The organism is Pseudoxanthomonas sp. J31 (assembly GCF_000510725.1).
Classification (GTDB): domain Bacteria; phylum Pseudomonadota; class Gammaproteobacteria; order Xanthomonadales; family Xanthomonadaceae; genus Pseudoxanthomonas.
On record NZ_AZNZ01000002.1, the window covers coordinates 442,884 to 496,876 of the forward strand.

At 71.5% G+C, this 53,993-nt stretch carries 58 protein-coding genes and 1 riboswitch (2 of these 59 cut by a window edge); of the genes, 33 read left to right on the forward strand and 25 right to left on the reverse strand.

Annotation, left to right across the window (positions count from 1 at the left end; translation table 11 throughout):
• Positions 1-451, forward strand: partial view of an acyl-CoA thioesterase II gene (tesB, locus tag PSEJ31_RS0105350; protein WP_037034513.1) — the 3' portion only. 461 nt of this gene lie to the left of the window's left edge; the window shows 451 of its 912 coding nt (coding positions 462-912); its start codon lies off the left edge, out of view; its stop codon occupies positions 449-451.
• A 4-nt stretch (positions 452-455) separates the two neighbouring features.
• A complete protein-coding gene (locus PSEJ31_RS0105355; RefSeq protein ID WP_019399476.1) occupies positions 456-998 on the forward strand; it encodes a hypothetical protein in 543 nt (180 codons plus the stop codon).
• A 14-nt stretch (positions 999-1,012) separates the two neighbouring features.
• Here PSEJ31_RS0105355 and PSEJ31_RS0105360 read toward each other — a convergent pair whose 3' ends face one another.
• Positions 1,013-1,585, reverse strand: coding sequence for an EF-hand domain-containing protein (locus PSEJ31_RS0105360; protein WP_019399475.1), 573 nt, complete (start codon positions 1,583-1,585; stop codon positions 1,013-1,015).
• Between the two features lie 137 nt (positions 1,586-1,722).
• Between PSEJ31_RS0105360 and PSEJ31_RS0105365 the strand changes: the two genes are divergently transcribed.
• Genes PSEJ31_RS0105365 through PSEJ31_RS0105395 form a run of 7 tightly spaced genes read left to right on the forward strand, consistent with a single transcriptional unit; the run spans position 1,723 to position 6,713 of the window.
• A complete protein-coding gene (locus tag PSEJ31_RS0105365; RefSeq protein ID WP_232210976.1) occupies positions 1,723-2,499 on the forward strand; it encodes an arginyltransferase in 777 nt (258 codons plus the stop codon).
• Between the two features lie 28 nt (positions 2,500-2,527).
• Positions 2,528-3,742 carry an endonuclease/exonuclease/phosphatase family protein gene (locus PSEJ31_RS0105370; RefSeq protein WP_019399473.1) on the forward strand — a complete coding sequence of 405 codons (1,215 nt, stop codon included), beginning with the start codon at positions 2,528-2,530 and terminating at the stop codon, positions 3,740-3,742.
• Between the two features lie 46 nt (positions 3,743-3,788).
• Positions 3,789-4,178 (forward strand): roadblock/LC7 domain-containing protein, encoded by a 390-nt coding sequence (locus PSEJ31_RS0105375; protein WP_051403657.1) that lies wholly within the window; start codon positions 3,789-3,791, stop codon positions 4,176-4,178.
• A 9-nt stretch (positions 4,179-4,187) separates the two neighbouring features.
• Positions 4,188-4,691: a PAS domain-containing protein gene (locus tag PSEJ31_RS0105380; RefSeq protein ID WP_028914874.1), complete on the forward strand. Its 504-nt coding sequence runs from the start codon at positions 4,188-4,190 to the stop codon at positions 4,689-4,691.
• Positions 4,688-5,440, forward strand: a complete 753-nt coding sequence (locus tag PSEJ31_RS0105385; protein ID WP_019399470.1) for a PhnD/SsuA/transferrin family substrate-binding protein — start codon at positions 4,688-4,690, stop codon at positions 5,438-5,440. Before PSEJ31_RS0105380 ends, PSEJ31_RS0105385 begins: the two co-directional genes overlap by 4 nt.
• A gap of 2 nt (positions 5,441-5,442) precedes the next feature.
• A complete protein-coding gene (locus PSEJ31_RS0105390; RefSeq protein ID WP_019399469.1) occupies positions 5,443-6,066 on the forward strand; it encodes a hypothetical protein in 624 nt (207 codons plus the stop codon).
• Positions 6,063-6,713, forward strand: coding sequence for a hypothetical protein (locus PSEJ31_RS0105395; RefSeq protein ID WP_051403658.1), 651 nt, complete (start codon positions 6,063-6,065; stop codon positions 6,711-6,713). The genes PSEJ31_RS0105390 and PSEJ31_RS0105395 overlap by 4 nt, the downstream gene beginning before the upstream one ends.
• Before the next feature lie 15 nt (positions 6,714-6,728).
• On the opposite strand, the gene purT is transcribed toward PSEJ31_RS0105395, so the two are convergent.
• The gene (gene purT, locus PSEJ31_RS0105400) at positions 6,729-7,913 is read right to left on the reverse strand and encodes a formate-dependent phosphoribosylglycinamide formyltransferase (RefSeq protein WP_028914875.1); all 1,185 of its coding nucleotides are present in this window, start codon (positions 7,911-7,913) and stop codon (positions 6,729-6,731) included.
• A 128-nt stretch (positions 7,914-8,041) separates the two neighbouring features.
• On the opposite strand from purT, the gene PSEJ31_RS0105405 reads away from it, so the two are divergent.
• The 7 genes from PSEJ31_RS0105405 to PSEJ31_RS0105440 all read left to right on the forward strand — a co-directional run bounded on the left by PSEJ31_RS0105405 (position 8,042) and on the right by PSEJ31_RS0105440 (position 11,870).
• A complete protein-coding gene (locus PSEJ31_RS0105405) occupies positions 8,042-8,917 on the forward strand; it encodes an SPFH domain-containing protein (RefSeq protein WP_019399466.1) in 876 nt (291 codons plus the stop codon).
• Positions 8,918-8,927: 10 nt separating this feature from the next.
• A complete protein-coding gene (locus tag PSEJ31_RS0105410) occupies positions 8,928-9,203 on the forward strand; it encodes a hypothetical protein (RefSeq protein WP_019399465.1) in 276 nt (91 codons plus the stop codon).
• Positions 9,200-9,388 (forward strand): Arc family DNA-binding protein, encoded by a 189-nt coding sequence (locus tag PSEJ31_RS0105415; protein WP_019399464.1) that lies wholly within the window; start codon positions 9,200-9,202, stop codon positions 9,386-9,388. Before PSEJ31_RS0105410 ends, PSEJ31_RS0105415 begins: the two co-directional genes overlap by 4 nt.
• Positions 9,385-9,570, forward strand: coding sequence for a DUF4177 domain-containing protein (locus PSEJ31_RS0105420; RefSeq protein WP_019399463.1), 186 nt, complete (start codon positions 9,385-9,387; stop codon positions 9,568-9,570). The genes PSEJ31_RS0105415 and PSEJ31_RS0105420 overlap by 4 nt, the downstream gene beginning before the upstream one ends.
• Positions 9,571-9,801: 231 nt before the next feature.
• Entirely contained in the window at positions 9,802-10,374 is a 573-nt protein-coding gene (locus PSEJ31_RS0105430) for a hypothetical protein (RefSeq protein WP_019399461.1), read from the forward strand.
• A gap of 49 nt (positions 10,375-10,423) precedes the next feature.
• The gene (locus tag PSEJ31_RS0105435) at positions 10,424-11,245 is read left to right on the forward strand and encodes a M15 family metallopeptidase (protein ID WP_028914876.1); all 822 of its coding nucleotides are present in this window, start codon (positions 10,424-10,426) and stop codon (positions 11,243-11,245) included.
• An 85-nt stretch (positions 11,246-11,330) separates the two neighbouring features.
• Entirely contained in the window at positions 11,331-11,870 is a 540-nt protein-coding gene (locus tag PSEJ31_RS0105440) for a cytochrome b/b6 domain-containing protein (RefSeq protein ID WP_050992215.1), read from the forward strand.
• A 4-nt stretch (positions 11,871-11,874) separates the two neighbouring features.
• Here PSEJ31_RS0105440 and PSEJ31_RS0105445 read toward each other — a convergent pair whose 3' ends face one another.
• The 5 genes from PSEJ31_RS0105445 to PSEJ31_RS0105465 all read right to left on the reverse strand — a co-directional run bounded on the left by PSEJ31_RS0105445 (position 11,875) and on the right by PSEJ31_RS0105465 (position 16,353).
• Positions 11,875-12,555, reverse strand: a complete 681-nt coding sequence (locus PSEJ31_RS0105445; RefSeq protein WP_019399458.1) for a DNA-3-methyladenine glycosylase — start codon at positions 12,553-12,555, stop codon at positions 11,875-11,877.
• Between the two features lie 4 nt (positions 12,556-12,559).
• On the reverse strand, positions 12,560-12,931 hold the full coding sequence (locus PSEJ31_RS0105450; protein ID WP_051403659.1) for a DUF423 domain-containing protein: 372 nt from the start codon (positions 12,929-12,931) through the stop codon (positions 12,560-12,562).
• Between the two features lie 80 nt (positions 12,932-13,011).
• Positions 13,012-14,181 (reverse strand): polyketide cyclase, encoded by a 1,170-nt coding sequence (locus PSEJ31_RS0105455; protein WP_026010699.1) that lies wholly within the window; start codon positions 14,179-14,181, stop codon positions 13,012-13,014.
• 334 nt (positions 14,182-14,515) lie between these two features.
• Positions 14,516-15,157, reverse strand: coding sequence for a response regulator transcription factor (locus PSEJ31_RS0105460; RefSeq protein WP_019399455.1), 642 nt, complete (start codon positions 15,155-15,157; stop codon positions 14,516-14,518).
• A complete protein-coding gene (locus PSEJ31_RS0105465) occupies positions 15,154-16,353 on the reverse strand; it encodes a sensor histidine kinase (RefSeq protein WP_019399454.1) in 1,200 nt (399 codons plus the stop codon). Before PSEJ31_RS0105465 ends, PSEJ31_RS0105460 begins: the two co-directional genes overlap by 4 nt.
• Positions 16,354-16,489: 136 nt before the next feature.
• On the opposite strand from PSEJ31_RS0105465, the gene PSEJ31_RS0105470 reads away from it, so the two are divergent.
• From PSEJ31_RS0105470 to PSEJ31_RS0105490, 5 genes are all read left to right on the forward strand, one after another.
• The gene (locus tag PSEJ31_RS0105470) at positions 16,490-17,083 is read left to right on the forward strand and encodes a GNAT family N-acetyltransferase (RefSeq protein WP_019399453.1); all 594 of its coding nucleotides are present in this window, start codon (positions 16,490-16,492) and stop codon (positions 17,081-17,083) included.
• A 7-nt stretch (positions 17,084-17,090) separates the two neighbouring features.
• A complete protein-coding gene (gene minC / locus PSEJ31_RS0105475; RefSeq protein WP_198006225.1) occupies positions 17,091-17,855 on the forward strand; it encodes a septum site-determining protein MinC in 765 nt (254 codons plus the stop codon).
• A gap of 71 nt (positions 17,856-17,926) precedes the next feature.
• Positions 17,927-18,736 carry a septum site-determining protein MinD gene (minD, locus tag PSEJ31_RS0105480; protein WP_028914878.1) on the forward strand — a complete coding sequence of 270 codons (810 nt, stop codon included), beginning with the start codon at positions 17,927-17,929 and terminating at the stop codon, positions 18,734-18,736.
• A gap of 2 nt (positions 18,737-18,738) precedes the next feature.
• Positions 18,739-18,996: a cell division topological specificity factor MinE gene (minE, locus tag PSEJ31_RS0105485; RefSeq protein WP_019399450.1), complete on the forward strand. Its 258-nt coding sequence runs from the start codon at positions 18,739-18,741 to the stop codon at positions 18,994-18,996.
• 47 nt (positions 18,997-19,043) lie between these two features.
• Complete coding sequence (locus tag PSEJ31_RS0105490; RefSeq protein ID WP_019399449.1) at positions 19,044-19,517, forward strand: hypothetical protein; 474 nt, start codon at positions 19,044-19,046, stop codon at positions 19,515-19,517.
• 79 nt (positions 19,518-19,596) lie between these two features.
• Here PSEJ31_RS0105490 and PSEJ31_RS0105495 read toward each other — a convergent pair whose 3' ends face one another.
• The gene (locus PSEJ31_RS0105495) at positions 19,597-20,904 is read right to left on the reverse strand and encodes a HAMP domain-containing sensor histidine kinase (protein WP_037034516.1); all 1,308 of its coding nucleotides are present in this window, start codon (positions 20,902-20,904) and stop codon (positions 19,597-19,599) included.
• Between the two features lie 90 nt (positions 20,905-20,994).
• Positions 20,995-21,696 carry a response regulator transcription factor gene (locus tag PSEJ31_RS0105500; RefSeq protein WP_019399447.1) on the reverse strand — a complete coding sequence of 234 codons (702 nt, stop codon included), beginning with the start codon at positions 21,694-21,696 and terminating at the stop codon, positions 20,995-20,997.
• 133 nt (positions 21,697-21,829) lie between these two features.
• On the opposite strand from PSEJ31_RS0105500, the gene PSEJ31_RS0105505 reads away from it, so the two are divergent.
• The 4 genes from PSEJ31_RS0105505 (at position 21,830) to PSEJ31_RS0105520 (ending at position 28,290) form a co-directional block, all read left to right on the forward strand.
• Positions 21,830-23,551 carry a glycosyltransferase family 39 protein gene (locus tag PSEJ31_RS0105505; RefSeq protein ID WP_019399446.1) on the forward strand — a complete coding sequence of 574 codons (1,722 nt, stop codon included), beginning with the start codon at positions 21,830-21,832 and terminating at the stop codon, positions 23,549-23,551.
• A gap of 120 nt (positions 23,552-23,671) precedes the next feature.
• Positions 23,672-24,430, forward strand: coding sequence for a phosphatase PAP2 family protein (locus PSEJ31_RS0105510; RefSeq protein WP_019399445.1), 759 nt, complete (start codon positions 23,672-23,674; stop codon positions 24,428-24,430).
• Complete coding sequence (locus PSEJ31_RS0105515; protein ID WP_026010697.1) at positions 24,427-26,088, forward strand: phosphoethanolamine--lipid A transferase; 1,662 nt, start codon at positions 24,427-24,429, stop codon at positions 26,086-26,088. The genes PSEJ31_RS0105510 and PSEJ31_RS0105515 overlap by 4 nt, the downstream gene beginning before the upstream one ends.
• Positions 26,089-26,271: 183 nt before the next feature.
• On the forward strand, positions 26,272-28,290 hold the full coding sequence (locus tag PSEJ31_RS0105520; protein WP_028914880.1) for a M2 family metallopeptidase: 2,019 nt from the start codon (positions 26,272-26,274) through the stop codon (positions 28,288-28,290).
• A 71-nt stretch (positions 28,291-28,361) separates the two neighbouring features.
• Here the strand turns inward: PSEJ31_RS0105520 and PSEJ31_RS0105525 are convergent, their stop codons facing one another.
• Genes PSEJ31_RS0105525 through PSEJ31_RS0105535 form a run of 3 tightly spaced genes read right to left on the reverse strand, consistent with a single transcriptional unit; the run spans position 28,362 to position 30,974 of the window.
• The gene (locus PSEJ31_RS0105525) at positions 28,362-28,811 is read right to left on the reverse strand and encodes a hypothetical protein (RefSeq protein WP_019399442.1); all 450 of its coding nucleotides are present in this window, start codon (positions 28,809-28,811) and stop codon (positions 28,362-28,364) included.
• 28 nt (positions 28,812-28,839) lie between these two features.
• Positions 28,840-30,090 carry a multidrug effflux MFS transporter gene (locus PSEJ31_RS0105530; RefSeq protein ID WP_019399441.1) on the reverse strand — a complete coding sequence of 417 codons (1,251 nt, stop codon included), beginning with the start codon at positions 30,088-30,090 and terminating at the stop codon, positions 28,840-28,842.
• Positions 30,087-30,974 (reverse strand): hypothetical protein, encoded by an 888-nt coding sequence (locus PSEJ31_RS0105535; RefSeq protein ID WP_028914881.1) that lies wholly within the window; start codon positions 30,972-30,974, stop codon positions 30,087-30,089. The genes PSEJ31_RS0105530 and PSEJ31_RS0105535 overlap by 4 nt, the downstream gene beginning before the upstream one ends.
• 234 nt (positions 30,975-31,208) lie before the next feature.
• A riboswitch (glycine riboswitch) is annotated at positions 31,209-31,330 on the forward strand.
• 50 nt (positions 31,331-31,380) lie between these two features.
• Here PSEJ31_RS0105535 and gcvP point away from each other — a divergent pair.
• Positions 31,381-34,245, forward strand: coding sequence for an aminomethyl-transferring glycine dehydrogenase (gcvP, locus tag PSEJ31_RS0105540; protein WP_028914882.1), 2,865 nt, complete (start codon positions 31,381-31,383; stop codon positions 34,243-34,245).
• Positions 34,246-34,306: 61 nt separating this feature from the next.
• On the opposite strand, the gene PSEJ31_RS0105545 is transcribed toward gcvP, so the two are convergent.
• Positions 34,307-34,519, reverse strand: a complete 213-nt coding sequence (locus PSEJ31_RS0105545) for a hypothetical protein (protein ID WP_019399438.1) — start codon at positions 34,517-34,519, stop codon at positions 34,307-34,309.
• A 286-nt stretch (positions 34,520-34,805) separates the two neighbouring features.
• Here PSEJ31_RS0105545 and PSEJ31_RS0105550 point away from each other — a divergent pair, with 286 nt between their 5' ends.
• The gene (locus tag PSEJ31_RS0105550; RefSeq protein WP_028914883.1) at positions 34,806-35,360 is read left to right on the forward strand and encodes an outer membrane beta-barrel protein; all 555 of its coding nucleotides are present in this window, start codon (positions 34,806-34,808) and stop codon (positions 35,358-35,360) included.
• A gap of 236 nt (positions 35,361-35,596) precedes the next feature.
• Here the strand turns inward: PSEJ31_RS0105550 and PSEJ31_RS16870 are convergent, their stop codons facing one another.
• The 7 genes from PSEJ31_RS16870 to lexA form a co-directional block, all read right to left on the reverse strand.
• The gene (locus PSEJ31_RS16870; RefSeq protein ID WP_156924926.1) at positions 35,597-36,232 is read right to left on the reverse strand and encodes a hypothetical protein; all 636 of its coding nucleotides are present in this window, start codon (positions 36,230-36,232) and stop codon (positions 35,597-35,599) included.
• A 154-nt stretch (positions 36,233-36,386) separates the two neighbouring features.
• Positions 36,387-36,971 (reverse strand): hypothetical protein, encoded by a 585-nt coding sequence (locus PSEJ31_RS0105560; protein WP_028914884.1) that lies wholly within the window; start codon positions 36,969-36,971, stop codon positions 36,387-36,389.
• A gap of 38 nt (positions 36,972-37,009) precedes the next feature.
• Positions 37,010-37,654, reverse strand: coding sequence for an alpha-ketoglutarate-dependent dioxygenase AlkB (locus PSEJ31_RS0105565; protein ID WP_028914885.1), 645 nt, complete (start codon positions 37,652-37,654; stop codon positions 37,010-37,012).
• A 28-nt stretch (positions 37,655-37,682) separates the two neighbouring features.
• Positions 37,683-40,967: an error-prone DNA polymerase gene (locus PSEJ31_RS0105570; RefSeq protein WP_028914886.1), complete on the reverse strand. Its 3,285-nt coding sequence runs from the start codon at positions 40,965-40,967 to the stop codon at positions 37,683-37,685.
• Positions 40,964-42,385, reverse strand: a complete 1,422-nt coding sequence (locus tag PSEJ31_RS0105575) for a DNA polymerase Y family protein (RefSeq protein WP_028914887.1) — start codon at positions 42,383-42,385, stop codon at positions 40,964-40,966. The genes PSEJ31_RS0105570 and PSEJ31_RS0105575 overlap by 4 nt, the downstream gene beginning before the upstream one ends.
• Before the next feature lie 81 nt (positions 42,386-42,466).
• On the reverse strand, positions 42,467-43,075 hold the full coding sequence (gene imuA, locus PSEJ31_RS0105580; RefSeq protein WP_019398626.1) for a translesion DNA synthesis-associated protein ImuA: 609 nt from the start codon (positions 43,073-43,075) through the stop codon (positions 42,467-42,469).
• Position 43,076: 1 nt separating this feature from the next.
• Complete coding sequence (gene lexA / locus PSEJ31_RS0105585) at positions 43,077-43,715, reverse strand: transcriptional repressor LexA (RefSeq protein ID WP_037034608.1); 639 nt, start codon at positions 43,713-43,715, stop codon at positions 43,077-43,079.
• 274 nt (positions 43,716-43,989) lie between these two features.
• Here lexA and PSEJ31_RS16875 point away from each other — a divergent pair, with 274 nt between their 5' ends.
• A complete protein-coding gene (locus PSEJ31_RS16875; protein ID WP_156810452.1) occupies positions 43,990-44,148 on the forward strand; it encodes a hypothetical protein in 159 nt (52 codons plus the stop codon).
• A gap of 88 nt (positions 44,149-44,236) precedes the next feature.
• Here the strand turns inward: PSEJ31_RS16875 and PSEJ31_RS0105595 are convergent, their stop codons facing one another.
• Positions 44,237-44,755, reverse strand: a complete 519-nt coding sequence (locus PSEJ31_RS0105595; RefSeq protein WP_232210977.1) for a hypothetical protein — start codon at positions 44,753-44,755, stop codon at positions 44,237-44,239.
• Positions 44,756-45,006: 251 nt separating this feature from the next.
• Here PSEJ31_RS0105595 and PSEJ31_RS0105600 point away from each other — a divergent pair, with 251 nt between their 5' ends.
• The 4 genes from PSEJ31_RS0105600 to PSEJ31_RS15710 all read left to right on the forward strand — a co-directional run bounded on the left by PSEJ31_RS0105600 (position 45,007) and on the right by PSEJ31_RS15710 (position 48,012).
• Complete coding sequence (locus tag PSEJ31_RS0105600; RefSeq protein ID WP_019398622.1) at positions 45,007-45,510, forward strand: ferritin-like domain-containing protein; 504 nt, start codon at positions 45,007-45,009, stop codon at positions 45,508-45,510.
• A gap of 107 nt (positions 45,511-45,617) precedes the next feature.
• Positions 45,618-46,244 carry a DUF4142 domain-containing protein gene (locus PSEJ31_RS17345; RefSeq protein ID WP_028914889.1) on the forward strand — a complete coding sequence of 209 codons (627 nt, stop codon included), beginning with the start codon at positions 45,618-45,620 and terminating at the stop codon, positions 46,242-46,244.
• A 468-nt stretch (positions 46,245-46,712) separates the two neighbouring features.
• Positions 46,713-46,925 carry a hypothetical protein gene (locus tag PSEJ31_RS16880; protein WP_156924927.1) on the forward strand — a complete coding sequence of 71 codons (213 nt, stop codon included), beginning with the start codon at positions 46,713-46,715 and terminating at the stop codon, positions 46,923-46,925.
• A gap of 202 nt (positions 46,926-47,127) precedes the next feature.
• The gene (locus tag PSEJ31_RS15710; protein WP_037034522.1) at positions 47,128-48,012 is read left to right on the forward strand and encodes an MBL fold metallo-hydrolase; all 885 of its coding nucleotides are present in this window, start codon (positions 47,128-47,130) and stop codon (positions 48,010-48,012) included.
• Between the two features lie 67 nt (positions 48,013-48,079).
• On the opposite strand, the gene PSEJ31_RS0105620 is transcribed toward PSEJ31_RS15710, so the two are convergent.
• The 4 genes from PSEJ31_RS0105620 to mgtE form a co-directional block, all read right to left on the reverse strand.
• Complete coding sequence (locus PSEJ31_RS0105620) at positions 48,080-49,597, reverse strand: MFS transporter (protein ID WP_255326648.1); 1,518 nt, start codon at positions 49,595-49,597, stop codon at positions 48,080-48,082.
• Positions 49,594-49,827, reverse strand: coding sequence for a hypothetical protein (locus PSEJ31_RS0105625; protein WP_028914891.1), 234 nt, complete (start codon positions 49,825-49,827; stop codon positions 49,594-49,596). Before PSEJ31_RS0105625 ends, PSEJ31_RS0105620 begins: the two co-directional genes overlap by 4 nt.
• Positions 49,828-50,521: 694 nt before the next feature.
• On the reverse strand, positions 50,522-51,865 hold the full coding sequence (locus PSEJ31_RS0105630; RefSeq protein ID WP_037034524.1) for an MATE family efflux transporter: 1,344 nt from the start codon (positions 51,863-51,865) through the stop codon (positions 50,522-50,524).
• A 205-nt stretch (positions 51,866-52,070) separates the two neighbouring features.
• A complete protein-coding gene (gene mgtE, locus PSEJ31_RS0105635; protein ID WP_037034526.1) occupies positions 52,071-53,444 on the reverse strand; it encodes a magnesium transporter in 1,374 nt (457 codons plus the stop codon).
• A gap of 391 nt (positions 53,445-53,835) precedes the next feature.
• Here mgtE and PSEJ31_RS0105640 point away from each other — a divergent pair, with 391 nt between their 5' ends.
• Positions 53,836-53,993, forward strand: partial view of a spermine synthase gene (locus PSEJ31_RS0105640; protein WP_028914894.1) — the 5' portion only. Its footprint extends 604 nt past the window's final position; 158 of the gene's 762 nt are visible here — the first part of the coding sequence; its start codon is at positions 53,836-53,838; its stop codon lies off the right edge, out of view.

Here is a 53,993-nt window from a genome sequence, read left to right on the forward strand (position 1 = left end):
CTGGCTGTCGCGCGGCGGGCCGTTCGAGTTCCGCCACGTGTACCCGCGCGACGAGCTCAACCCGCCCAAGCGCCCGCCCTACCAGCAGGTCTGGTTCCGCCTGCGCGAGAACGTCGGCGACATCCCGGCCGAGCTGCACCAGGCGCTGCTGGCCTACGCCTCCGATTTCCACCTGCTGGGCACGGCCACCTTCCCGCACGGGATCAGCTACTACACGCCCAACGTGCAGATGGCCTCGCTGGACCACGCGCTGTGGTTCCACCGCCCGTTCCGCGCCGACGAATGGCTGCTGTATTCGCTGGACAGCCCCAGTTCGCAGTCCTCGCGTGGCCTGGCACGCGGGCAGATCTTCGACCGCCAGGGCCGCCTGGTGGCCAGCACCGCCCAGGAAGGCCTGATCCGGGTGGTGTCCGACGGCAAGGCCGCACGCGCCGTGCCGGCGCCGGAGTAGACCCATGCGCCAGATCTTCACAAGCCAGCGGCTGGAAACCGTCGAAGGCGTGGCCAGGCTGCTGGAGGAAGCCGGCATCCCGGTGCACATCAGCCAGCCGCGCTCCTACCACAGCCGCCGCAGCGGCCAGTTCAGCTACGCCGAACCGGTGGCGCCGAACAAGCAGCCGGCGGTGTGGGTGCGCATCCCCGAGGACCAGCCGCGCGCGCGCGAACTGCTGCGCCAGCACGGACTGCTGGCCACCACCCGCACCTATGCGGACCTGCCACCGAGCGCGTTCGCGCCGCTGGAACTGGCCGGTGACAAGCCGGCGGGCAACCGCTGGGCCTGGCGCCTGCGCATCGGACTGCTGGCGGTGATCGCCGCGGCGGCGGTGTTCATCTGGCTGCGCCGCCCGGCGCCGGCGCCCGTGCCGGCCGCGCCCGCGCCGGTGGAAGCAGCCGCGCAGATGCAGGACGGCGGGGAAGAGGAGATCCGCATCCGCATCTCCCCCGCCCCGCCGGCCACCGACGGCTCCGCGGAGCCGTCGCCGCAGGCGCCGCGCTAGGCCCCTGTTACTTCTTACTTCGCCGCAGGCTGCGGTGCCGGGGCACCGGCCGCGCGCGCACCGCGCCTGGCCTTGGCCGCGTCCAGCTCGGCCTGGCTCAGCTTGCCGTCGCCGTCGGTATCCACGGCCTTGAACCAGGCCTCGCGGCGCTGCTTGGCCCAGGCCTCGCGGTCGGCCTGGTCGATGAAGCCGTCCTTGTTGGCGTCCATGCGCTCGAACCGCGCGGTCGCCGCGGCCAGGGCCTCGGCCTTGCTGATGCGGCCGTCCTTGTCGGCATCCACGTCCGGGCCGGCGAAACCGAAGCCAAAGCCGCCGTGGCCGCCGCGGCCCCCGTGGCGGCCGTGCTTCATGCGCGGCAGCTCGTCGCGCTGCAGCTTGCCGTCCTTGTTGCGGTCCAGCTGGTCGAAGCGCCCGGCCAGGCGCGGATGCGCCGCGGCCTCGCTGCGATCGATCACGCCGTCCTTGTTGGCGTCCAGCGCCGCGCGCGGCTTGCCCGTGGCGGCAGGCGCCGCGGTTTCCTGGGCCAGGGCGGCACCGGCGGTGATGGCCAGCAGCGTGGCTGCGATCAGGTAAGGGGTCTTGTTCACGTGTTTGTCTCCAGTCGTGCGTGACGTGATGGCCACGACGGGGAAAACGCCGCTGCCCGGCCCCCGTTGACCCCGCGGGCGGACCCGTTCAGCCACCAGCCGGGCTGGAGCGCCGGCCCGGCGCGGATGGCGGCGCTATGCTGGGCGCATCCACCGACCGCATCGCCATGGGCCACGACACCTCCCCCGCCGATGACCTGCGCCTGTACCAGACCGGCAGCCATCCCTGTGGCTACTGGCCCGAGCGCGAGGCCCGCGACCTGGTGCTGGACCCGCGCGACCCGCGCCTGGGGCTGGTCTATCCGCAGGCGCTGGAATGGGGCTTCCGCCGCTCGGGCGACATCGTCTACCGCCCCTCCTGCGCCGCCTGCCGCGCCTGCGTGGCGGTGCGCATCCCGGTGCAGCGGTTCCAGCCGGACCGCAGCCAGCGCCGCTGCCTGCGCCGCAATGCCGACATCAGCGCGCGGATCGTGCCGGCGCGCCGCACCGACGAGCACTTCGACCTCTACCACCGCTACCTGCTGGCGCGGCACCGCGACGGCGGCATGGACGACCACGGCACCGCCGAGTTCGACCAGTTCCTGGTCGGCGCCTGGTCGGACACCCGCTTCCTGGAGCTGCGCGAACCGCCGGCGCCGGGCAGCAGCGGACCCGGCCGGCTGCTGGCGGTGGCGGTGACCGACCGCGCCCCGCACGGGCTGTCGGCGGTCTACACCTTCTACGAGCCGGAGGAGGCCGCGCGCGGCCTGGGCACGCTGGCGATCCTGCGCCAGCTGGAATGGGCGCGGCGCGAGGGCCTGGCCCACCTGTACCTGGGCTACTGGATCGACGGCCACGCCAAGATGGACTACAAGCGCCGCTTCCGCCCGCTGGAGGCGTTCGACGGGCGCGGCTGGCGGGAATTCCCGTACTGATGCGCATGCGCCGTGCGAGAATCCGCGCATGCGCACCCTGTTCCCGATCCTTCCGCTGCTGGCGATGCTGAGCGCCTGCGCCTCGTCCACGCCCGCCCCCGGCAACGACGCCACGCTGCGCGTGGCCACCTACAACGTCTCCCTCTATGACGACGAAGCCGGCGGCGTGATCGCGCGGCTGCAGGCGGGCGACGCCGGCGCGCGCAAGGTCGCCGCGGTGCTGCAGCAGGTGCGCCCGGACCTGGTGCTGATCAACGAGTTCGACTACGACGCCGACGGCCGCGCCGCGGACCTGTTCCAGCGCGCCTACCTGGAGCAGGCCCAGCCCGGCGGCGGCGAGCCGCTGCATTACCCCTACCGCTACCTGGCGCCGGTCAACACCGGCGTGCCCAGCGGCCTGGACCTGGACCGCGACGGCACGATCGGCGGCGAGGGACGGCAGCGCGGCAACGACGCCTGGGGCTTCGGCCTGCACCCGGGGCAGTACGGCATGCTGGTGCTGTCGCGCCATCCGATCGACGCCGGCAACGCGCGCACCTTCCAGCTGCTGCGCTGGAGCGCGATGCCCGATGCCCGTCGCCCGATCGACCCGGCCAGCGGCCAGCCGTGGCACGAAGACGCGGTGTGGACGCAGCTGCGGCTGTCGTCCAAGTCGCACTGGGACCTGCCGGTGCACACCCCGCAGGGCACCGTGCACTTCCTGGTCTCGCACCCGACCCCGCCGGTGTTCGACGGCCCGGAGGACCGCAACGGCGCGCGCAATGCCGACGAGATCCGGCTGTGGCAGCACTACATCTCCGGCGGCGACCTGTCCTGGCTGTGCGACGACGCCGGCCGCTGCGGCGGCCTGCCCGCGGGCGAGCGCTTCGTCATCGCCGGCGACCTCAACAACGACCCGGTCGACGGCGACGGCCACCACGACGCCATCCTCGGCCTGCTCGGGCACCCGCGCGTGCTGCGCATGGACCCGCCCGCCTCGGCCGGCGGCGCGGAGAAGGCGCGCGCCTATGCCGCGGCCGGGCTGCTCCGGCGCGGCGCGCCGGAGCACGTCACCGGCGACTTCGGCCCGCGCTCGGGCGCGATGCGGCTGGACTACGTGATCCCGTCCACCGGCTTCCAGGTGCGCGGCAGCGGGGTGTTCTGGCCGGCCTCGCACGAGCCGGCGGCGGCCATTGCCGACGGCAGCGACCACCACCTGGTCTGGGTCGACCTGACCGTTGGTCGGACAACCGCCGGCGATTGATCCTGATCAAAACGGGAGGTCGGGGGCGCGTGCTGGAATCCGCGCCATGAACGCCATCCCTCTCCAGCACAACCCGCGCGCCGCGCAGATCCGGCAGACCCTGGAAGACCTCACCAGCTCCAGTGCCGACATCGAGGCCTCCGCGCTCATTTCCATCGACGGCCTGCTGATCGACGCGGCCATGCCGCAGAGCATGGACGAGGACCGCATCGGCGCCATGTCCGCGGCCCTGCTGTCGCTGGGCGAGCGCACCGCGCGCGAACTCGGCCGCGGCCGCCTGGAGCGGGTCCTGGTCCAGGGCGAGGACGGCTACGTGATCATGACCGCCGCCGGCGAGGAGGCGGTGCTGACCGTGCTCACCCGCGCCGAGGTCAAGCTCGGCCTGGCGTTCCTGGACATCAAGCGGGCCGCCCAGGCCCTCGGCCGCATCGTCTGAGGGGCCGCGATGAGCCGCCTGCCGGACATGACCCCGCCCGCCGGCCCGCACCTGCAGGCCGTGCACACCTGCCACGACGGCACCCGCCGCACCGTGTACTGGACGGACGAGGAAGTGCCCTACCCGGACGGGCGCCTGATCGTCTCGCGCACCGACCTGGACGGGGTGATCACCCACGCCAACGAGGCCTTCGTCGAACTCAGCGGCTACAGCCGCGAGGAGCTGATCGGCGCCCCGCACAGCATCCTGCGCCACCCGGACATGCCGCGCGCCGCGTTCGCCGACCTGTGGGACACGCTCAAGGCCGGGCGCAAGTGGCACGGTTACGTCAAGAACCTGCGCAAGGACGGCAAGCACTACTGGGTCTACGCCACCGCCCTGCCCAACGTGCGCCACGGCCAGGTGGTCGGCTACACCTCGGTGCGGCGCAAGCCCTCGCGCCGCGCCATCGCCGAGGTGCTGCCGCTGTACCGGCAGTGGCTGGAGCAGGAAGCCGCGGAGGCCACCGCATGACCCTCAACCTGCTGGTCGCCCCCGATTTCGCGCCGGAGAACTTCCCCGGCTGGTACATGCTCGCCACCCTGCTGCAGCACCGCTCCGGCACCCGCCTGCACCTGCTGATGCCGGCCGACGCGCGCGAGCAGGCGCAGATGCTGGGCGACGGCCTGGCCGACCTGGTCTACGCCAACCCGTTCGACGCCACCGCGATGATCCGCGGCCAGGGCTACCAGGCCTTCGCCCGCCCGGCCGCGCATTCCAACGAGATGGTGATCGCCACCGCGGCCGGCTCGCCGGTGTCGGTGGTGGAGGAACTGCGCCCGGGCTGCCGGATCGCGGTGACCGACAACCGCGACGTGCGCCTGATCGGCCTGCGCCTGCTGGAGCCGGCCGACCTCACCGAACGCGACATCCAGTGGGTGCCGGCCAACAGCCACCAGGCGGCCGCGCGCATGACCCTGTCCGGGCAGGTCGACGCCGGCTTCTTCCTGGCCTCGGCCTACCACGCCCTGGCCCGCATCACCCGCGGGCAGCTGAAGGTGCTGGTGGAAAGCAAGCTGCGCGACATCAGCCACGTGCTGCTGGCGCATCCGCGCGTGGGCGACGACCTGCAGCCGCTGGCCGCGGCGCTGCTGGCGGTCGACCCGTCCCGCCCCGGCGACGCCGAGGTGCTGCAGGCGCTGGGCCTGCCGGCCGGGTTCGAGGCCATGGAGCGCGAGGACGCCGAGTTCATGATCGACCTGATGGACACCCTGCTGGACTGAGCATGGCCGCCACCCTCGACGCACGCCGCGAGTTCCGCGAACGCACCCGCGCCGTCGCCCGCGCGCCGCAGGACACCGCCGCCCACCTGGCGCGGCTGCAGGCGGCGCTGCAGCTGGGCGACACCGAACCGGTGCAGGGCGCGCTGGCTGACATGTTCGTGGCCCTGCCGCGGGCCGACACCGCCCTGCGCCAGGCCGCGCTGCACCTGGCCTCCGGCCGCCTGGCGCCGTACGTGGCCGAGGCCTTCGGCCGCCACGCGCACGGCCACGTGCTGCCGGCCATCACCGCGCTGGCCACCCGCTGGAGCGTGTTCGCCCAGCCCTCGGCCGACGTCCCGGCGCGGGTGCGCCGCGCCAGCCCGGACCATTCGCGGCGGCTGGCGGCGCAGGTGGTCGAGGCGCTGCTGGACGGCGAGCCGCTGCACGCGGCGCGCGTCGAGCACGAGTTCCTGGACCACTGCGTCTCCTGCCAGGACAAGTACGCCTTCATGCTCGCCAGCCGCGACCTGCGGCGGCACGAGATCGCCGTGGGCGACCGCTGGGAGCGGGTCGCCGACTGGCTGGAACAGCACGCGGCCATCGGCGACCGCGCCGAGGCGCCCACCTCACGCAAGGGAAGCCCATGAGCCTGGAACTGGTCGAACCCGCGTCCCAAGACATCCCTGCCGACGCCGCCAAGTGGCTGCTGCCGACCCCGCGCGGCGCACTGCACGGCTTCTCCACGCCCGAACCGGGCCCGGCGCAGCGCGCGGTGCAGGCATTGCTGTCCGCCCCGCAGGCGATGGAACTGGCGCGCTGGCGCCAGGAGCACGACCGCAACGGGCGCATGCTGCAACAGCTGCAGGAGAAGCAGTGGGTGCAGCTGCTGCGCCGGCAGGTGCCGGCGCCGGACGTGCGCCTGGGCGACTTCGCCCAGCACGTGATCGCGCCGCTGTCCGGCGAGCGCCGCGCGGTGCTGGCCTCCGACAGCGGCTTCTGCCTGGGCCACTCCGGCCTGGACCAGGAGCTGGCCGAGACCCTCAGCGCGGCGGCGGCCGACTATTCCTCGTTCGCCGCGCGCCAGGCCCGGCGCGGCTGGGCCGGCGCGCAGCGGGTGGCGTTCCACGACGATCCGGACATGCTGCTGCCGGAGTGGTCGTTCATCCCGCTGTGGATCGACGGCACCGGCTACTGGCTGGTACTGGCCGGCGAGCCGCTGCTCAACAACCTGGCGATGGTCGAGCTGGTGTGGAGCATCCGCCTGGCCGGCGCCCGCTTCGCCGCGCCGCTGTAGCCGCCTGCTGCCCGCTCAGGGCAGCAGCTCGATCCCGATCGCCGCGGCCGCGTCGCGCGCCGTCGCGCGCGCCTGTTCGATGTCGGCGCCACGCGCCAGGGTGACGCCGACCCGGCGCTGGCCTTCCACCCGCGGCTTGCCGAACAGGCGCAGCGCGGTGTCCGGCGCCGCCAGCGCCGCGTCGATCCCGGAAAACACCGGCACGCCGTGGCCGCTGGCCAGCAGCGCGCACGAGGCGCTGGGGCCGTTCTGGCGGACCACCGGCACCGGCAGGCCGAGGATCGCCCGCGCGTGCAGCGCGAACTCGCTCAGTTCCTGCGAGACCAGGGTCACCAGGCCGGTGTCGTGCGGGCGCGGCGACACCTCCGAGAACCACACCTCGTCGCCCTTGACGAACAGCTCCACGCCGAACACGCCCCAGCCGCCGAGGTCGTCGGTGATGGCGCGGGCGATGGCCTGGGCGCGCTCCAGCGCGCGCGGCGACATCGGCTGTGGCTGCCAGCTCTCGCGGTAGTCGCCGTCCTTCTGCAGGTGGCCGATCGGCTCGCAGAAGCTGGTGCCGCCGGCATGGCGCACGGTCAGCAGGGTGATCTCGTAGTCGAAGTCGACGAAGCCCTCGACGATGCAGCGGCCGGCGCCGGCGCGGCCACCGGTCTGCGCGTACTCCCAGGCCGCCTCCACCTGCGCGGCCTCGCGCACGATGCTCTGGCCCTTGCCCGAGGACGACATCACCGGCTTGACCACGCACGGCAGGCCGATTGCCTCCACCGCCGCGCGGTACTCCTCCAGGGTGTCGACGAAGCGGTACGGCGAGGTCGGCAGGCCCAGGGTCTCGGCCGCCAGGCGGCGGATGCCCTCGCGGTCCATGGTCAGGCGCGCCGCGCGCGCGGTCGGGATCACCTTGAGCCCCTCGGCCTCCAGCTGGACCAGGGTCTCGGTGTGGATCGCCTCGATCTCCGGCACCACCAGGTCCGGCTCCTCCTTCGCGATCAGCTCGCGCAGGGCGAAGGTGTCGAGCATGTCCAGCACGTGGCTGCGGTGGGCGACCTGCATGGCCGGCGCATCGGCGTAGCGGTCGGCGGCCACCACCTCCGCACCCAGGCGCTGCAGCTCGATCGCCACCTCCTTGCCCAGTTCGCCCGAGCCGAGCAGCAGGACGCGGGTGGCATGGGGGGTCAGCGGGGTTCCGATACGGACCATGGCGGTGCGGCAGGTGGTGAAAGGGCGGCCAGTGTAGCCGCCGCCGCGGCGGCCGCCCCCTCCCGGAAGCCCTCTTGACGAATGATATCGTTTTGATATCAGATTGAGGCGTCACCTGGAGAGCACCCATGAAAGAGCGTCCGATCCATTCCCTGCCCGGCATCCCCGTCCTGCTGGCGGCCCTCGCCCTTTCCGCGGCCACGGCCTGGCTGTTCTTCACCGGCATCGGCGCCGGCGACGGCGCCCCGGACGTGGCGCGCCTGGCCGGCGCGGCCGCCACCCTGCTGTTGGCCCTGCTGGCGTTCATCGGGCTCTATTCGATCCAGCCCAACCAGGCCGCGGTGCTGAGCCTGTTCGGTAAGTACGTGGGCACGGTCAAGGAAGCCGGCCTGCGCTGGAACAACCCCTTCTATTCCAAGCGCAAGGTCAGCCAGCGCGTGCGCAACTTCGAGAGCGGCAAGCTCAAGGTCAACGACCTGGACGGCAGCCCGATCGAGATCGCCGCGGTGATCGTGTGGCAGGTGGTCGACGCCTCCGAGGCGGTGTTCAACGTCGACGACTACGAGAGCTTCGTCCACATCCAGTCCGAGGCGGCGCTGCGGGCGATGGCCTCCAGCTACCCCTACGACCAGCACGACGACGGCCAGATCGCCCTGCGCAGCCACCCGCAGGAGATCTCCGAGCACCTGCAGGCGCAGATCGCCGAGCGCCTGGGCCGGGCCGGCGTGGAGGTGATCGAGGCACGCATCAGCCACCTGGCCTACGCCCCGGAGATCGCCCAGGCCATGCTGCAGCGGCAGCAGGCCAACGCGGTGATCGCCGCCCGCACCCGGATCGTGGCCGGCGCGGTGGGCATGGTCGAGATGGCCCTGGCCGAGCTGCAGAAGAACGACGTCGTCCAGCTGGACGAGGAGCGCAAGGCGCAGATGGTCAGCAACCTGCTGGTGGTGCTGTGCGGCGACCGCGGCACCCAGCCGATCGTCAACGCCGGCTCCCTGTACTGAGGTGGACGGAATGGACGCGCTCGCCGCCCTGGTCGTCGCCATCACCGGCCTGCCCGCGCTGGGCGTGGCCACCTGGTACGCACGCTACGACGACGAACACGCGCGCGGCCTGGCCCTGCGCTGGGCGCTGATCGCCCTGGCCATCCTGTGCGGCGCCGTCGGCCTGTACTTCGCCGGCGGCAGCCGCGGCGCGGTCACCGCGGTGGCCGTGGCCATGGCCCTGGCGGTCAACGCGCTGGCGATCTCCACCATCCTGCACGCGCGCCGCGGACGCCCCCGCCGATGACCGAGCGCAAGGCCTTCCAGCTGCGGATCAGCGCGGAAGTGCTCGCCGCGACCCAGCGCTGGGCCGACGACGAGCTGCGCAGCATCAACGCACAGATCGAATACGTGCTGCGCGAGGCGCTGCGCAAGGCCGGGCGCCTGCCCAGACCGGATACCCGCCCGGAGGCGGAGGAGGAAGAGCAATGAGCACCACGCAATGGCGGTACCTGGTCGTCGAGGTCAAGACCTCGCTGCTGGGCAGCTACAAGGTCGAGCAACTGCAGGAGGAACTGGACCGCCACGGCCGCCTGGGCTGGGAGCTGGTGAACGTGGTCCACTCCACCCCGAGCCTGCCCTCGCCCACCCTGGTGTTCAAGCGCCCGGCCTGAGGACGAGCCCCATGCCCACCTGGCCCGCCTGCCCGGACGCCACAGCCACCGCCATGCCGCCACGCCGCGCGCCTGGCCTGGCCCTGGGCGCCGGGCCGGCGCTGCCGCGGTCCTGAAGGAGCCACGCATGCACGCACCCACGCTGTCCGCCACCACCCTGCATCCCCTGGAACGCCGCGCGCACACGCCCCGGCGCGCGGTCCCGCATGGCCTTCGGAGGCACGCCTGAGCATGGCCCGTCCCGGCATTTCCGCCCGCGAATTCGAAGTCCCCGCGCCGCCCGCCCCCGCGCTGTGGCTGCTGCCCGTGCTGTGGGCGGGGATGGTGGCGCTGGTGTTCGCCCTGCGCCACGAGACCCTGCTGCGCCCGACCCCCGGCAACCCGGTGCCAGCCTGGCTGGTGATGATGTCCGCCATGGCCCTGGCCTTCGCCGGGCCCTTCATCCTGCTGCACGTGCGCCGCATCCGCCTGGCCGATGGCGTGCTGTCGGTGAACGCCGCCGGCCTGTTCCCGCACAAGGTCGCGGTGGCGCAGCTGGACCTGGCGCGCGCCCGGCTCGTGGACCTGGACGCACACCCGGACTTCAGCCCGCGCGTGCGCCTGTGGGGCCTGGGCCTGCCCGGCTTCCGCGCCGGCCACTACCTGCTGCGCAACCGCGCCCGCGCCTTCTGCCTGCTGACCCGGCGCGAGAAGGTGCTGCTGCTGCCGCGCCACGATGGCCGCTACCTGCTGCTGACCCCGGAGCGGCCGCGCGACCTGCTGGAGCAGCTGGCGGCCGCCGCCGGGATTCCGGCGCCGCGCTAGCGGCGCGCGGGCTGGCGGCACCGCGCCTGCCGGCCTAGGCTTGCACCCCATGCACCTGCCTCCCCAGCCCCTGCGCACACGCCTGGTCAACACCGGGCAGATCGAACTGTGGCCGGCCGGCCTGCTGCGCGCGCGCGGCAATGCCGACGCCCGCGCCCTGGCCCAGGCCCATACCGTGCTGCGGCGCAAGCGCGACGGCCGCTACCTGGCCACCGTGCGCGCCGACGGCGTGCTGGCACTGGTGCCGCGGCTGGCACGCGAGCCGGGCATCGACGAGGCGCTGGACGCGCTGGACGCGGCCGAGGCGCACCCGGCTCGCGGCCCGCTGCCGGCGCCGCAACCGCTGCCACTGGAGCGGCTGCAGCAACGCCTGGCCGCGCTGGGGATCGACGCCGCCGCCTACGAGGCGCGCACCGGGCTGGCACCGCTGGCCGAACCGGAATGGCTGGCCTTCGCCGGCCGCGACCGCTGGCAGCGGCCGCTGTGGCTGCTGCCGGACGCGGCCCGCGCCTGGCTGGCGATGCGCCGCGCCGCCGCGGCCGACGGCGTGGTGCTGGAATCCATCTCCGGCTACCGCAGCCACGACTACCAGCTGGGCATCTTCGAGCGCAAGCTGGCGCGCGGGCAGACCGTGGCGCAGGTCCTCACGGTCAACGCCGCGCCCGGTTACAGCGAGCACCACGCCGGCAGCGCGCTGGACATCGGCACGCCCGGCGAGCCGCCGGCGGAGGAGTCGTTCGAGGCCACCGCCGCCTTCGCCTGGCTGCAGGCGCATGCGGGCGGCTTCGGGTTCCGCATGAGCTATCCGCGCGACAACCCGCACGGCATCGTCTACGAGCCCTGGCACTGGCGCTTCCACCCGCACCGCTAAGGCAACGGCGCGCTTGCGCCTGATCAAGGCCGGCGCGGGCGAAGCTGCCGACACTGCACGCCTGTCCCGGTCCAGCAGGCACCCCATGGCCATCCAGAGCTCCCGTTACCGTCCCTCGCTCATCGCCCTGCACTGGCTGACCCTGGTGCTGCTGGCCGCGGTCTACGCGACCATGGAGCTGCGCGGCCTCTTCCCAAGGGGCAGCGTGCCGCGCGACCTGATGAAGACCTCGCACTACTTCCTCGGCCTGGCGGTGTTCTGCCTGACCTGGGTGCGGCTGGGCCTGCGCGCCACCGGCACCACCCCGCCGATCCTGCCCGAGCCGCCGCGGTGGCAGCTGCTGCTGGCCAGGCTGGTCGCGCTGGCGCTGTACGCGCTGATGCTGGCCATGCCGGTGCTGGGCTACCTGGTGCTCAACGCCCACGGCGTGGCGCCGTCGCTCGGCGGCTGGTCGCTGCCGGTGCTGTTCGAGCCGGGCCCGGAACTGGGCGGGCAGCTGGAGGCCTGGCACGAAGGCATCGCCACCGCCGGCTACTGGCTGGTCGGCCTGCACGCGGCCGCGGCGATCTACCACCACCACGTGCGCCACGACGACACCCTGGTGCGGATGTCGCTGCGCGGCTGAGGCCTCAGTCCTGGGAGCGGTTGGTGCGCGGCGCGGCGGGGTCGGTGCCGGCGCCGTCGGCGATCCGCCACAGGTACAGGCTGGCGTAGGTGCGGTACGGGCCCCAGGCCTGGCCGCGCTCGGCCAGCTGCCGCGGCGTCGGCGGCAGCTCCAGGCCATCGACGATCTGCGCGCCCTTGCGCACGCCCAGGTCGTCCACCGGCAGCACGTCCGGCCGGCCGAGGCGGAACATCAGCATCATCTCCACCGTCCAGCGGCCGATGCCGCGCACCGGCACCAGGGCCTGGACGATCTGGTCCTCGTCCATCCAGGCCATGTGCCGCAGGTCGGGGATCTCGCCGCGGGCCTCGCGCGCGGCCAGGTCGCGCAGGGCCAGGGTCTTGTTGCCGGACACGCCGCAGGCGCGCAGGGTGGCGTCGTCGACCCGGCCCAGGGTGTCGTGGTGCAGGCGCTTGCTGCCGATCGCCGCCTCCACCCGGCCGACGATGGTCGCGGCGGCCTTGCCGGACAGCTGCTGGTAGAGGATCGCCCGCGCCAGCGCATCGACCGGGTCGAAGCGGCGGCGCCAGCCGGCCTCCGGCGGCAGCGGCCCGATCCGGTGCATCCACGCGCCCAGCCTGCGGTCGCGCCGGACCAGGTGGTCCCAGGCGGCCTGCACGTCGAACCCGCGGGCGTGGCGCGGCATGGCCTCAGCGCCCGCGCAGGGCGGATACCGCCCAGCCCAGCCAGCCCAGCATCATCAGCGTGCCGCCGGCCGGCGCCAGTCGCGTCGGCCAGCCGGCCAGGGCGCCGCCGGCGAGGCTGCCGCAGAACAGCAGCGTACCCAGCAGCAGCGCCAGCAACGCGCCCCGGGCGAGGCGGCCGGCGGCACGCGGCCACAGCGCGGCCAGGGCGATGCCGTGGCCGAAGGCGTACAGGCAGGCGGTCTGCAGGTTGGAACGGGCGTGGCCGTCGTCCAGGCCATGGGCGGCGTAGGCCGACAGGCCGATCGCCAGCGCCGCCAGCAGCGCGCCGGCGGCGGCCGGCGCGCGCGAAGTCGGGTTCATGGCGGTTTCCTCCATGCGCGGCAGCCTAAACGAAAAGCGCCGCTTTCGCGGCGCTTTCCGGGGTGCCTGGGCCGGCCGGGCCGGCCGCGGCGGTATTACTTGACGTGCCAGTAAACGTCGTACTCGCCCTCGAGGGTGAAGGCCTTGTCGACCCCGCCCTCCCAGACCTCGTACGGACGGTCGGTGACCTCGTAGCCGTGGGTGGTCGCCCAGGCACGGACCGAGTTGCGGATCGCGTCCAGCTCGGCCATCGAACCGGTGAACTGGCCGAACGCGGCGCGGCCGCCCTTGGTGCGCACGTACTCGACCGGGGCGCCGTCCGGAATCTTGACCTGCAGCGGCTCGCCGGAGGCGGCGACCGGCTTGGCGAAGGCGGCGTCCTGGGCGGCCTTGGCGGCGGCCTCGTCGACCTCCTCGCCCTCGGCGGCGGCCGGGGCCTCGGCCGGGGCCGAACCCTTGCGGCGGACCGGGATGGCCACGTCGAACGCGTACTTCTCCTGGCCGAAGTCGGTGGTCACGATGCGCACGGGACCGGCGGCCTCCAGGTTGTTGGCCTCCATGGTGCGCTTGATCCACTCCTGGTTGTTCTTGATCGACTGCTTGATCGCGTCGTTGCTGCGGTCGACGTTGCCGGCGTTGACCACCAGCAGGTCCTCGGCCGGGACCTCGACCACGGACAGGTCGCGCAGGGTGACGCCGTCGGCGCGGTAGTCGAAGTTCGGCACCGAGGCCAGCATGTTGGACATGCGCGCCAGGCCCATCTTCATGTCGTCGCCGACGTGGCGGTTGACGTACAGGCCGGCGTAGCGGGCGACCAGGTTCCAGCCGTACTCGACGTCGTAGGTCTGGGTGATCTTGACGTTGCGGTTGTTCTTGCCGGTCGGCTCCAGCAGGAACTGCACGGTCTTGTCGTGGCCAGCGGTGGCGTCCTCGACCTTGATGACGACCTTCTCGTTCGGGATGCTCTCGACGATCTCCCAGCTGCCGGTGCCGATGCGGTCGTCGCTGGAGACGAAGTCCAGGCGGGCGCCGACGCCGGACTCGGGGCCGGAGGTCTTCAGCTGGATCTTCGGATCACGCAGAACCAGCGTATTCCAGTCCCTGAAGCGGCGCAGATTGTTCACCGTGTCGTACACGATGGTCATCTTGCGGTTGGTCTCCACGCTTTCGGTGATGTGGCGGTGGTCGGGAAGTACGACACCGACCAGCAGGGCCAGGCCGGCCACGATCCCCAATGCGATCAGGAACTCGATAAGACGGGTCATTCAGGAGTCTCCGGGGCCGATTCCACGGCGTATTTGCGATGCGAGCCGCGAATCGTAACAGGGTTCTTGGCGTGCGCGCAGCCGAATGCATGCACCGGAGCGCGATTGAACGGAATTCTTACATCAGCGCCCGGCGCAAACGCCCACGGCACAAGGATTCCGGCCCTCCCGGCCGCGATGCCGGCATGGCATTCCAGGACCTCCGGAAAAACCCATACGCCAGCGTGGGGAAGGATGACAGGACCGTGGCGGCCGGGCCGCGCCACCGACGACCGGCGCCAGCACCCGGTTGCGCACGCGGCGCGGCCAGGCACGCACGCGCCGGGCAGCGCGCTCAGACCAGCTGCAGCTCGAAGGCCTTGAGCACCGCCCGGGTGCGGTCGCGCACGCCGAGCTTGCTGAGGATGTTGGACACGTGGTTCTTGATCGTGCCCTCGGCCACGCCCAGCGAATTGGCGATCTCCTTGTTGGAGAAGCCGGAGGCCATCAGCCGCAGGATCTCGGTCTCGCGGTCGGTCAGCGGGTCCGGGCGGTCCAGGCTGACGAAGTCGTTGCGCATGTGCTCCAGGCCCGAGAGCAGGCGCTGGGTCACCGCCGGCTGCACCAGCGAGCCGCCGCTGGCCACGGTCTGGATCGCCCCCACCAGCTGCTCCAGCGACACGTCCTTGAGCAGGTAGCCGCGGGCGCCGGCCTTGAGCCCGGCCAGCACCAGCTGGTCGTCGTCGAAGGTGGTCAGGATGATGGTCGGTGGCAGCTGCCCGGCCTGGGACAGGGTCTGCAGCGCCTCCAGCCCGGACATCACCGGCATGCGCATGTCCATCAGCACCACGTCCGGGGCGACCTTCGGGATCATCTCCACCGCCTGGCGCCCGTCGGCGGCCTCGGCGACCACCTCGATGCCGCCGTCCAGGGCCAGCAGGGACTTGATGCCTTGGCGCACCAGGGTCTGGTCGTCGACCAGGCACACTCTGATCATGGCAACGCTCCTTCGATCGCCGGCCGCGCCGGGGCTGATGCAGGGATGGACAGGCGCAGGACGAAGCCGGCGCCCTTCCGGGTCTGGATGTCGAGGGTCCCGCCGCACTGCTGCACCCGCTCGTGCATGCCGCGCAGGCCGTTGCCGGGGACCAGGCCCTCGGCGCCCTCGCCATTGTCGCGCGCCTCCAGGCGGATGGTGGCGTCCTCGCGCCATACCCGGATCGCCAGCCGGTCCGCCCCGGCGGCGTGCCGCACCGCGTTGGTGATGATTTCCTGGGTGCAGCGCAGGACCACGTGGGCGCGCTCGGGATCGTCGATCGGCAGCGGGGCCTGGATGTCCAGCTCCACGTCCAGCGAGGGCACGTGGTCGGCCAGCGGCCGCAGCGCCGCGGACAGGTCGATGCCGCCGCTGGCGTCGCGCAGCTGGCTGACCGCCTCGCGCACGTCGGTCAGCAGCAGCCGGGCCAGGGTATTGGCCTGCCTGACGTGCTCCTGGGCGCGGCCCTCGGTCATGTGGCTGGCCACTTCCAGGTTCAGGCTCAGCGCGGTCAGGTGGTGCCCCAGCAGGTCGTGCAGCTCGCGCGAGATCCGGGTGCGTTCGTTGACCCGGGCACTCTCGGCCAGCAGGGCGCGGGTGGCGCGCAGTTCGGCGTTGAGCCGGCGCTGCTCCTCCCGGGCCTCGGCCTGCTGCCGCGCCACCAGGCTGGTCACGTAGATGAACATGGAGAAGCCGCCGTACAGCAGCGACTGCATCAGCGCCTCGAACAGCGGCATCCGGAACACGCCGTAGTAGATCGGCAGCACCGCCAGCTGGCTCAGCAGCAGCAACAGCACGCCCGAGCCGGCCGGCAGCAGCCACGGGATCACCCCCGCGGCGACCATCAGCAGGATGCTGCCCAGGCCCGAGCCGTTGAAGTAGCTCACCGCCAGCGCGAACAGGGTCAGCACCAGCAGCAGGCCGCGGTCGTGCCAGGCCGGCCGCGCCCGGCCCAGGCCGCGGGTCAGCCACCAGTAGCAGGCGCCGAAGCCCAGGTAGGAGGCGAACAGCAAGCCGGCCCCCACCCGGCCCATGGTCTGCTCCTCCGCGCCGTAGGCCGGCACGTACTGGGAATAGACCAGCGGCACGCCCACCATGCCCCAGGTGAACAGGCCGGCGTAGCGCAGCAGGCGGGTGTGGCTGATCGGTCCGAACATGGCCGCATCTTACGGGCCGGGGCCCCCGGTCCGCTGCCCCGGAAGTCATGCCCTCGCCGGGCCCGGCGACCCCATGCGATAATCCGGGCGCATTGCCGGCATGGCCGGTCCGCCTATCTGCAAGGTTCCATTCCTGATGTCCATCGTCATCCGCGACGTGCGCGAACACGAGCTGGACTCGATCCTGGCCCTGAACAACAACGCCGGGTCGGCCATCCTGCCGCTGGACGCGGCCCGGGTGCGCAGCTTCTACGACACCGCCGAGTACTTCCGGGTGGCCGAGCGCGACGGCAACCTGGCCGGCTTCCTGGTCGGGTTCGGCAGCGGCAGCCAGCACGACAGCTGCAACTTCGCCTGGTTCAAGCAGCGCTACCCGCACTTCTTCTACATCGACCGCATCGTGGTGGCCAGCCGCCGCCGCGGCGGTGGCGTCGGCCGCGCCTTCTACGCCGACGTGCAGAGCTACGCCGAGCTGCGCTACCCGCTGCTGTGCTGCGAGGTGTTCCTGGACCACGGCGCCGACCCGGCCCTGCTGTTCCACGGCAGCTTCGGCTTCCACGAGGCCGGGCAGAACGTGATGCCCGACGTGGACGTGCGCGCCAGCATGATGATCAAGGAACTGTGCAGCTACGCCTGGGTCCGCGAGACCTATGGCGACGACCTGCCGGACCTGCCCTGGGTGGGTCGCCCGCGCCGCCCCGCCGGCGACAACCGTGCGACGGGGACCTGAGGTGGCGGTGAGCGCGACGACGAGTTACGAGCAGGCCGGCGAGCTGAAGATCGGCCAGGTGGGCATCGCCAACCTGCGGGTCCGCACCCTGGACGTGGAACGCCTGGTCGGCGAGATGCGCGAGCGCGTGCAGCGCGCGCCCAAGCTGTTCGGCCGCGCGGCGGTGATCGTCGACTTCGGCGGCCTGGTGCATACCCCGGACGTGGACACCGCCCGGGCCCTGATCGAGGGCCTGCGCCAGGCCGGCGTGCTGCCGGTGGCGCTGGCCTACGGCACCCGCGAGAACGACGCCCTGGCCGAGGCCCTGGGCCTGCCGGTGCTGGCCAAGTTCCGTGCCCAGTACGAGCCCTCGGCGCCCGCCGCCGCGGCCCCGCCCCCGCCGCCCCCTCCGCCACGCGAACCGGCCCCGCCGCCGCGCGCCGCCGCCCCGGCACGCCCGCGCCTGCCGGGCCGCATGCAGAAGAGCGCGGTGCGCTCGGGCCAGCAGCTGTACGCCGAGGACTGCGACCTGACCGTGCTGACCACGGTCGGCGCCGGCGCCGAGGTCCTCGCCGACGGCTCGATCCATGTCTACGGCAGCCTGCGCGGCCGCGCCCTGGCCGGCGCCAAGGGCAACACCGACGCGCGCATCTTCTGCCGCGACTTCCAGGCCGAGCTGGTGGCCATTGCCGGCCACTACAAGGTGCTGGACGATATCCCCGAGAACCTGCGCGGCAAGGCCGTGCAGGTCTGGCTTGAAGACGGACAGCTGAAGCTGGCCGCCCTCGACTGATCCGCGCCGGCCGGCGGCCGCCATGCCGCCGCCAGCGCCTCCCCTGCACGCGTCTCCAAGGAGATCTTCCATTGGCTGAAATCATCGTAGTCACTTCCGGCAAGGGCGGCGTCGGCAAGACCACCTCCAGCGCCAGCATCGCCATCGGCCTGGCCCGGCGCGGGCACAAGACCGCCGTGGTCGACTTCGACGTCGGCCTGCGCAACCTGGACCTGATCATGGGTTGCGAGCGGCGCGTGGTCTACGACTTCGTCAACGTCGTCCATGGCGAGGCCACGCTCAAGCAGGCCCTGATCAAGGACAAGCGCTTCGACAACCTCTACGTGCTGGCCGCCTCGCAGACCCGCGACAAGGACGCGCTGACCAAGGAAGGCGTCGAGAAGGTGCTCAAGGACCTGGCCGCCGACGGCTTCGAATACATCATCTGCGACTCGCCGGCCGGCATCGAGAAGGGCGCGTTCCTGGCCATGTACTTCGCCGACAAGGCGGTGGTCGTGGTGAACCCGGAAGTGTCCTCGGTGCGCGACTCCGACCGCATCATCGGCCTGCTCGACTCCAAGACCCGCCGCGCCGAATCCGGCGAGGGCCTGCCGGCGCACCTGCTGCTGACCCGCTACAGCCCGGCCCGCGTGGGCGCCGGCGAGATGCTCAGCATCGCCGACGTGGAGGAGGTGCTGGGGCTGAAGGCCATCGGCGTGATCCCCGAGTCCACCGACGTGCTCAACGCCTCCAACAAGGGCGAGCCGGTGATCCTGGAGACCGAGTCCGAGGCCGGCCAGGCCTACGAGGACGCCGTCGCGCGCCTGCTGGGCGAAGACCGCCCGATGCGCTTCACCACCCTGGAGAAGAAGGGCTTCTTCAGCAAGCTGTTCGGAGGCTGACCATGGCGCTGTTCGACTTCCTGCGGGCCAAGAAGAACACTGCGGAGACGGCCAAGAACCGCCTGCAGATCATCATTGCCCAGGAGCGCAGCAGCCGGGGCGCCCCGGACTACCTGCCGCTGCTGCGGCGGGAACTGCTGGACGTCATCAAGAAGTACGTCAACGTGGACGTGGACGCCGTCAAGGTCGACCTGATCAAGGACGGCGACCACGACGTGCTCGACATCTCCGTGGCCCTGCCGGAAGGCCAGCAGGGCTGATCCGACCCAGGCAGACGGCCGCTCCGGCGGCCGCCGTTCCCCATTCCATGCAACCCTCCCCCGACCGCGACGTCCTGCGCCTGCGCGACGTCGCCTTCGCCGATGCCGCCGCCCTGCTGGCCCGCCACGGGCTGGAGCTGGTCGCCGTGCCCGACGGCGAACCGATCCCCGGCAGCTACTGGGGCGAACCGGAGGCCGGCATCATCGGCCCGACCGTGTACGTGCGCGGCGATACCCCGGTGCACTCAATGCTGCACGAGGCCTGCCACCTGATCGTGCTGCCGCCCGACAGGCGCGCGGCGGTGCATACCGACGCGACCGACTCGGTCGAGGAAGAAGACGCCACCTGCTACCTGCAGATCGTGCTGGCCGACCAGTTGCCCGGCGTGGGCAGCGCGCGGCTGATGGCCGACATGGATGCGTGGGGTTATACGTACCGGCTTGGGTCGACGAGGGCGTGGTTCGAGCAAGATGCCGAGGATGCACGCGCCTGGCTGACCGCGCGCGGGCTGTTGCTTTAAGGCCGGGATTCGGGGATTCGGGATTGGGGATTTGTAGGAGCGGCGTGAGCCTACGCTCTTGCCAATCCCGAATCCCCAATCACGAATCCCGGCTCTTGGCCAGCGAGCCGCTCATGTCCAGCGTGGCCACGGTGCCCTGCCCGGTCTCCGAGTCCAGTTGCAGCTTCCAGCCCAGGTGCTCGCACAGGCGGCCCAGCAGGTCCAGGCCGATGCCGCTGCCCTGCCGCGGGTCGCCGCGCGCGATCCGGCGGTAGATCGCGGCGATCTCTTCCGGGCTCATGCCGTGCCCGGGATCCTCGATCCGCACCGTCGCCGGCGCCAGCAGGGACACGCGGATCACGCCGCGGTCGCTGTTCTCGATGGCGTTGCGCAGCAGGTTGCCGATCGCGACCTGCATGATCGCTACCGGCGCGAACAGCTCGCAGCGCGCCAGCTCGACCAGTTGCAGGCCGAGGTCCTTGTCCGCGCACAGGTGGCGATGGTCGTCGAGGATGTCCGGCAGCAGCTCGTCCAGGTTCACGTAGTCGCTGCTCTTCTCCAGTCGCCTGGGGTCCTTCGCCAGCACCAGCAGCAGCGTGACCAGCTGCTCGACCGACTCGGCGGTCTGGCGGATGCGCAGCAGCTGGTGGCGCACCGCCGGCGGCGTGTCCGGCTGGTCCAGGGCCAGCTCGCTGGCGCCGCGGATCACCGCGATCGGCGTGCGCAGCTCGTGGCTGGTGCTGTCGATGAAGGCGCGCTCGCGCTCGACGAAGGTGTCGTTGCGTTGCAGGTAGTCGTTGAGCGCCTCGGCGATCACCACCTGCTCGTGGCTGGCGCCCTTCACCACGTCGATGTGCTGGCCGGGCCGGTCCGGGCGCAGCGCGTGGATGCGCTTGGCCATGTCGGCCAGGGGCTGCACCACACGCCCCAGGCCCCAGGCCACGAGGATGCCGAGCAGCACGATCGCGATGATGTTGGAGACCAGCATCCACAACCCCAGGTTGTTCTCGTGCGCCTGCAACTGGGTGATGTCCAGCGCCAGCACCAGCCGCCGGCCGTTGACGTCCTGCACCATCAGCACCTTGTCGCGCCCCTGGTACTCGATGCCGTCGTGGATGCCCGGGCCGAAGCGGGCGAACTCCGGCGGCGCCGGCGAGTCGTCGTCGCCGTACAGCTGCACGGTCTCGGTGTCGGTCCAGTGGTAATGCGGATCCTCGGCGCTGCGCTGGACGAAGTGGGCCAACTCCGACTTGAGCAGCGAGCGCCAGGTCAGCTGCTCGGCCTGCTCGTTGACGATGAAGCCATGGATGAACACCGCGAGCGAGATCAGCGCGGCGTAGATCACCAGCCACAGCGTGACGCGCGCGCGCAGCCCGCCCAGCCTGGAACGTATCCCGCCCGGCTTCATGGAAGGCGCGCGCCGTCCGGGATGCGGCGCCGCGACGCCAGGCCCCGCGCCGGCGGGGCCCCGCGCTTGCGGCCCAGGGCGCGACGCGGGCTATTCGGCATGCAGGCGTTCCTGGTGCCCGGCGGGGCCGAGCCGGTAGCCGACGCGCGGCAGGGTGTGGATCAGCTTCTCCTCGAACGGACCATCCACGCTGCGCCGCAGGTCGTAGATGTGGGAGCGCAGCATGTCGCCGTCCGGCGGCTCGTCGCCCCACAGGGCCTGCTCGAGCTTCTCGCGGGTGACCGCGGCCGGGCTGGCCTGCATCAGCACCTGCAGCAGCTTGCGGCAGGCGGGATACAGGTGCAGCGGCTTGCCGGCGCGGCTGGCCTCCAGCGTCGCCAGGTCCAGCTTCAGGTCGCCGACCGTCAGCAGCTTGCTGCGGCCGCGTCCCTGCGCGCGCACCAGCAGCGCTTCCAGCCGGACTTCCAGCTCGGGCAGCGCGAACGGCTTGGTGAGATAGTCGTCGGCGCCGGCGCGGAAGCCGGCGATCTTGTCGGGCAGCTCGTCGCGCGCGGTCAGCATGATCACCGGCAGTTCGGACAGGTGTTCCTCGCGCAGCCGGCGCAGCACTTCCGGGCCGTCCATGCGCGGCATCATCCAGTCCAGCACGATGGCGTCGTAGGGCTGCGTGGTGGCTAGGTGCAGGCCGGTGATGCCGTCCGGCGCGGCATCCAGGGTATGGCCGCGCGCCTCGAAATAGTCGAACAGGTTGGCCACCAGATTGCGGTTGTCCTCGATGACGAGCAGCCGCATCGTCGGTCTCCGGGAAAGATGTGGTCGTGCATCGTAGCCGGGCGATGTCGGAAGCGCGTCGAAACGGCAGGTTCCGACAAACTTCCCACGCTCGCCGCGGCATAGTCTGCGCCCGTTTTGCCCGCATTCCAACGTGCAGACTTCCATCACACCCCTGGAGCGGCGGCGGCGTTGGGCCTACCGCGCCGCGCTGCTGGCGATCGTGCTCGCCCTGCTGGCCGGGCTGGGGCTGCGCCAGCCCAACCCGCCGGACGAGCCCCGCTTCGTGCTCGCCGCGCGCGCGATGGTGCAGAGCGGGCAGTGGCTGTTGCCGCACCGGGGCAGCGAGTTGTACGCGGAAAAGCCGCCGGTGTTCATGTGGATGCAGGCCGGCGCGTTCGAACTGGTGCGCGACTGGCGCGTCGCCTTCCTGCTGCCTTCGCTGCTCGCGGCGCTGGCGACCCTATGGCTGACCTGGGACCTGGCGCGCCGGCTGTGGAACCGGCGCGTGGCGCGCTACGCGGTGCTGGCGCTGTTCGCCACCTTGCAGTTCGGGGTGCTGGCCAAGCGCGCGCAGATCGACATGGTGCTGGTGGCGATGACCACGCTGTCGCTGTGGGGACTGTTGCGGCACCTGCTGCGCGGCCCCGACTGGCCGGCCTGGGCGCTGGGCGCGCTCGCCGCCGGGCTGGGCACGGTGACCAAGGGCGTGGGTTTCCTGCCGCTGCTGGTGCTGCTGCCGTGGGCGGCCTGGCGCCACCGGCATCGCGCGGACGCGGTGCGTGGCGCATGGCCGGCATGGCTGGGCGCGGTCCCGGCCTTCGTCGCCGGCACGGCGGTGTGGCTGCTGCCGTTGGCGATCGCGCTATGGCAGGCTCCCGACCCCAACCTGCGCGCCTATGCGCACGAATTGCTGTTCAAGCAGACCGGCACGCGCTACACCGCGGCCTGGCACCACGTGCAACCGGCCTGGTACTACCTGCAGGTGATCGCCACGTTGTGGCTGCCGGGCTGCCTGCTGCTGCCGCAACTGCTGCCGGCCTGGCGGCGGCGCCTGCGGCGCGGCGATCCGCGCCATTGGCTGCTGCTCGGCTGGAGCGTGCTGGTGCTGGCGTTCTTCAGCGCGAGCCCCGGCAAGCGCGAGGTCTACATCTTCCCGATGCTGCCGGCGCTGGCCGTGGCTGCCGCACCGCTGCTGCCCGGATTGCTGCGCAGGCGCGCGACCCGCTGGGTCCTGGCCGGTTATGTCTGGCTGCTGGCGCTGGCCGCGCTGGCGGTCGGCGCCGGCCTGTGCATGCAGGCCGGATGGGCGATGCAGGGCGCGCTCAAGCGCGCGATCGACCCGGCGGCGATGCAGGTGTTCGGCGCCTGGCTGCTCGCCTTCGCCATCCCTGCCCTGCTGCTCGCGGCCTGGGCGCGGCTGCGACGCGCCGGCGCGCTGGTGGTCGCCGCCACGGCACTGCTGTGGACGATCCATGGCCTGGGCCTGATGGTGGCGCTCGATCCCTACAGCTCGGCGGCCGGCCTGATGCAGCGCGTGGGCGAGCGCATCGGCCCCGGCGCGGAACTGGGGATGATCGCCTGGCGCGAGCAGAACCTGCTGCAGGCGGACCGGCCGGCGGTGGACTTCGGCTTCAAGCAGCCCTGGGACGTGCAATGGGCACGCGCCGCGGAATGGGTGGCGCAGGCGCCGCAGCGGCGCTGGCTGTTCGTGCTGCGCGACGCGATGAGCCCCTGCGTGGACCGCGCGCGGGCGATCGACATCGGCAAGTCCAACCGCAATGCCTGGCAACTGGTGCCGGGCAGTGCACTGAAGCCGGGCTGCGTGACGCCCGCGAAAGACCAGGCCGGCGCGGGCGACGACAACGGCAACTGAACCGCCGGGGACGTTGCCTGAGGTTAAGCGCCGGGCAACGGTTGTCCGACCGCTTTCCGACAAACCGGCCCGGATCATGCCCGCCATTGCCGGAAACGGCCTTTTGCCCGTTGGCGCCCGATGAACCTGATGCCTGCATCCGCCACGGATGCCTTTCCCGTTCTCCGTCCGTACAGCCGCTTCGTCGCCACCCACCTGTGGATCCCGCTGGCGGCGGTGCTGGCGCTGAGCGCGCTGCTGATGGCAGGCGGCGTCGACCAGTGGCTGGCCACGCAGATCTATCACGCCGAAGGCGGGCACTGGCTGCTCAAGGACCATTGGTTCACCGCCAAGCTCGTGCATCGCGGCGGCAAGCAGGCCAGCACCGCCGCGGCGCTGGCGCTGTTGGTCTTCGGCCTGTATGCACGGCGCTCGCCGCGCTGGAACGCCTGGTCGCGCCCGGCGTTGTACGTGGTGCTGGCGGTGGGGCTTTCGACCGCGGCGGTATCGTTGCTGAAGGGAGCCACGCACATGGACTGCCCGTGGGACCTGGCCAGCTACGGCGGCACCCATGCCTTCTACGGGCTGTTCGAATCGCGCCAGGGCGTTCCGGCCTCGGGCTGCTTCCCGGCCGGGCATGCCAGCGGCGGCTATGCCTGGGTCGCGCTGTACTTCGCCGCGCTGGCGGTCCGCCCGCGCTGGCGCAAGGCCGGACTGGCGATCGGTCTCGGCGCCGGGTTGCTGTTCGGCGTTTCCCAGCAACTGCGCGGCGCGCACTTCCTCTCCCACGACCTGTGGGCCCTGGCGGTCTGCTGGGGCGTGTCGCTCGGCTTGTACCTGTGGCTGTTGCGCCCGCGGGCGCGCAGCGCCGCGGCCGGCGCGGCGGGAGAAACCGCATGAGCCTCTCGTTGCCCCGCAGCGGCGTGCTCTCGCGCCTGCGCGCGCTCGACTGGACGCACCGGCCCGAAGTGTCGGTGGAAACGCTGGTGCTGGGCAGCAGCGTGTTCTTCGCGCTCGCCTGCAACCGCATGTTCTGGCATGCGTCGCTCGCGACGCATCCCGGCGACATCGGCTTCGCCGCGTCGCTGTTCTTCCTGCTGGTCGCCGTGCACGCGCTGCTGTTCGGCCTGCTGGCATGGCGCTGGAACGCCAAGCCGCTGCTGACGCTGCTGTTCGTCACCACCGCGTTCGCCACGCACTACATGAACAGCTACAGCGTCTACCTGGACGCGGACATGCTACGCAACGTGCTCAACACCGACCACAAGGAATCGCGCGAGCTGCTCACGCCCGCGCTGCTGTGGCCATTGCTGTTCTACGCGGCGCTCCCGATCGCCGTGCTGTGGCGGGTGCGGCTGCGCCGCCGCAGCTGGGGCCGCGCGCTCGGCGTGCGCCTGCTGTTCCTGGCGGCCATCGCGGCGGTCGGCGCCGCCGGTTCGATGCTGTCGTTCCAGAGCCTGTCGGCGTTGATGCGCAACCATCGCGAGGTGCGCTACCTGGCCACGCCGGTCAACTACCTGGTCGCGCTCAAGCAGGACCTCAAGACCGACTCGCCGATCAAGCACAAGCCGAAGCTGCCGATCGAGCACGACGCGATGGCGACCCCGCGCGCGCCGGGCAGCCGCCCGCGCCTGCTGCTGATCGTGCTGGGCGAGACCATGCGCGCGCAGAACTGGGGCCTCAACGGCTATGCGCGCCAGACCACCCCCGAGTTGGCGCAGACCGGGGTGATCAACTTCCCCGACATGCACTCGTGCGGCACCAGCACGGAGGTCTCGGTGCCGTGCATGTTCTCGCCGTTCGGCCGCCACGATTACGACGAAGCGAAGATCCGCGCCCACCAGTCGTTCCTGCACGTGCTCGAACACGCCGGTATAGCCACGCTGTGGCGCGACAACCAGTCCGGCTGCAAGGGCGTGTGCGAAGGCCTGCAGATCCAGCAGCTCGACGACGCGAAGAAGCCCGGGCTGTGCAAGGACGGGCGCTGCATGGACGAGATCCTGCTCGACGACCTCGCCGCGCAGGTGCGCGCCAGGCCGGGCGACCGCGTGGTGGTGCTGCACCAGCTCGGCAGCCACGGCCCGGCCTACTTCCAGCGCTACCCGGCGCAGTTCCGGCGCTTCGCGCCGACCTGCGACACCGCCGAGCTGGGCAACTGCAGCCGCGAGCAGATCGTCAACACCTACGACAACACGGTCCTGTACACCGACCATTTCCTGGACCGCGCGATCGGCACGCTGCGCGCCCTGCCCGACTACGACACCGCCATGATCTATCTCTCCGACCACGGCGAGTCGCTCGGCGAGAAAGGCCTCTACCTGCATGGGGTGCCCTACGCGATCGCGCCGGCCGAGCAGACCCGCGTGCCCATGGTGATGTGGTTTTCGCCGGAATTCGCGCAGGACCGCGGGCTCGACCTGAAGTGCCTGCGCCAGCGCGCGAACGGGCGCGCCGACCAGGACAACCTGTTCCCCTCGGTGCTGGGCCTCATGCAGGTGAGGACCTCCGTCTACGATCGCTCGCGCGACCTGTTCGCCGGCTGCGCCAGCGGCCAGTAAGCCCGCCTCGCCCCATGGAGTGGGGTTGAGGGCGGCGATGTCCCGGGGGCCCCGTCCGCCCCTCGTCCGTCCCTTCGGGGCCGCTTCCCCCGAGGGGAGAAGACGGGTCCCCGCGCCGCGCCTTGCCAGTGCCATCCCGGGCCTCTAGCCTTCGCCGGTCGCACTCACGCAAAGGGACCCCTCGTGAACCATCGCCCCCTGCTGCTGGCCATCGCCGTGGCCGCCGGCCTGCTGTCGCTGTCGGCCTGCCGCAAGACGCCCAGCCCGGAACAGGAAAAGCCTGCCGCCCGGGCCGAGAACGGCGAGACCGCCGACCAGTTCGTCGCCCGCATCAACGCCGAGTTCAAGGCCGCCTATCCGGAGCTCACTTCCGCGCAGTGGCTGTCCTCGACCTACATCAACGACGACAGCCAGCTGGTGGCGGCCAAGGCCAACGAGCGCGCCCTGGCCCAGCTCAATGCCTGGATCGAGGAAGCGAAGAAGTTCGAGGGCCAGCCGATGTCCGACGACAGCCGGCGCGCCCTCAACCTGCTCAAGCAGGCCACCGCCATGCCCGCCCCGCGCGACCCGGAGAAGCTGGCCGAGCTGACCCGGATCGCGGCGAAGATGGAAGGCGCCTACGGCGCCGGCACCTACTGCAGCGGCGAAGGCGCGGCCAGGAAGTGCCGCCAGCTGGGCGAGCTGGAGGACGTGCTGCGATCCAGCCGCGACTACGACGCCCAGCTCGACGCCTGGGCCGGCTGGCACTCGATCGCCCAACCGATGCGCGAGGACTACGTCCGCTTCGTCGAGCTGGTCAACGAGGGTGCCCGCGAACTGGGCTACGCCGACACCGGCGCGATGTGGCGCAGCGGCTACGACATGGAGCCGGACGCCTTCTCCGCCGAGACCGACCGCCTGTGGGAGCAGGTGCGCCCGCTGTACGAGCAGCTGCACTGCTACACCCGCGACAAGCTGCAGCAGACCTACGGCGTGGAACGCGGCGTGGTCGGCGAGGGCCTGCTGCCGGCGCACCTGATGGGCAACATGTGGCAGCAGGACTGGGGCAACCTCTGGGACATGCTGCAGCCGTACAAGGGCGTGGGCGACCTGGACATCACCGCCGCCCTGGAGCGCCAGTACCAGCAGCTGCTCAGCGCCGCCCTGCACCGCCGCGGCCCCAGCCCCGGCCCGCGCGAGCGCTTCGAGGCCGAGCGCGAGGCACAGCTGGCCATGGCCAAGGCGATGACCGAGCGCGCCCAGGACTTCTACGTCTCCCTGGGCATGCCCCGGCTGCCGGAGAGCTACTGGGAGAAGAGCCAGTTCATCAAGCCGCTGGACCGCGACGTGGTCTGCCACGCCAGCGCCTGGGACATGAACATGGGCGGCGCTGACGGCAAGTCGCCGGACGTGCGCACCAAGATGTGCATCAAGCCCAACGAGGAAGACTTCACCACCATCTACCACGAGCTGGGCCACATCTATTACGACCTGGCCTACAACCCGCAGCCGCCGCTGTTCCAGAACGGCGCCAACGACGGCTTCCACGAGGCCATCGGCGACACCATCGTGCTGGCGATGACGCCGAAGTACCTGGAGTCGATCGGCCTGGTCCAGGGCCAGGCGCAGAGCCACGAGGCGCTGATCAACACCCAGATGCGCATGGCCCTGGCCAAGGTCTCGTTCCTGCCGTTCGGGCTGATGATCGACCGCTGGCGCTGGGGCGTGTTCGACGGCTCGATCACCCCGGACCGCTACAACCAGGCCTGGTGGGAGCTGAAGGCGCGCTACCAGGGCGTGGCCCCGGTGCAGCCGCGCGGCGAGGAGTTCTTCGACCCGGGTGCCAAGTACCACGTGCCGGGCAATACCCCGTACACCCGCTATTTCCTGGCGCACCTGCTGCAGTTCCAGTTCTACAAGTCGCTGTGCGAGGCCGCCGGCCACACCGGCCCGCTGTACGAATGCAGCTTCCACGGCAGCGAGGCCGCCGGCGAGAAGTTCCGCGCCATGCTGGCGCGCGGCGCCAGCCAGCCGTGGCAGGCCACGCTCAAGGAGCTGACCGGCAGCGAGCGGATCGACGGCGGCGCGGTGCTGGAGTACTTCGCCCCGCTGCAGGAATGGCTGCAGCAGCAGAACCAGGGCAAGTCCTGCGGCTGGCAGGCGCCGGCGGCGCCGGCGGCGCAGGCGGCGCCCGCGGCCGCGACCCCGGCCAAGGACGCCTGAGGCGGGCCGACGGAAGCTGCAAACAGCAAGGGCCGGCGCAAGCCGGCCCTTGCCTTTGCGGCGGGCGGGACTCAGTGCAGCGCCGGGCCGGAGGTATCCGGTTCCTGCCGCTCGCCCTCGTCCTCGCCATCGACCGGGCGCGCCGAGGCCATCTCCGCCTCCAGCTGCTGCTCGTGCTCCTCCGGCGACTTGCCGTTGGCCGCCGCCTCCAGCGCCGCCTCGTCGCGCAGCACGTCCGAGTACACCAGCTTCACCGGCACGCCCTGCTCCTCGTGCAGGCGCTGGGCGCGGCGCATGAGCATCAGCATCTGCGCGGCGCTGTCGCTGCTGCCGGCGATGCGCCCGTCCATGCCCAGTACCCAGACCCCGCCCTGCCGCACCACGCCGGCCAGCAGGTTGCCGTCGCGGTCGCGCAGCTCGGCATGCGGTTCGATCGGCGGGCGCCCGGCCCGGGCGCGGTTGCGCTCGCGTTCGGCCTTGCGCTTGCGCGCGTCACGGTGGGCCTTGGACTGGATGGACATCGGGATCTCCGGGGGAAAGGAAGGAAGGTCAGAGCTGCTCGCCCGGCTCGATCATCGGGCCGGAGGGCGGCGGGGAGGCAGGCGGCCGCGCGCGCCGGGCGACGCTGGACTCCCAGCGCCAGATCGCCCAGCCGCCGGCCACGAACGCGGCCATGCCCAGCGCCAGGTGCAGGCCGTGGTGGCTCAGCAGCGGCGACAGCAGGCCGGCGACCAGCGAGTTGAGCACCAGCTGGAAGAACGCCTGCAGCGAGGAGGCGGCGCCGCGCTGGCGCGGGTACATGTCCAGGATCGCCAGGGTCAGCACCGGGAACACCAGGGCCACGCCGAAGGCGAACAGGCTCATCGGCAGCACCGCCCACGGCACCGCGATCGCCGGCGCCAGCACGTTGTAGGCCACGTTGAGCGCGGCGGCGGTGGCCGAGCAGGCGAAGCCGGCGCCCACCTGCCGGCCCGGCGGCCAGCGCCCGGCCAGGCGCCCGGACAGGAACGCGCCCAGGGTCATGCCGCCGATGGTGGGGATGAACAGCCAGGCGAACTCGCGCTCGCCCAGGCCCAGCAGGTCCATCAGGAATGCCGGCGCCGAGGCGATGTACAGGAACATGCCGGCGAAGTTCAGCGCACCGGCCGCGGCCAGGCGCTGGAAACGCGGGTTGGCGCCGATCGCCGCGTAGTCGCGCAGCAGCCGCCGCGGCTGCAGCGGCAGGCGCAGTTCCGGCGGATGGGTCTCCGGCAGCCAGCGGCCCACGCTCGCCAGCAGCATCAGGCCGAACGCGGCCAGGAACCAGAAGATCAGCGGCCAGCGCCCGGCACCCAGCATCCAGCCGCCGATGATCGGCGCGATCGCCGGGGCGATGCCGAAGATCACCGAGACCTGGCTCATCAGCCGCTGCGCGTCGTCGCCCTGCAGCACGTCGCGGATCACCGCGCGGCCGACGATCAGGCCGACTCCGGCCGACAGCCCCTGCAGCGCGCGGAACGCCAGCAGCGTGGGCAGGTCGCGCGACAGCGCGCAGCCGGCCGAGGCCAGGGTGAACACCACCAGGCCGGCCAGGATCACCCGCCGCCGTCCCAGTGCGTCCGACAGCGGACCATGCACCACGCTCATCAGCGCGTAGGAGATCAGGTAGACGCTGATGGTCTGCTGGATCGCCACCTTGTCCGCGCCGAACTGCGCGGCCATCTGCGGGAAGGCCGGGAAGATGGTGTCGATCGAGAAAGGCCCGAACATCGCCAGGCCGGCCAGCAGCAGGGTCAGGGTCCGGGTACTGCGTGCGCTCATCGGGACGGGCCACCTTCCCGGGCCGGCTGGATCGCATCGGCGGCCGCGGGCGCAACCGCCCCGGCATCCTCGGCTTCGGCGCCGGGCGCCGCGTCCGCGGGCAGCTCGGCATCATGCGCCGGCTGCCCGCCTTCCGGCGCGCGCACCTGCTCGATCCGGGCCAGGTTGGCCACCGGGAACACTTCCACCTGCTTCGGCCCGGGCCACCACACCAGCACGTAGGCGCTGGTGGTGCCCAGCAGCCGCGCCTGCCCGGGGACCGGAGCGTCGGCCCCGGCCAGGGTCAGGCGCACCTGCGGCAGGTCCGAGCGGCCCTCCACCACCCGGTTGGCATTGAGCACGCTCCACACCAGCAGGTACTGCAGCGATAGCACCAGGCCGAACAGCACCAGCTGGGTCTCGAACGACAGCCCGGACACCAGCCAGCGCTTCCTGTCGTCCGGGAACAGGAACACCCAGCGGATCCACGGGTGGCGCGCCGCCAGCGCGCGTGCGCGCTCCGGATTGCGCGCGGCCCAGCGCACCGGGACCAGGCTGACCCGCACGAAGGCCAGCACCGCCAGCACCACCAGGAAGTAGTCCGGCCGGCGCAGGCCGATCACGAACAGGTCGGCGCCCTGCAGGTATTCCAGGATCGGGAAGTCGAGGCGGCGGTAGAACCAGTAGTGCGACCACATGCCCATGGCCGACACCAGCGCATAGACCAGCGACACCACCAGCACCGGCTCGCGCTTGAGCAGGCGCACCAGGCGGTCGATCGCGCTGGGTGCGGCTGGCCCCATGGCACCGCCCGCGGGCGCGGTTTCCGCCGCCGCGGCTACCGCGGCCGGCTCCGGAATGGCGATGGTCGCTGCTGCAGTGGCGTGGTCCGGATCGGAGGTCATGGGCCGCGGTCCCGAAAGGATGGCCATGGTAAGCCAAGCGCCCATCCCCGCTGCACCCGGCGGCGCTGGCGGGCTTGCCCTGTCCGGCTGCCCCCCGGGTGCCGCCGCCCCCGGCCTGCCCGCCGCCGCGGCCACGGTATAATCGCCACGCTGTACCTGGTGGGAGAAGCCGGCCCCGGCCGGCTGCCGAAGGCGCAAACGCCCGTAATCGCTCAGGCCCGATACCACCGCCGCTGCAAACACTCTGGAGAGACCGGCCACGCGAGAGCGCCAGCGCCGGCGCCGAAGGGGCACGAAGCACGCGACCTCGTCCGCGCGGCTTCCAAACTCTCAGGCAAAAGGACAGAGGGGCACCCCGCCGCGCCCGTGCGCGGCCTCCATTCCTGCCCTGTCCGGACCGCTCTCCATGTCCCAGCACGCTTCCTCCCTGCGCGAACTCGAGCAGCACGACGCCTTCGTCGGCCGCCACATCGGCCCCAACGACGCTGAAATCGCCACCATGCTCCAGGCCGTCGGCCACGACTCGCTGGAGGCCCTGACCGACGCCATCGTCCCGGCCGGGATCAAGTCCGCCGAGCCGCTGGCCCTGGGCGGCAGCCTGACCGAGGAGGAGGCGCTGGCCCGGATCCGCGCCATCGCCAGGAAGAACAAGGTCTTCCGCAGCTTCATCGGCCAGGGCTATTACGGCACCCACACCCCGGCGGTGATCCTGCGCAACATCCTCGAGAACCCCGCCTGGTACACCGCCTACACGCCCTACCAGGCCGAGATCTCGCAGGGCCGCATGGAAGCGCTGGTGAACTTCCAGCAGATGTGCGCCGACCTGACCGGCATGGAGATCGCCAACGCCTCCCTGCTGGACGAGGCCACCGCCGCCGCCGAGGCCATGACCCTGGCCAAGCGCGCCGGCAAGTCGAAGTCGGACACCTTCTTCGTGCACGACGCCGTGCATCCGCAGACCCTGGAAGTGCTGCGCACCCGCGCCGAGCCGCTGGGCATCACCCTGCGCGTGGGCACCCCGGAGGAGGCGATGGAAGCCGAGTGCTTCGGCGTGCTGCTGCAGTATCCGGACACCTTCGGCCACATCGGCGACCATCGTGCCCTGGCCGAGGCCGTGCACGCGCGCGGCGGCCTGGTCGCGGTGGCCACCGACCTGCTGGCCCTGACCCTGATCGCCGCCCCGGGCGAATGGGGCGCGGACATCGTGGTCGGCAACTCGCAGCGCTTCGGCGTGCCGTTCGGCTTCGGCGGCCCGCACGCGGCGTTCATGGCCTGCCGCGACGCGTTCAAGCGCTCCATGCCCGGCCGCCTGATCGGCGTGTCGGTGGACACCGAGGGCAACCCGGCCTACCGCCTGACCCTGCAGACCCGCGAGCAGCACATCCGCCGCGAGAAGGCCACTTCCAACATCTGCACCGCGCAGGTGCTGCTGGCGGTGATGGCCTCGATGTACGCCGTGTACCACGGCCCCGAGGGCCTCACCCGGATCGCCCGCCGCACCCATCGCATGGCCGCGATCCTGGCCGCGGCCCTGCGCAATGCCGGCATCGAGGTCGGCGGGCGCTTCTTCGACACCCTGCACGTGAAGGGCGTGGACGCCGGCGCGATCCTGGCCCGCGCCCGCGAGGCCGGCATCAACCTGCGCCAGATCGACAGCGAGGCGGTGGGCATCAGCCTGGACGAGACCACCACCCGCGCCGACCTGGCCGCCCTGGCCGGCCTGTTCGGCGCCAGCATCGACATCGACGCGCTGGACGCCGCCACCCCAAACGCGCTGCCGGCCGAGCTGCTGCGCACCAGCCCGTTCCTGCAGCACCCGGTGTTCAACACCTACCACAGCGAGCATGAGCTGCTGCGCTACATGCGCTCGCTGTCGGACAAGGACCTGGCCATGGACCGCACGATGATCCCGCTGGGTTCGTGCACCATGAAGCTCAACGCCACCTCGGAGATGATCCCGATCACCTGGCCGGAGTTCAGCCAGGTCCACCCGCTGGCCCCGGCCGACCAGGCCGAGGGCTACGCCCAGCTGGTGTCCGAGCTGGAGGCGATGCTGGCCGAGTGCACCGGCTACGACGCGGTGAGCTTCCAGCCCAACTCCGGCGCCCAGGGCGAGTACAGCGGCCTGCTGGCGATCCGCGCCTACCACGCCAGCCGCGGCGAGGGCCACCGCAACATCTGCCTGATCCCCGAGTCGGCGCACGGCACCAACCCGGCCTCGGCGCAGATGGCCGGCATGAAGGTCGTGGTGGTCAAGTGCGACGCCAACGGCAACATCGACCTGGAGGACCTGCGCGCCCGCGCCGAACAGCACTCGGCCAACCTGGCCGCGATCATGATCACCTACCCGTCCACCCACGGCGTGTTCGAGGAGGACGTGGTCGAGATCTGCCAGATCATCCACGCCCACGGCGGCCAGGTGTACACCGACGGCGCCAACATGAACGCCCTGGTCGGCCTGGCCAAGCCGGGCAAGTGGGGTTCGGACGTCTCCCACCTGAACCTGCACAAGACCTTCTGCATCCCGCACGGCGGCGGCGGCCCGGGCGTGGGCCCGTGCGCGGTGAAGGCGCACCTGGCGCCGTTCCTGCCGCGCACGCTCGGCGGCGACGGCAAGGTCGGCATGGTCAGCGCGGCCAGCTTCGGCAGCGCCTCGATCCTGCCGATCAGCTGGATGTACATCGCGATGATGGGCGCCGCCGGCCTGCGCAAGGCCACCCAGGTGGCCCTGCTCAACGCCAACTACATCTCCAAGAGGCTGGCCCCGCACTACAGGACGCTCTACACCGGCCGCAACGGCCTGGTCGCGCACGAGTGCATCCTCGACATCCGCCCGCTGGAGAAGGCCACCGGCATCGGCGCCGAGGACATCGCCAAGCGCCTGGTCGACTTCGGCTTCCACGCCCCGACCCTGAGCTTCCCGGTCGCCGGCACGCTGATGGTCGAACCGACCGAGAGCGAGTCCAAGCAGGAGCTGGACCGCTTCATCGACGCCATGATCCAGATCCGCGAGGAGATCCGCGCGATCGAGGACGGCCGCCTGGACCGCGAGGACAACCCGCTCAAGCACGCCCCGCACACCGCGCAGCAGGTGTCGGCCAGCGAGTGGAAGCACGCCTACCCGCGCGAGCTGGCCGCGTTCCCGCTGCCTTCGCTGAAGAAGCAGAAGTACTGGCCGCCGGTGTCGCGCGTGGACAACGTCTACGGCGACAAGAACGTGTTCTGCGCCTGCATCCCGGTGGACGCGTACAAGGAAGAAGCCGGCGCCTGATCCGGGCGCCCGCGTTGCCGCCAGAAGGCCCCGCTACGGCGGGGCCTTCTTTTTGCGCGGCTCAGTCGCGCAGCGGCAGGTCCGGATGCTCGTCGATGCTGCCGTCCTCGCGCAGGACCACGTAGCGCTTGCCGTCGCGGTCGAACAGGAACGGGATCGGCGGCTGGAACAGCGGGCGGCGCACGAAGCGCAGTTCCCAGTGGAAATGGCGCATGGTTTCCACGGTCGCCTGCTGTCCGGGGGTGAGGCCGGCGACCAGCTGCTGCGGGTCCACGGGGGCGTTGGACCGGCGGCGCTCTTTCGGGGGGTTTGACACGACAAATCTCGAACACGGGTGGGGGAAGCCCGCGCCTGGCAGGACCGCCCGGACCTCCTTTCCGGAACGTGCCAGCCGCTGGCGGCCGCTGCCGCCACGACGCGCTGGTCTGGGGCACCTCATTTTCGCAGCTTGGGCGCCCCTGCGCCCGAACCTTTGACAAATTCCTGACACTGCTGGACCTGCCGGCCAAAGTGCGCGCTGCCCGGACGGGCATACCGAGAAAACCACTGGAAGGTCATACATGAAGAACATCCTGGCCCTGGCTGCGGCCCTGGCCCTTGGCACCCTGTCGACCGAGGCCCTCGCCGGCCAGCCCTTCGTCCGCGCCGAAGCCGGCAACAGCGACATCGAAGTCAGCTACGGCCGCTACTTCCGCGGCAGCGACAACGACACCGCGCTGCTGGTCGGCGGCGGCCACTGGTTCACCCCGAACCTCGCCGTCGAGGGCCACGTCGGCTCGCTGTACACCGAGTACCTGGGCCGCGACTACGACCTGGACCTGGTCACCGTCGGCGCCGGCATCGTCGCCAAGAAGCACTTCGGCCCGCAGGAAACCGGCTTCTTCGTCGGCGCCCGCGCCGGCCTGGCGCGCGTCACCCTGCAGCTGCGCGAGGACCGCTTCGACATCGTCGACGACGAGAGCTCGACCAAGCCGTACTACGGCATCAGTGCCGGCTACGACTTCAGCCGCCGCTGGGGCCTGGGCCTGAACTACGACCGCCGCCGCGCCGAATCCAACGGCGTCAACGTGGACGTGGACACCATCACCTTCGCCGGCGAGATCCGCTTCCGCTGAGCAAGGATCGCGCGCCGCGCGGCGCGCCGGGAGCAGCCACGGGAAGCCCCGCGATGCGGGGCTTTCCTTTGCGCGGATGGCGGTGACCGGCGGGCGCATCGCCGCCGATCGCCCGGCGATGCGTTGCAACGAAGCCCGTGCATTTCACGGATGCCTTACCCAGATGGCGTTTTCCTGTGGCCGCACGCATCGGTGCATCGCAGGAGCAAGCCAATGCCACGTGGTGACAAGTCCAGCTATACCGACAAGCAGAAGCGCCAGGCCGAGCACATCGAGGACAGCGAGAAGGAGCGCGGCCGCAGCGAGGACACCGCCGAGCGCATCGCCTGGGCCACCGTCAACAAGCAGGACGGCGGCGGCAAGCAGTCCGGCTCGGGCAGGAAGTCCGGCGCGCGCAATGCAACGAAGAAATCGACGAAGAAATCCGCGGCGAAGAAGTCCGCCGGCGGCGCCAGCAAGACCGCGAAGAAGGCCACGAAGAAGACCGCAAGCAGGGGCGGCGCACGGAAGTCGACGGCGCGCAAGGCCACCAAGAAGGCAGCGAAGAAGACGACCGGCGCGCGCAAGACCACCGCCCGCAAGAGCACCGCCAGGAAGGCGACCCGCCAGACCGCCACGAAGAAGGCCGCGCGCAAGACCACGGCCCGGAAGTTGGCTCCGCGCAAGAGCGCGGCGAAGAAGGCGGCGAAGAAGACCGCCACGCGCAGGACCAGCCGCAGCCCCGCGAAGAAGGCGACGGCGAAGAAGGCCACCCGCAAGAGCACCGGCCGCGCCACGAAGAAGGCCACGAAGAAGTCCAGCGCCAGGAAGGCCACGGCCAGGACCAGCACCCGCAAATCACCCGCCCGCAAGTCGGCGGCGAAGAAATCCACGCGCCGCGCCACGAAGAAATCGAGCCGCTGACCACGGGCCCCTTCGCTGCGGGCCAGGCCAACCCCTCCTCCCGGGGGGGGGGGGGGGGAGGGGTTGGAAAGCGGGCCGGGCTCCTCGCGCCCAGCAGCCTTGCTGCTGGCCACCGCCTGCGAGTCACGACGCTGGCCCGCGATACCAGTCCAGGACCGCCGGCGCCAGCCGCGGTTCCAGTCCGATACCCAGGGCAACGCACGCATCCAGCACGTCGCGCACGTGCTGCTGCGCAGGCGTGGGACCGGCCAGGCCTTCCAGCTCGTCCACCGATAGCTGCACCAGGGTCCACTCGTGCAGTCGGTCCGCGCGTTGTTGCAGCACCGCCTGTAGCCAGTCGCCCAGTCGATACGTGCGATAGCCACGCGCGCCCAGGGTCGCCACGCGCTCGGCCAGCAGCGCCGACACGCCGCGGAACCACTCGGTATGCCCGCCAGCCGGAACCCGGATCGCCAGTGGCGCCGGCGCGTTGTACCCGCCCAGTCCTGCGCGCAGCTCCAGCTCAAGGTCGCGCGCGTCACGGATGGACTCGGCCTCCACCAGCATCCCGCCTTCCAGGTCGAAGAACCCGAACCAGCGCGGGTGCAGCGCCGCGATCCGCCCCAGCGGATCGGCGGAGAAGCCGATCTTGCAGTGGTCCTCCCAGGCGCAGGGGAACACGTAGGCGAAGCAGCGGCCGTCGATCGCCAGCGCCTGCCCGGTGGGCAACGGGGAGCCGGCAGCCAGCCCGCGGACGCCGGGCGGGCTCACGCCGCCCGCTCCCCCTGACCAGGCACGGATCCGGACACTCCCACGCCTGCCTGCCAGGAATACCGCGTCCGCGCCGCCTGCGGACGCGCGCGGAACACCACGCTCATGCGTGGTGCGACCGGGCGCGCGGTCTTGGGTATGCCGTGTTCGTGGGTGAGCTGACTGGCATGGCTCATGACCAGCAGGCTGCCCGGCTCCAGGTCGATGCCCAGCGCGCGGCCACCGGCCTTGGCACGGATGTTCATGCGCCGGGCGCTGCCGAGCGAGACCAGCGCCAGCGGTTGTCCCGGCACCAGCTGGTGCAGCTTGTCGTTGTGCATGGCCACGCTGTCGTTGCCGTCGCGGTAGAAGTTCAGGCCCGCGCTGTTGTAGGCACCCGGCGCCACCGCCTGCACGCGTTCCAGCATCGCCGCCAGCGGCAGGCCCTCGGGCACCTCGTGCAGGCCGTACCAGGCCATCAACCGCGGCACGTCGACCACGCGGTCGTACATCGGCCTGCGCGCGGACTGCCAGCGGCAGCCATCGCGCAGCGCCTCGAACCATTCCCGGGCCAGCGCAGGCGGCAGGAACTCCGCCCAGTAGCGGATACCGCCCTCGGCGTCCTCCACCAGGGTCTGCGGTCCGTTGTCGAACAGGTCCATGTCGCCCTCCTGCGCAATGCGCGGTTGATCAGTGGAAATCGCGGGATTCGACCTGCATCCCGCCCAGCAGGTGGCTCAGGTCCTCCAGGTGGGCGGCGATCAGGTGCTCCACGCCGTCCACCCGTTCCCAGCGTCCGCGCACGGCCATCAGCCGCGACTGCAGCAGCGGCTTGCGCTGGCGCACGGCCAGGTCCGGCCACACGATCACGTTGACCATGCCGTGCTCGTCCTCGAGGGTGACGAAGATCGTGCCCTTGGCCGTGGCCGGCCGCTGCCGCTGGGTGACCAGGCCGGCCACGTGCACGCCGCTGCCATGGCGGCGCTGCCGCAGCTCGCGCACGCCCAGGATCCGCCGCTGCACCATCTGCGCGCGCAGCAGCGCCATCGGATGCGCGCGCAGGCTCAGGCCGGTGCTGCGGTAATCGGCCAGCAGCTCCTCGCCCAGGCGCGGCGCCGGCAGTTCGATGCGGGTTTCATCCGGGCTGGTATCCAGCAGCGGCCGTTTCGGCTCGATCCCGGCCACCGTCCAGCGCGCGGCATTGCGGTGGCCGGCCAGGCCATCGAGCGCGCCCGCTTCGGCCAGGGCCTGGCGCGCCCTCGCATCCAGTCCCGCACGCCGGCACAGGTCGGCCACGTCGCTGAAGGGACGCCAGCGCCGCGCATCGACGATCGCCTGCGCCGCGCTTTCCGACAGGCCCGCCACCAGCCGCAGGCCCAGCCGGATCGCCGGCTGCCTGCCCTCGCCCAGCGGCTCCAGGGTCGAATCCCAGCTGCTGCAGGCCACGTCCACCGGCCGCACCTCCACCCCCTCGCGTCCACCGCGGCCGCGCCGCGCGTCCTGCACGATCTGGCTGGGCGAGTAGAAGCCCATCGGCTGCGAGTTGAGCAGGGCGCAGGCGAAGGCCGCCGGCTCGTGGCGCTTGAGCCAGGCGCTGACATAGACCAGCTTGGCGAACGAGGCCGCATGGCTCTGCGGGAAGCCGTAGGAACCGAAGCCCTTGATCTGCTCGAACAGCTGGTCGATGAACCCGCTGCCGTAACCCTTGCCTTCCATCAGCCGGCGGATCTTCAGGCGGTGCGGCTCCATGTCGCCGCCCCGCCCCCAGGCCGCCATCGAGCGGCGCAGGTGGTCGGCCTCCTCCGGCGTGTAGCCGGCATGGATCACCAGCTCCATCACCTGCTCCTGGAACAGCGGGATGCCCAGGGTGTTGCCGAGGATCTGCTTTACCCCCTCGGAGGGATAGCTAACCGGCTCCTTGCCCATGCGCCGGCGCAGGTAGGGATGGACCATGCCGCCCTGGATCGGCCCGGGGCGCACGATCGCCACCTGCACCACCAGGTCGTAGAACGTCTTCGGCCGCAGCCGCGGCAGCATCGCCATCTGCGCGCGCGATTCGACCTGGAACACGCCCACGCTGTCGGCGGCCTGCAGCATTTCGTAGGTGGCCGGGTCCTCGCGCGGCAGGGTGGCCATGTCCAGGCGCACGCCGCGGTACCCCTCCACCAGGTCGAAGGCCTTGCGGATGCAGGTGAGCATGCCCAGCGCCAGGCAGTCGACCTTGAGCATGCCCATCGTCTCCAGGTCATCCTTGTCCCACTGGATGATGGTGCGGTCGGCCATGGCCGCGTTCTCCACCGGCACCACGGTCGACAGCGGCGCGTCGGAGATCACGAAACCGCCCACGTGCTGGGACAGGTGGCGCGGCATGCCTTCCAGCATCGCCGCCAGCGCCAGCACCTTGTTGATGAGCGGGTTGTCCGGATCGAACCCGGCCTCGGACAGGCGCTGGCGCATCGGCGCGGCACCATTGCCCCAGCCGAAGCATTCGGCCAGCAGGCCGATCTGGTCCGGGGGCAGGCCGAAGGCCTTGGCCACGTCGCGCACCGCGCTCTTGCCGCGGTAGCGGATCACCGTGGCCGCCAGCGCCGCGCGCCGCCGCCCGTACTTGCCATACACGTACTGCAGCACTTCCTCGCGGCGCTCGTGCTCGAAGTCCACGTCGATGTCCGGCGGCTCGTCGCGTGCCTTGGACAGGAAGCGCGAGACCAGCAGGCGGGTCTGCGCCGGATCCACCGCGGTGATGCCCAGGGCAAAGCACACCGCCGAGTTGGCCGAGGAGCCGCGGCCCTGGCAGAGGATGCCCTTGCCGCGGGCGTAACGGACGATGTCCTCCACGGTGAGGAAGAACGCCTCGTACTTGAGCTCGGCGATCAGCGCCAGTTCCTCCTCGATCTGCGCGGCCACCTTCGGCGGCACGCCCTCCGGCCAGCGCCGGCGCATGCCCTCTTCCGTGAGCTGGCGCAGCCAGCTGGTCGGGGTATGCCCCGGCGGCACCAGTTCCTTCGGATAGACGTAGCCGGCTTCCTTGAGGTCGAAGTGGCAGCGCCGCGCCAGTTCCACCGAAGCCTGCAGCAGCGGCGCCGGATAGATCGCCGCCAGCGCGCGGCGCGTGCGCAGGTGGCGCTCGCCGTTGCGGAACAGCCGGTCGGCGCATTCGGCCAGGGTGAGGTTGTGGCGGATCGCGGTCAGCGTGTCCTGCAGCACCCGGCGCCGGCGCACGTCCATGTGCACGTCGCCCGCCGCCACCGCCGTCATCTGCAGCCGTGCCGCCAGTTCCTGCAGCCGGGCCAGGCGCGCGGCATCGTCCTGCTCGCGGTGCAGCTCCACCGCCAGGTACGCGTGTCCGCCGAACACCAGGCGCAGCCAGCGTCCCTCCACCGGGTCCGGCTCGGCACCCGGCAGCCACAGCGCGAACAGGCCGCAGTCCTCGCCTGTGCCGGCCATCCCGCCCTCCTCGCCCGGTGGCGGCGCACGCACCACCCGCTCCACGTCCGCGCGCGACAGCCGGTAGCTGCCCTTGGCCGAATTGCGCCGACCGGTGGTGATCAGCTCGCACAGGCGCGTATAGCCGGCGCGCGACTGCACCAGCAGCACACAGCGCAGTCCGCAGTCCAGCGCGAACTCGCTGCCGACGACCAGCTTCACCCCGGTGGCGCGCGACGCCTCCCAGGCACGGACGATGCCGGCCAGCGAGCATTCGTCGGTGATGGCGAGTGCCTCGTAGCCGCACTGCGCCGCGCGCGCGAACAGGTCCTCGGCGCTGGAGGCTCCGCGCAGGAACGAGAACTCGGACAGGCAGTGCAGCTCGGCATAGGCCGGCAGGCCATCGTCGGCGACCGGACCGTCGTCGTTGGCCGCGTCCAGCGCGCCGGCCTCGCGCTGGCCCAGCCGCCAGGCCACCTGGCGGAAGCGCGGTACGCGTGCGCCGGGCGTCTCCCGGTCCACGCCGTCGATGGCGTCATCCCAGCTCATGCGAACCAGCCATGCAGCATCCAGCCGCCCTCGCGCACGCCGGCGGCGCGGAACGCCCAGGCACGCTGGCCGCGGCTGGTGCGCACCACGTAGTAGTCGCGGCGCACGTCGCCCTCGTCCCACCAGCCGCTTTCCAGACGCTCCGGACCGGACAGCACCTGCAGGCGCGTGTCGTGCAGCGGCACCGGCTCCGGCAGCAGCCAGGTCGGGCGCGGCGGACGCGACGGAGCAACAGGCACCTTGGCCTCGTCGCCGGTAAGCCGGCACCAGGCGCGCTCGGGCCGCGGATCGCCCTGCGGCGCCACCCGGTACACCGCCTCGTCGCCCAGGCGCGCACGCAGGCGTTCGCGCAGCTGCGGCCAGTCCAGCGCCTGTTGCGCACGCTGCGCGAACAGGTCCTGCATCGCCGGTACGAACGGCGGCAGGTGCTTCGCCAGCAGGCGCATGCCTACCACCGGTCGTCCGATCTCCACCCGCTCCAGGCGCCCGCGCGCCAGCTCGAACAGCATCGAGGCACTGCGCTCCGGCGCCAGCAGGCCGACTTCGACATCGGTATGGCCCTGCTCGTGCTCCAGCCGCAGCACGAAGCGCTGCACGCCGCCGTCGCGGATCGACAGGTAGGTGCACAGGTCGCCGACCAGGCGCCGCAGCGGGAACAGCAGCGCGGTATGGGTCTCGACCTCGTAGCCCAGCTCCACGCGTTCGTCGAAATGCTCCGGCGGCTGGTAGCACTCCAGCGGATCGTCGGCTTCGCCATAGAGCTTCTGCAGGTGTTCCAGCAGCGCCTGGCCGAAGCGGCGGCGCAGCGCATCCGATGGCAGCGCGCGCAGCTGGCCCAGGGTGCGGATGCCCATGCGCTGCAGCCGCGTGCCGGCGTCACCGGGCAGCACCGCGCGTCGCACCGGGACACGGTCGAGCAATGCCGGCAAGGCCGCTGCCTCCATCACCGCCATGCCATCGCGCAGGCCCGCCAGCACCCGCGCCGCGCGCGGGGTCGGGGCCAGGGCGATGCGATGGCGGAAGCCCAGCTGTTCCAGTTCGCCACGCAGGCGCCGCTCGAACCGCGGCCAGGGTCCGAACAGGCGGAAGCTGGCGCGCGCCTCCAGCACGATGGCCGAGTTCCACTGGGCGCTGACCAGCGAGCTGTGGCGGTAGGCCCAGGCGGCGAGGAAGCGGTGCACGCGCGCCTCGGCCGCGGGGTCGTAATCGACCATCGCGAACTGCGGCAGCAGCGCGTGCGCGGCGGCCAGGCGCATGCCCGGCACCAGCCCCGCTGCCGCCGCGGCGGCGTTGACCGCATGCAGGCTGCGCAGCTGCGCCGGACCGCCGACCAGGGCCAGCGGCGCCTCCGGTTCGGGATGGCGGCGCAGCACCGCGTCCAGCGCCAGCTGCGGCAGCAGGATGCAGGCCCAGAGCATCAGCCGCCCTCCCCGTGCCGGCACCCGGGGACGGGAAGGCCGGCCGGATTCCACGGCAGTTGGACGACATGCAAGGACATGTCAGTGCGCTAGCTGCACCAGCCCCGAGGGCGGCTGCCCGCCCCGGCACTTGAGTACCCGCCAGCCGCCATCCTCCAGCAGCAGCCGCAGCGCCGCGGGCGAGGCATTGGCGGCATGGCGGCGGTCGCGCAGGACGAAGCCGCAGCAGTCACCACTGTCGGCAGCCACCTGCAACCGGCGCAGGGCACGGTCGTCGCCACCCGGCGGCCAGCCCAGTACCGCTGCGCAGGCGCCGCTGCGCAGGCACTGCTCCTGCGCCCACAGCGCATCACGCGGGGAGGCATCGACCACGTGCAGCCCGGCCAGGTCCACGCCGGCGGCCTGCCAGGCCGGGGCATAGGGAATGAACGGTGGCGCGACCAGCACAACGGTGCCGCCGGCGGCAGTCATGCGCGCGATGGTCGGCAGCAGCAGCGCCAGTTCGCCCACGCCGTTGGCCGGCAGCAGCAGCTCGGTCAGCGCGCGCCGCGGCCAGCCGCCATGCGGCAGGCGCGCGTCCAGCGCCGCGTGCCCGCTCGGCTCGCCGTCGGCCGGAAGCCGGGCGCTGCGCCCGGCATGCCACAGCGTGCGCGCGGCCAGCAGGCTGTCGATGGCAACGACCTGGGCCATCTCAACCCCTTCGCACCAGGCCGCAGTACACGCCTTCGATGGCGAAGTCCTGGCCCGGATGCACCTCGATCGGGGCATGGGCCGGATTGCGCGGCAGCAGGCGGATCCGGTCCGCCCCGCGCTGCAGGCGCTTGATGGTCAGCTCGCCATCCACCCGTGCCACCACGGTCTGGCCGTCGCGGGCCTCGGGGGTGCGGTGCACGCCGACCAGGTCACCGTCGAGGATCCCGTCTTCGATCATCGAATCGCCCTGCACCCGCAGCAGGTAGTCCGGCCGCGGCGAGAACAGGCGCCGGTCCAGCCACAGCGCCTCCCCGCCCTCGCCCACCGGGCCCAGCCGGGCCACGCCCTCGGCGCTGATCGGCAGGCCGGCCGCCACCCGGCCCAGCACCGGCAGCGGCAGCAGGTCCGCCCCGCCGCCGGGCAGCCGCAGCCCGCGCTTGCGGCCCGGTACCTGCTCCAGCAGGCCATCGGCGACCAGCGCCTGGACATGCTTCTGCGCGGCATTGCGCGAGGAAAAGCCGAACTCATCGGCGATCTCCGCCAGGCTGGGCGCCCGCCCCGCGGCCAGTTCGCGACGCAGGAAGTCCAGCACGGCGGCGCGCTGGGGTGGCAGGGAGGGAAAGTCGTTCTGGCTCATGGTGTACATTTGTACACCTTCCGCGTCTCAGGGGGTGAGAGCCGCCAAGAGGCCCGGAACTTTTGTGCAGCGCAGCACAATTTACGCATTTGTCATGTCCAACCCCCTGTTTTTCCACACGATCTGAACATTTGGGCAGGCAGATTCGGACGCGTGTCCACTCGCCGGACACCGCCCGCCGGCAAGGACGCTAGCGGGCGCTCCCGGCGATGTCCGGACCTTCCCCCGACGCGACACGGCAGGAGCGGCGTGCCGCAAGGCCGCCGGAAAGGAGATGTCCCAGATGCTTGCTTCGGAACACGCTGACGCACTCGACCTGGACCGGCTCGAACGCCATCTGCCGGAACTGCTGCAGCAGTACGTACCCGACCCCTCGCCGCTGCCGGCACTCCCCCGCCGCGATGGCGAGCCGGCCCACCTCCCCCTCGGCTAGCCCAGCGCGCTTTCCACGAAGCCGGCCCTGTGCCGGCTTTTTTCTTGCCCGCTCGCGGCCGGCAGGCCCCGCCCGCCGGCCGCCGTGGTCAGGGCCGGGCCAGCTGCCAGTGGCCCCATTCGTCGACCACGCCATCGCCGGCCGAGCGCTGCGCACCCTGGTCGCCGGCATAGCGGTACAGCGGCTGGCCGCGCCAGGTGACCTGAACCCCGTCGGCCCGCTGCAGGCTGCCCACCGTGGTGCCGGCCCCGGCGCCGTCGGTCGCCTGCAGCTGGCCCTGGCCGAGCACCGGCGGCCACACGCCCTCGCAGGCCTGGTCGCACTTGGCGCCGTCGACGTTGCCTTCCAGGTAGTACAGCGAGGCACCGCTGGCATCGACCAGGTGCGGCGCCGGCTCCTGTTCGATCGCCAGCTGCACCACCCGGCCGCTGCCCTCCGGCGAGGGCGAAGCGTCCGGCGCCGGATCGCGCTCGAGCGCCGCGCCGGCGCCGCGTTCGCCGGTGGTGCTGGCACCGTTCTCCTCCGGTGCCGCGGCCTGGTAGCCGCAGGCCGCCAGCGAGATCGCGGCCAGCAGGCCGATGGCCCACGGCCCTGGGGAAACAGGCATGCGCATGTGGATCCTCCTCGTTGGGCGACGCGGCCGATGCCGCATGTCCCATGGAACCGCGGCGCCGCGCATGGCGCGATGAAGGAGGCGTGCAAGCGCGATGAAACGCACGCCACGCCTGCTGAACATCGATTTCACCGGCATTGGACCTGCAGCCAATGCCCACCCGTCCACCATGGTCCACGTTGCGCATGGCCGGCGTGCACCCATTCCACCCATCCCATCCGGCCGCAGACGAAGGAGCATCCGTCATGGCGGTGAAGAACATCGAAGAGCTTTTCATCCACGAGCTGTCGGACATCTACAGCGCCGAGAAGCAGCTGACCAAGGCCCTGCCGCGCCTGGCGCGCGCCGCCGACAACCCGGAACTGGCCGAAGGCTTCCGCCTGCACCTGGAGGAAACCCAGGGCCAGATCGAGCGCATCGACCAGATCGTCGAACTGCTGGACATCCGCCTCAAGCGCATCAAGTGCGCGGCGATGGAAGGCCTGGTCGAGGAAGGCAAGGAAGTCATCGATTCGATCGAGGCCGGCCCGCTGCGCGACGCAGCCCTGATCGGCGGCGCGCAAAAGGTCGAGCACTACGAGATCGCCGCCTACGGCACCCTTGCCGCGCTGGCCAAGCAGCTCGGCTACAAGGAAGCCCTGCCGCTGATCCTCGAGACCCTCGAGGAAGAAAAGGCCACCGACGAGAAGCTGACCCTGCTGGCCGAGCAGGGCGGCAACCAGGCCGCGGCGCAGCAGCGCGCCGCCTGACCGTCCCCGGCCACGGCGCCTGCGATGCTCCTTTCGCCGTGGTCAGCCGGACGCCGGCCACTCTCCCGGCCGGCGTCCGGCCCCTCCTCCCCCGCAACGGAGACCGCATGAACATCAAACGCATCGCCACCCCCGCCCTGCTCGCGCTCGCCATCGCCGGCCTCGCCGCCTGCGGCGACCGCAACCGCGACGGTGAGATGGACGCGGGCGTGCCGGACACCTCGGCCGCCGATCCCGCGGCGCAGCCGCCGGGCGCGACCGTCGACCCGGCCATGGGCGACGACCAGGCCACCAGCCCCGCCGAGGCCAGCGCGCTGGGGGTGCTCAACGCCATCAACGAGCACGAGATCGTCGCCGGCGAACAGGCCCTGGCCAAGGGCGTGACCGGGGCCACCGCCGACTATGCGCGGCTGATGATCGACCAGCACACCCAGAACCGCACCCAGACCAGCGCCCTGGGCCCGGACGAGCAGTCGCAGGATGCCCAGGCCCAGCGCCAGAAGGGCGAACAGGAACGCAACACGCTCGACGACCTCGACGGCGAGGCTTACCGCAAGGCCTACGTCGACGCGATGGTGAAGGGCCACACCGAAGCGCTGGAGGCCCTGGACCAGAAGCTGATCCCGGCCGCCGAGCGCGAGAAGGTGCGCCAGCACCTGAGCCTTACCCGCGACCACGTGGCCCAGCACCTGGAGCAGGCCCGCGCCCTTCAATCGGGCACGGCAGGCCAGTAAGAAGCACCCCGCCGTTTCGCAAACCACGCCGCGGCGCCTGGCGCCGCGGCCTTTTTTGCGTGGTCGGACCAGGCTGATGGCCGGTTCCGGGTCCGTCGACACCACCGTCGACACCCCAGCGCCCGTGGCCCTCCCGCCCCAAGCGCGCGACAAGCAACACCGCCGGTGCGTGGTCGGCCGGGAATCCCCCGAACCACCCGCGCACGCACCGGCAACGCTGTCCGGTTCATCCCCCTGCACGCGGATACACCAGCCACATTCCAACGCATAAGCCGATAACGCACGGCAATAACGCGCAACTCCGCGCCAGTGCGCGCAACCTGCTGTTTTGCAATCTTCCGGCGCAATCGAACGGGAATTTCGTAAAGCAGCGTTCACCGCGTACTCGGCACCTTGCTAACGCTTGCATGCGGACACTGGCGTCGGACCGTGGCACTCCGCCATGGCCTCGAAGAAGGAAGCGCAAAAATGGCCAACCAGCAGAACCAGAACCAGCAGGACCAGCAGCGCCGCCAGGACCAGCAGGGCCAGCAACAGCAGCAGGACCAGCAGGAGCGCCAGAACCAGCAGCAGCAGGACGACCAGCAGCGGGGTCGGCAGAACCAGCAGCAACAGCAGCAGCACGACCAGCAGGGTCGCCAGAACCAGCAGGACCAGCAGCACCGCGGCCAGCAGCGCTGATCCCGGCCGGCTCTCCAGTGCCAAGGGGCCCCCAAGCGGGGCCCTTTCCTTTTGCGCGGGTGGCAACCGCCCGCGCGTGATCCCGGGATCACGCCAGGCCATGAGCAAATGCAGTTGGTGCAGCCATCTCCCCGGCGCGGATCGCAACCGCCACCACGTCGGCGTTGCACGCTTCCAGCCTGCAACGCCAAGCGGAGTCGCCATGAAGGTCCACCACCTCAATTGCATCTCCACCTGTCCGCTGGGCGGACACCTGATGGACGGCCGCACCCGCGGCGTGTTCACCCGCGCTTCCCTGGCCTGCCATTGCCTGCTGGTGGAAGCCGGCAACCGCCTGGTCCTGGTGGTGGACACCGGGCTGGGCCTGCGCGACGTAGCGTATCCCCGCGACCGCCTCAGCGCGTTCTTCCTGGGCCTGCTCGCCCCCGACCTGCGCGCGGAAATGACCGCGGCACGCCAGCTCCAGGCGCTCGGCTACGCCCCCGCGGACGTCACCGACATCGTGCTTACCCACCTGGACTTCGACCATGCCGGCGGCCTGGACGACTTCCCCAACGCCACCGTGCACCTGCGCGCGATCGAGGAGGAAGCCGCCGCGCGCCAGCGCACCTGGCTGGACCGGCAGCGCTTCCGCCCGCAGCAGTGGGGCTCGCGCGGGCGCTGGCTCGCCTACAACGATGCGCGCACCGAGGCGTGGATGGGACTGGAGGCCGTGTCCGCGCTGCGCGGCCTGCCACCGGAGATCCTGATGGTGCACCTGCCCGGCCATACCCACGGCCATGCGGGCGTGGCCATCCGCGGCGACCACGACTGGCTGCTGCTGGCCGGCGACGCCTACTTCGACGCCCGCGAGATGCATGCCGAGCCCCGCTGCACGCCGGGCCTGCGCTTCTACCAGTGGATGATGGAGAAGGACCGGCGGGCACGCCTGCACAGCCGCGAACGCCTGCGCGAACTGGCGCTGCGCGAGCCGCAGCTCACCCTGTTCTGCTCGCACGACCCGATCCAGTTCGAGGCGCTGGCCGGCCGCCGCCTGGGCGATCCGCGGGTCGGCGCCGGTACCGGCCCGGTCGAGGCGGCAGGCTGATGCATGTCCCCGGGCAGGCCTGGAGCCGCGGCCGGGCACGGCGCGCACGTGGCCTTGCGTGGATGGACTAGGCCTGCGGCCGCGCCTCTACCTTCGGCTCGGTAACCTCGTGGCCGGCCTCGGCGCGGCCCGCCATTTCGGCGCCCGCATCGGGCGCCAGCTTGCGCATCTCGAACACCGAGATCGCCGAGATCACGCCCACGGTGAGGAAGGCGAACAGGAAGGCCAGCGGATCGCCATCGCCGCCGCCGGTGGCCCGTCCGGCCACGCTCAGCGCATAGCCGCCGATGGTCACGCCCAGCGCCAACGACACCTGCTGCGCCACCGCGGCCAGGCTGCTGGCCTGGCTCATGCGCTCCTGGCCGATCTCGGCATAGGCGATGGCATTGATGCTGGTGAACTGCAGCGAGCGGAAGCAGCCACTGGCCAGCAGCACCGAGACCATCAGCCAGTACGGCGTATCGGCGCGGAACAGGCCGAAGCCGGCCAGCAGCGCCGAGGCCAGCAGGCCGTTCCACACCAGCACCGGGCGGAATCCGAACTGGTGCAGGATGCGCGGCGCCACCACCTTCATGAACATCGCCCCGGCGGTGGAAGTGAAGGTGATCAGGCCCGACTGCAGCGGATCCAGGCCGAAGCCCAGCTGCAGCATCAGCGGCAGCAGGAACGGCGTGGCGCCGATGCCGATGCGGAACAGCGAGCCGCCCAGCACGCCGGCGCGGTAGGTCGGATAGCGCAGCAGGTCCAGGCACAGCAGCGGATGCGGGTGGGTGCGCGCATGCCGCACGTAGGCGAACACCAGGGCGAAGCCGACCACGATCACCAGCGACGTCGCCGCGCCCGGCATCAACCCGCGGCCGATCGCCGACAGGCCGAACATCGCCAGGCCCAGGCCACTGGCCGACAGCACGAAGCCGCGCCAGTCCATCTTCGCCACCGGCTGGCGCAGGTCCGGCACGAAGCGCCACGCCAGCCACATGCCCAGCAGGCCCATCGGCAGGTTGATGAGGAAGATGAAGCGCCAGTGCGCATAGGTGGTGATCGCGCCGCCCAGCACCGGGCCGAGGATCGGGCCCAGCATCGCCGGCACCGTCAGCCAGCTCAGCGCGCGCACCAGCTCGGCCTTCTCGATGCTGCGCAGCAGGACCAGGCGGCCCACCGGCACCATCATCGCCCCGCCCACGCCCTGCACGAAGCGGCCCGCCACCAGGCTGCCGAGCCCGTCGCTGGCGGCGCAGCACAGCGAGCCGACCAGGAACACGGCGATCGCACCGACGAAGATGCGGCGCGCGCCGAAGCGGTCGGCGACCCAGCCGCTGACCGGGATGAACACGGCCAGCGCCAGCATGTAGGTGGTCAGGGCCAGCTTCAGCGCCACCGGCTCGGTGCCCACGTCGGCCGCGATCTGCGGCAGCGAAGTGGAGATCGCCGTCGAATCCATGTTCTCGATGAACAGGGCGGTGGCGACGATAAGCGGTAGGCGGCGCTGCGGACTCACGGGCCTGCGGGATCGGAGCGGCCCGTCATTGTGGCCGGCGCCACGTGAATGGCACGCGGCCGGCCCTGCGGGGAGGGGCTTGATCAGCCGCCGGCCAGTCCTCCACCGGCGCGGCCCGGCAGCGCGCCGTCGTCCTCCGCGTCCGGGTCCTCCAGGTCGCCGACCTCGCGGTCGATGCCTGCCTGCGGATCGCTGGCCGGGGCCTCCGGCAGCGACTCGCCCTGCCCCGCGTCGGGCGGCGTGGTGCGGTTGGACTGCGCGCCGTCGTTGGATTCGTTCGGATCCTTCGCCGGATCCTGGTGGTTGTTCGTGCTCATGGTCTGTCCTCGTGTGTGGCAACGAGGCTACGGCCAGGCGCGTGAGCGGCGCGCAGTGCAATCACCATTCGATGATGCCGCTGCCTGGCGCCCTCTCCCCACCGGGTGAGAGGGCATGTTGGCCCGGCACCGGCGCGAAGAACGCCGCTGATGGCGTCGGCGAGCCGGTCTGGCAGTCCCCTCAAACACCCGCGCCCATGGGCGCGGATCAAACCCAGCCCCGTCCCTTCTCCCACTGGGGAAGGGGGACGGGGGAGAGGGCCGGTTACCAAGGCTGTATCCATCGCGAAGATGGCGTACCCGGTCGCACTCACGAGAACGACGCACGCTTGTAGCCCGGGTAAGCGAAGCGCACCCGGGGATTGCCATCCGCTACCGCAGCTATACCAATGCGACGGCCCCGGATGCGGCCTGCGGCCTTATCCGGGCTACAGGCTTCGCCGAGCGACGGTGGCAGCGCACTTGTAGCCCGGGTAAGCGAAGCGCACCCGGGATCGCCATCGCCGAAGATCGCGCGCCGTGGCGGAAACCCGGATGCGGCCTGCGGCCTTATCCGGGCTACGCGCCTATGCAGGCCCCTTGGAAAGTCGCTCGGACCCGGCTTCCGCCGCGACCACGTTGCGCGGCGCGGGCAAGCAGGCGCACCCGGACAAAGGGGGCGATACCGGGACCACACCCGGCCCCCAACGCCCCCTCACTCCAGCCCCGCCACCATCCGCCGGTAGTACGGCAGCAGCGCCAGCGCCCGCGCCACCACGAACACCACGAACGCCGCCCACAACCCGTGGTTGCCCCATGCTGCCGTCAGCGGCCACTGCACCAGCAGGAACACCGCCAGCGATACCAGCCCGGCATTGCGCATCTGCCGGGTGCGGGTGGCGCCAATGAAGATGCCGTCCAGCTGGAACGCGGCCACCGACAGCAACACGTACAGCGCCACCCACGGCAGGTGCGCCAGGGCCACCGCGGCCACGTCCGCGAGCGTGGTCAGCAGCCCGACCACGCTCGCGCCGCCCAGCCACAACAGCACCGCCAGCGCCACCGCGGTCCCGGCCGCCAGTTCGCTGCTCAGCCGCACTGCGCGACGGAACCGCCCCTGGTCGCGCGCGCCCACCGCATGCCCCACCTGCGCTTCGGCCACGTAGGCGAAGCCATCGAGGAAGAACGCGCTGAACGACACCAGCTGCAACAGCAGGTGGTTGGCCGCCAAGGTCGCATCGCCCAGCGCCGCGCCCTGGCGCGCGAACCAGCCGAAGCCGGCCAGCAGGCACAGGGTGCGGACCATGATGTCGCCGTTGGCCGCCAGCGTCCGCCGCAGCCGTGCGCGGTCGCCGATGCGTGCCCAGGGCAGGAACGGCTCGCCGTCGCGATGGCGGGCCCGCAGCATCCGCCACACCACCACCGCGGCGACCAGGCAGGTGGTCCACTCGGCGATGGCCGTGCCGTAACCGATGCCGCGTGCGCCGAGGTCGAGCACGCCGGCCAGGTAGACGTCCAATGCGGCGTTTAGCCCATTGAGCAGCAGCTGCACCGCCAGCAGCGTGCGGCTGCGTCCGAGCCCCACCAGCGCGCCGCACAACGCATACAGCGCCAGCGCCGCCGGCGCGCCCCATACCCGCGCGGCGAAGTAGTCCGCGCCGGTACCCGCGACCGCCGCGCTCGCATCCATCAACGCGAAGTAGCCCGCCACCAGCGGCCACTGCAGCAACCAGATGGCCACGCCCAGGCCCGCGCCCAGCAGCAGCGGCCGCGCCAGCGCCGCGCGCACCTCGGCCTCGTCGCCGGCGCCGGCGGCCTGGGCCACGAAGCCGGTGGTGGCCATGCGCAGGAAGCCGAAGCTCCAGTAGACGAAGTTGAAAAGCAGCGCGCCCAGCGCCAGGGCGCCAAGGTCGGCGGTGCTGCCGTAGCGGCCGATCACCGCGGTATCGACCAGCCCCAGCAGGGGCACCGAGGCATTGGCCAGGATGATCGGCCAGGCCTTGCGGGCGATGGCGGCGCGGGTCAGCGGCGTGGAGCCGGAAGCTTCGGATGCGGACATGCGCGAATGATGCCGGATGGCGGGCGCAGCCCGGACGCGTCCCCAGCGTCGTCCCGTCCTTGGGTCGTGGCCCGGTGACTCCGGGTGGCAAGCAAGGCGGCAGGAAGCCGGGCCATCGACGGCTGCAATGGCGCGGCTTCCAGCGCGCGGGGTCGTGGATGCGGCCTTGCCGGGGCTACGCGGGGCACGGGCTCCGGACAGCCGGCTACAGCAGCGTGCCGCCCAGGATCAGCGCGGCGATGCTGAAATAGATCACGAGCCCGGTGACGTCGACCAGCGTGGCCACGAACGGCGCAGAGGCGCTGGCCGGGTCGAAGCCCAGGCGCTGCAGCACGAACGGCAGCATCGAGCCGGACAGCGAGCCGAAGCCCACGATCCCGACCAGCGCCGCGGCGATGGTCAGCGCCACCATCCCCCAGTGCGGGCCGTAGTCGTACAGCCCGGCGTACTGCCACACGGCAATGCGCGCGATCGCCAGCAGGCCAAGGATGGCGCCCAGCACCGCGCCGGTGGGGATCTCGCGCAGGGCCACCTTCCACCAGTCGCCCAGGCGCAATTCGCGCAACGCCAGCGCGCGGATCAGCAGCGAGGTGGCCTGCGAGCCGGAGTTGCCGCCGGAGCTCATGATCAGCGGGATGAACAGGGTCAGCACCACCGCCCGCGCCAGCTGGTCCTCGAAGTGCTGCATCGCGCTGGCGGTCAGCATCTCGCCCAGGAACAGCACGCCCAGCCAGCCGGCGCGCTTGCGGATCATCTCGCCGAAGCCGATGCGCATGTACGGCTTGTCCAGCGCCTCCATGCCGCCGAACTTGTGCACGTCCTCGGTGGACTCGGCGATCAGCGCATCGAGCACGTCGTCCACGGTGACGATGCCCAGCACGTGCCCGCGCGCGTCCACCACCGGGATCGCCAGCAGGTCGTGGCGCCGGATCAGGCGCGCCACCTCCTCCTGGTCCATCTGCGCGTCCACCGCGACCGGCGGCGTGGCCTGGGCCACCTGCAGGATCGGCGCGTCCGGCTCGCCGGTGATCAGGCGGCGCATGGTCACCACCTGCACCAGGGTCTGTTCCCGCGGATCGAGCAGGTAGATGGCGTAGACGGTCTCGCGGCTGCGCTCGACCTCGCGCACGTATTGCAAGGTGCGGCCGACGGTCCAGTCCGCCGGCACTGCCACGAACTCGGTGGTCATCAGCGCACCGGCGGTGTTGGGCGGGTAGCGCAGCAGCTTGCGGATCGCATCGCGGGTGTCCGGATCCAGCCGCCACAGCAGCTGGTCGCGGTGCTTCGCGTCCAGGCCCTGGAAGATGTCGGTGGCGCGATCATGGGCCATCTGCCCGAGCCAGCCGGCCGCCAGCGCCAAGTCCTGCCGCGCCACCAGCACGCTGGCGTCGCGCAGCTCGGGCTGCTCCAGGAGTTCCACCGCGCGTGGCACCGGCAGCGCCGCGAGCACCGCCGCCGCATCGTCGCGGTCCATGCTGTTGAGATGCTCCACCGCATCGGCGGTGTCGAGCGCGGCCAGGGGTGCAGCGAGGGTGACGGCCGCCGCGCCGGGCTGCCGCAGCAGGATCGGGTTCTTCATCGGGTTCGCCTCGTTTCGGCCACGGGCCGGCGGCAGCGGCGGCGAACCAGTCCCGATCGCTCAGGCGGTCGCCAGCACCGTCAGCGGCCCGGGGCCGGGATGACTGTCGCTGGACATTGGTATCTGGACTCCGAAAGGCGCCTGCATGCCACGTGCGGCGCCTGCGCGAAAGCGTCGCGGAACGACGCACCGGCGACGTGCCGCCACCGGCGGCGCGCAGTCTGCTCCCGTGCATCGGATGTGGTCAACGGGCCACGGATGCGACGGATCGTCCCGCCATCGTGGTTACCGCCCCGCCCCGCGCGATGCGGCCGCGATGGAGCGGAACTTGAACCCTCCGCCCGGATTGACCAGCATGGGGGTCCATCCACCGCAACAGGAGGAACCCGGATTGATTCCATCCAACGGCCACCGCGCCGGTCTCCGCCTGCATCTCCCGCCGGTTGCACCGGCCGCTTCCAACCACCTGCTCGCCGACGAGCACACCGGCCTGCAGCACGTCGTCGTCACCCGCCACCCGCGCTTCGGGGGCCAGCTCTTCCTCGACGG

Coding starts and splice junctions, on each gene's coding strand:
- PSEJ31_RS0105575 (WP_028914887.1), bottom strand. CDS start 42,385: ATGCTCTGGGCCTGCATCCTGCTGCCGCAGCTGGCGCTGGACGCGGTG.
- PSEJ31_RS0105375 (WP_051403657.1), top strand. CDS start 3,789: ATGAACGCCATCCCTCTCCAGCACAACCCGCGCGCCGCGCAGATCCGG.
- PSEJ31_RS0105370 (WP_019399473.1), top strand. CDS start 2,528: ATGCGCACCCTGTTCCCGATCCTTCCGCTGCTGGCGATGCTGAGCGCC.
- lexA (WP_037034608.1), bottom strand. CDS start 43,715: ATGAGCCAGAACGACTTTCCCTCCCTGCCACCCCAGCGCGCCGCCGTG.
- PSEJ31_RS0105385 (WP_019399470.1), top strand. CDS start 4,688: ATGACCCTCAACCTGCTGGTCGCCCCCGATTTCGCGCCGGAGAACTTC.
- PSEJ31_RS0105600 (WP_019398622.1), top strand. CDS start 45,007: ATGGCGGTGAAGAACATCGAAGAGCTTTTCATCCACGAGCTGTCGGAC.
- PSEJ31_RS0105380 (WP_028914874.1), top strand. CDS start 4,188: ATGAGCCGCCTGCCGGACATGACCCCGCCCGCCGGCCCGCACCTGCAG.
- PSEJ31_RS0105395 (WP_051403658.1), top strand. CDS start 6,063: ATGAGCCTGGAACTGGTCGAACCCGCGTCCCAAGACATCCCTGCCGAC.
- PSEJ31_RS0105440 (WP_050992215.1), top strand. CDS start 11,331: ATGGCCATCCAGAGCTCCCGTTACCGTCCCTCGCTCATCGCCCTGCAC.
- PSEJ31_RS0105510 (WP_019399445.1), top strand. CDS start 23,672: ATGAACCTGATGCCTGCATCCGCCACGGATGCCTTTCCCGTTCTCCGT.
- PSEJ31_RS17345 (WP_028914889.1), top strand. CDS start 45,618: ATGAACATCAAACGCATCGCCACCCCCGCCCTGCTCGCGCTCGCCATC.
- PSEJ31_RS0105595 (WP_232210977.1), bottom strand. CDS start 44,755: ATGCCTGTTTCCCCAGGGCCGTGGGCCATCGGCCTGCTGGCCGCGATC.
- PSEJ31_RS0105535 (WP_028914881.1), bottom strand. CDS start 30,974: ATGACCTCCGATCCGGACCACGCCACTGCAGCAGCGACCATCGCCATT.
- PSEJ31_RS0105495 (WP_037034516.1), bottom strand. CDS start 20,904: ATGAAGCCGGGCGGGATACGTTCCAGGCTGGGCGGGCTGCGCGCGCGC.
- minE (WP_019399450.1), top strand. CDS start 18,739: ATGGCGCTGTTCGACTTCCTGCGGGCCAAGAAGAACACTGCGGAGACG.
- PSEJ31_RS0105550 (WP_028914883.1), top strand. CDS start 34,806: ATGAAGAACATCCTGGCCCTGGCTGCGGCCCTGGCCCTTGGCACCCTG.
- PSEJ31_RS0105525 (WP_019399442.1), bottom strand. CDS start 28,811: ATGTCCATCCAGTCCAAGGCCCACCGTGACGCGCGCAAGCGCAAGGCC.
- mgtE (WP_037034526.1), bottom strand. CDS start 53,444: ATGAAGAACCCGATCCTGCTGCGGCAGCCCGGCGCGGCGGCCGTCACC.
- PSEJ31_RS0105355 (WP_019399476.1), top strand. CDS start 456: ATGCGCCAGATCTTCACAAGCCAGCGGCTGGAAACCGTCGAAGGCGTG.
- PSEJ31_RS0105415 (WP_019399464.1), top strand. CDS start 9,200: ATGACCGAGCGCAAGGCCTTCCAGCTGCGGATCAGCGCGGAAGTGCTC.
- PSEJ31_RS0105410 (WP_019399465.1), top strand. CDS start 8,928: ATGGACGCGCTCGCCGCCCTGGTCGTCGCCATCACCGGCCTGCCCGCG.
- PSEJ31_RS0105515 (WP_026010697.1), top strand. CDS start 24,427: ATGAGCCTCTCGTTGCCCCGCAGCGGCGTGCTCTCGCGCCTGCGCGCG.
- PSEJ31_RS0105490 (WP_019399449.1), top strand. CDS start 19,044: ATGCAACCCTCCCCCGACCGCGACGTCCTGCGCCTGCGCGACGTCGCC.
- PSEJ31_RS0105430 (WP_019399461.1), top strand. CDS start 9,802: ATGGCCCGTCCCGGCATTTCCGCCCGCGAATTCGAAGTCCCCGCGCCG.
- PSEJ31_RS0105465 (WP_019399454.1), bottom strand. CDS start 16,353: ATGTTCGGACCGATCAGCCACACCCGCCTGCTGCGCTACGCCGGCCTG.
- PSEJ31_RS0105365 (WP_232210976.1), top strand. CDS start 1,723: ATGCTGGGCGCATCCACCGACCGCATCGCCATGGGCCACGACACCTCC.
- PSEJ31_RS0105405 (WP_019399466.1), top strand. CDS start 8,042: ATGAAAGAGCGTCCGATCCATTCCCTGCCCGGCATCCCCGTCCTGCTG.
- PSEJ31_RS0105570 (WP_028914886.1), bottom strand. CDS start 40,967: ATGAGCTGGGATGACGCCATCGACGGCGTGGACCGGGAGACGCCCGGC.
- imuA (WP_019398626.1), bottom strand. CDS start 43,075: ATGGCCCAGGTCGTTGCCATCGACAGCCTGCTGGCCGCGCGCACGCTG.
- PSEJ31_RS0105445 (WP_019399458.1), bottom strand. CDS start 12,555: ATGCCGCGCCACGCCCGCGGGTTCGACGTGCAGGCCGCCTGGGACCAC.
- PSEJ31_RS16875 (WP_156810452.1), top strand. CDS start 43,990: ATGTCCCAGATGCTTGCTTCGGAACACGCTGACGCACTCGACCTGGAC.
- PSEJ31_RS0105455 (WP_026010699.1), bottom strand. CDS start 14,181: ATGACCCGTCTTATCGAGTTCCTGATCGCATTGGGGATCGTGGCCGGC.
- PSEJ31_RS0105565 (WP_028914885.1), bottom strand. CDS start 37,654: ATGGACCTGTTCGACAACGGACCGCAGACCCTGGTGGAGGACGCCGAG.
- PSEJ31_RS0105435 (WP_028914876.1), top strand. CDS start 10,424: ATGCACCTGCCTCCCCAGCCCCTGCGCACACGCCTGGTCAACACCGGG.
- gcvP (WP_028914882.1), top strand. CDS start 31,381: ATGTCCCAGCACGCTTCCTCCCTGCGCGAACTCGAGCAGCACGACGCC.
- PSEJ31_RS0105630 (WP_037034524.1), bottom strand. CDS start 51,865: ATGTCCGCATCCGAAGCTTCCGGCTCCACGCCGCTGACCCGCGCCGCC.
- purT (WP_028914875.1), bottom strand. CDS start 7,913: ATGGTCCGTATCGGAACCCCGCTGACCCCCCATGCCACCCGCGTCCTG.
- PSEJ31_RS0105450 (WP_051403659.1), bottom strand. CDS start 12,931: ATGGAGGAAACCGCCATGAACCCGACTTCGCGCGCGCCGGCCGCCGCC.
- PSEJ31_RS0105470 (WP_019399453.1), top strand. CDS start 16,490: ATGTCCATCGTCATCCGCGACGTGCGCGAACACGAGCTGGACTCGATC.
- PSEJ31_RS15710 (WP_037034522.1), top strand. CDS start 47,128: ATGAAGGTCCACCACCTCAATTGCATCTCCACCTGTCCGCTGGGCGGA.
- PSEJ31_RS0105420 (WP_019399463.1), top strand. CDS start 9,385: ATGAGCACCACGCAATGGCGGTACCTGGTCGTCGAGGTCAAGACCTCG.
- PSEJ31_RS0105530 (WP_019399441.1), bottom strand. CDS start 30,090: ATGAGCGCACGCAGTACCCGGACCCTGACCCTGCTGCTGGCCGGCCTG.
- PSEJ31_RS16880 (WP_156924927.1), top strand. CDS start 46,713: ATGGCCAACCAGCAGAACCAGAACCAGCAGGACCAGCAGCGCCGCCAG.
- PSEJ31_RS0105625 (WP_028914891.1), bottom strand. CDS start 49,827: ATGAGCACGAACAACCACCAGGATCCGGCGAAGGATCCGAACGAATCC.
- PSEJ31_RS0105500 (WP_019399447.1), bottom strand. CDS start 21,696: ATGCGGCTGCTCGTCATCGAGGACAACCGCAATCTGGTGGCCAACCTG.
- PSEJ31_RS0105390 (WP_019399469.1), top strand. CDS start 5,443: ATGGCCGCCACCCTCGACGCACGCCGCGAGTTCCGCGAACGCACCCGC.
- PSEJ31_RS0105460 (WP_019399455.1), bottom strand. CDS start 15,157: ATGATCAGAGTGTGCCTGGTCGACGACCAGACCCTGGTGCGCCAAGGC.